Origin of the sequence: Rhizobium sp. CSW-27 (assembly GCF_018760785.1) — a bacterium.
Lineage (GTDB): Bacteria > Pseudomonadota > Alphaproteobacteria > Rhizobiales > Rhizobiaceae > Neorhizobium.
Map to the genome: position 1 here is coordinate 56915 of NZ_JAHHZO010000013.1, position 57671 is coordinate 114585.

A 57671-nucleotide genomic window follows, 5' to 3' on the forward strand; every position below is an offset into this window, starting at 1 on the left:
CGGATGCCGACTGGTCCCCGCCTTCGGCGCGTGAGCGCGCCAGCACCACGGTGCGGCTTTCGCCCGGCGCCCCGTCGCGCATCGAGGAGACGGAATGCACCAGCCGCACCGGCAGGCTCTGGCCGTTGCTGCGGCGCAGGTCGAGATCCAGCGTCTCCGTGCGCTTCTGGCCCGGGCCGGCCTGCACGGACTGGATCAGCGCCATGCCCTCGCCTGCCACCATGTCGGACATGGTCATCGAGCCCGGCACGAACTTGGTGAGGTCAAGCCCCAGCCATTCGGCAAGCGTCGCGTTCAGATAGAACACCTCGCCCTTCTTGCCGGCGGAGAAGAAGCCGACGGGTGCGTGGTCCAGATAGTCGATGGCGTTCTGCAGTTCGCGGAAAAAGCGCTCCTGCTCCTCCCGCTCGGAGGTGATGTCGGCGATCTGCCACACATCGAGCGGCGCCGGCAGAAGCGGCGAGACCAGAATGCGCGCCTTCAGCCGATACCAGTGGGCGCCGGCGCCATTGGCGGAACCGCGGCCGAGCGGCTTCAGCAGGCGGAATTCCTCGTGGCCGCCGCGCCCGTCGCGCAGGGCGGTCGTCAGCCGGTAGAGCGCTTCCGTCGCCTCGCTGTTCTTGGAAAGCAGCGCCTCCAGCGATTGCGCATTGCTGGCCTTGGTGGCACCGGTCAGTCGACCATAGGCGGCATTGGCATAGAGAATGCGGCCGCGCCGGTCAGTCACCAGAATGCCGTCCGGATGGCCGGCGAGATAGCTGGCGGCGAAATCGTCGGAGCGCGATTGCGGCATCACCTCGACGAAACCGATCATCGAGGAAACGATGAAGAAGATGCCGACCATGGCAAGAACGCCGAGAACGCCCAGCACGATCTCGTTGTCCATCACGTCCTTGAACAGCACGAAGGCGATCGACACGCCAACCAGCACCAGCGCCAGCAAAAGCAGGCGCAGCACGGTGCCGCCGCGCGTTCCCCGGTCAACCAGGGGCGCGTCATAGCCGCCGATCGGTTGCGATTTCGTCATCACACCTCGCATTTCGACCGGTTACTGAACATCTCGGCCACGGAATCGGTCCATTGCTCTTCCATAGCAATTTGCGGACCTGCCAAAAAGCGCCGAGGATCAGAAACCCGTTGAAGACATTCACAATCCTATTGCCGAGGGCATGTTTGCATCCATATCTGGGCAGCACGGCACGGCCGTCCTGCCGGGTCGGCACCCGCTTCTATGCGGCCTCTGGCTTGCGGCGGACTTGCGACTTGCCTAACCTTCGTCCGAACCGGGCGGCCCATGCCGCACCCTGGAGCCGGACGGCGGCGGGCAGGGAACCGGCGTCCGGCAGCGACATGATGTGCTGCCGCCAATCAGACAGGGAGATGCATGCATGGTCGATGATCTGATGGGAGCCTATGGCAGCCGCCTTGTCATTGCCGTGGCCGGCGTGGCGCTGGCGCTCCTGGCGCTCGTCCTCGTTCTGTGGCTGGTCAGGCGTCGCAGCGGCCCCTCGCCCTTTCTGCGTGGCGGCAAGAATCGCCAGCCGCGCCTGCAGGTTCTGGATGCCGCCGCCGTCGATGCACGCCGGCGTATCGTGCTGGTGCGACGCGACGACGTGGAACATCTCGTCATGATCGGCGGCCCGACCGACATCGTCATCGAAAGCGGCATCCGCACCTCCGAGAACGGCACCCTGTCGGCCATGCCGCCGGGCCTGCCCTCCCGCCGCGAGGACGCGCGCCTCGCACCGCAGGCCGAGCCCGCCGCGCTGAACGCGCCGCCGCGCCGATTGGAAGCCCCGGACGAACCGGTTGTCGCGCCGACCGGCGCCGCTGTGGCGATGCAGCGCCTGGATGCCGCCCCGGCGCGACCGCGCCCGCGTGCAGAACCGGCCGCCCCCGCTGTCGCCGCTCAGACGGCCCCCACAGCTCCCGTGCAGGCGGCTGGCGAGGCGGAAGCCCCGCGCGTGCGCCGCATAGAGCCGGCCGAGGCTCAACCGGCCCGCCCGGATGCAGGGCGGGAAGCCTCCAGGGATACCTTCCGGGAAGCGCGTACCGCAACCGAACAGACACCCGCACCGCCGCCGGCCGACCCGGCGCAGCCCGCCGTGACGGTGTCCCAGGCGCCGACGGATCTTGGAGCGGCCAGCGATGTGCTGGAAGCCGCCCGCCGCCGCGTGTTCCAGTCCGGCCAGTCACCCCAGCCGGAAGCCGACCGGGAGAGCCGTCGCGACAGCCAGCCCGCCTCGCCTGCCACTGCCACGGCCCCTGCACTGGCTCCGATCTCCGCCACGCCGGTGCCGGCGCGCACGCTGGGCAGCGATTTCGACCGTATTCTCGAGGAGGAAATGGCGAGCAACCTCGCCGCCGACCGACGCGACAGACCGGCAGTGACGGCCACGCCCTCGACGCCACGCCGCGATCCGGCCGCCCCGCGCATCACCGGCGCTGCACCGGAACCCTCGCTGCAGGCGGAAGTGGCACGCATCTTCGGCGAAATGTCCGTGACGCGCGATGACCGCTGAGCGCCATCGGCCCGGACCGGCCGGGCGGGGCTCGGTCGGCGGGGCACTGCTCAAAAAATGCGCAATAAAAAAGGCACGCGAGCGAGCGTGCCTGGAATTTTCTGAGACCGGATTGCGGACAGAGCGCGATTATTCGTCGCGATAGACCTTTTCCCGGCGCTCGTGGCGCTCCTGCGCCTCGATGGAAAGCGTCGCGATCGGCCGTGCATCCAGGCGCTTCAGCCCGATCGGCTCGCCGGTTTCCTCGCAATAACCATAGGTGCCGTCCTCGATCCGCTGCAGGGCAGCGTCGATCTTGGAGATCAGTTTTCTCTGACGGTCACGGGCACGAAGTTCGATGGCCCTGTCGGTTTCGGAGGAGGCCCGGTCGGCGAGATCGGGATGGTTGGCGCTTTCTTCAGCGAGGTGGTCGAGCGTTTCGCGCGCTTCTCTCAGGATATCATTTTTCCAGGCTATGAGCTTGGCTCGGAAGTATGCCCTCTGGTTGGCATTCATGAACTCTTCATCTTCCGAGAGGACGTAGCTGCTAAGGTCGATCTTCTCACTCAACGCGATTCTCCTGAAGAACAGCTCTCACGCGGCGTCCTATACTCCATTCCGACATGCTGATTCAAGCCTTTAGGGCGGCATTAGGGCATTTTTAAAACTGACACAAAAATCAGCTAACTGGCTATTCCTTATGCGTTTTTGCGAACAGGCGGGCAAACCGTGCCGCAGACGTGATGGCGCCGCAAGCCCGGGGCGTGCCTCTCCGGGACAGTTGACGGAAGGACCGCCGGCAGGCTACTCGAAGGCGTCGATCAGCCGCGCGGACCCCTCCATGATCAGCATCGAACCACCGCCTTCCCGCATCTATCTCCTCCGCCATGCCCGTTCCGGATGGCCGCAGCCCGGCGGCCGCGATTTCGACCGCGCCCTCGATGATCACGGTTACGCGGAGGCGGAAGTCGTCGCCACGCTTGCCGCTGACCGCCGCTATCAGCCCGAACTCGTCCTGTGTTCCACCGCGCTGCGCTGCCGGCAGACAGCCGATGCCATTCACCGCGCCTTCGGCGAGGAGATCGAACTGAGCTTCATCGACGAGCTCTACAACGGTACGCTCGAAACCTATCTCGCGGTTCTCGATGCGCAGGATGCCGCCCGCGCCGTCATGCTGATCGGTCACAACCCCACCATGGAGGAACTGCTGGAAGCGATGATCGGGCAGGACCGCATGGCCGCCCTCATTCCGAGCGGTTACCCGACGGCCGGCCTGACCGTGCTCGACCATGGGGGCCCGCTGATGGCGGCCGCCGGCACCTGGCAGGTGAAGGATTTCATCACGGCGTAGGGCGGACCGAACCTGAACTGCCGCATCCGACCTTTCGAGGTTCCTCGCAGGCTGTTGCATCGTCAGCTACCATCCGCCTTGAGGCTGCATCCAGTTTCGATGGCTGTTATGCCACGCGCCGCGCGGCCTGCGTACGACCGCCATAGCCCCAGGCCTCCGCATCGATGTCCTGGATCACTACATAGGTCGCCTCCGACAGTCTGCCATCACAGAAATGCGCGATGAGCGCATGGGCTTCGGCAATGAAGGCAGCCTTTTCCGCCTCGCTGTTGGTACCGCGTGTGACGAAGACATCGAGATGCGCGGCCACCGGCACCGTATCGCCCCCAATCGACCAGAAGGCGGTCTCGCTGACCTCCACGAGGACTGCGGTCAGGTCGGCGCGTTTGTTCAGCACCTTTTCCATCAGACGTGTGATCGCCTGCTGCAACGCGCGGATCTCCTCAGCCCGGGCGTTGATCCCGGCCAGTCTTGCATGAACGAAGGGCATGGCCCGTTTCCTCTTCCGTGATTGACGGCGCCATCCTACGCAGGCACAGTCATTTTGAAAATTTCAAACTTTGGAAGTGTCCATTTGGAAAAACAGAACAATTGGCGACGTCAGACATTCGAACTGGATGTGCTACGGACCTTCGTCACTGGCGTAGAGCTCAACAGTTTCATCCGCGCCGGCGACCGGCTCGGACGCTCGGCGTCGGCCATCAGCCTGCAGATGCGCAAGCTGGAGGAGCAGGTGGGACAGCCCCTCCTGCGCCGCCAGGGACGCGGCCTCGTGCCGACCGAGGCGGGAGAGCTGCTGCTCGGCTATGCGCGACGGTTGCTGCAGTTGAACGACGAGACCTTTGCGGCTCTTTCTCAGTCGGCGACACTGGACGGACATGTGCGGCTCGGCATTCCCGAGGATCTTGCGGAAACATGGCTAGCGCCGCTTCTCGCGCGCTTTGCCGAGATCCATCCGCGTGTCCGCCTGGAGGCACGGGTCGACAGCAGCAGGAGCCTGCAGTCCGATTTCGAGAGTGGTCGGCTGGACCTTGCCCTGACATGGGCAAGCGCGGGCGGCATGCAGGGCCGCGTGGTTGCCGAAATGGACATGGTCTGGATTGGTCATCCGGAATGGCGTCATGATCACGAAACGCCCGTGCCGCTGGTGCTGTTCGATCCGCCCTGTGCCTTTCGCGAGCGTGCCACGGCATCCCTGGACAGAGCCGGAATCGCGTGGTGGCCGGCCTTCACCAGCCGCAGTCTGACCGGGCTGCACGCGGCTGTCCGCGCTGGCCTTGGGCTGACGGCGCGCATCAAGGAGAACGTCCCCGCAGGACTTTCCACGCAAGGAGCAGGTCTGCCGAAGCTAGGTGCCATCACTCTTGCCCTGCATGCCGATGCCGAAGCGACACCCGCCGTGAGGGCGCTGCAGCGCGAGATCCTGGAGCGGTTACCGGCAAAGCCATGACGCTCACCTTTTTCCCGTCCCGATGATCTCTATATAGGGAAGAGCAACATCATCGGGTTCCACACTTGCCGCCATCCCTTACCTCGCTCAAAGACGATACGCTGATTGCGCTCGATACGCTGGCCGACCGCGCCTCCGGCCTCGTCCATCCCACCCTCCGGCTCGGCGTCACCGGCCTGTCGCGGGCCGGCAAGACGGTGTTCATCTCCTCGCTCGTGCACAATCTGCTGCATGGCGGCCGCCTGCCCCTGCTGGAGGCGGTGCGGTCGGGCCGCGTCTCCGCCGCCCGGCTGGAGCCGCAGCCGGACGATGCCATCGCCCGCTTCCAGTACGAGGATCACATCCAGGCGCTGGTGCGCGAACGGGTCTGGCCGGCCTCCACCCGGGCGATTTCCGAACTGCGCCTGACGCTCGACTACCAGAGCGCCAGCGGCTGGGGCCGTTTCTTCTCGCCCGGCCGGCTCTCCATCGATATCGTCGATTATCCGGGCGAATGGCTGCTGGACCTGCCGTTGCTGGCCCAGGACTATCGCGGCTTCAGCCGTGCCACGGTGGAACTGGCCGGCACGGGCATCCGCCGCGACCTCGCGCGCGACTGGCTCGGCCTTGCCGGCACCCTGTCCGCCACGGCGCCGGCCGACGAGATGACGGCGCGCCGGCTGGCGGAAAGCTTTGCCGCCTATCTGAAGGCCTGCAAGGCGGACGAGCGCTCGCTCTCGACGCTGCCACCCGGCCGTTTCCTGATGCCCGGCGATCTCGACGGCTCGCCGGCGCTGACCTTCGCGCCGCTGCCCGCCCTGCCGGAGGGCCGCTTCGAGAAAGGCAGCCTGGCTGCCATGATGGAACGCCGTTTCGAGGCCTACAAGACAGTGGTGGTAAAACCCTTCTTCCGCGAACATTTTGCCCGGCTCGACCGGCAGATCGTGCTGATCGATGCGCTGCAGGCTCTGAACCGGGGGCCCGAGGCCGTGCAGGATCTGGAACGGGCACTGTCGGATGTGCTCGCCTGCTTCCGCCCCGGCACCAATTCGCTGCTGTCTTCCCTGCTCGGCCGCCGCATCGACCGCGTGCTGGTCGCCGCGACCAAGGCGGATCATCTGCACCACGAAAGCCATGACCGGCTGGAGGCACTGACCCGCAGGCTGGTCGATCGCGCCATCGAACGCATCGGCATGGCGGGTGCGGGCATCGAGGTGATGGCAATCGCCTCGGTCCGGGCCACGCGCGAGGCGACGGTCCGGCAGAATGGCGAATTGCTGCCGGTCATCACCGGCACGCCGATGGCCGGCGAAACGATCAATGGCGAAATCTTCGACGGCAATCGCAAAACCGCGATCTTTCCCGGGGACTTGCCGGAAAAACCGGATTCACTTTTTCAGGCGGTTGAATCGCTTTCTGAAGCCGGGCCGCTGCCGCATTTGAACATCGTCCGCTTCCGCCCGCCGGCGGTGGAGGAAAATGCCGGCGGCATCCGGCTTTCGGTGCCGCATATCCGTCTCGACCGCGCCCTGCAGTTCCTGATCGGCGACAGGCTGGCCTGACATGCCGGCGCCGAAGAGAACCGACAGCACACCGCCAGCCGAAGGCCGCCCCCCAAGGGGCCGAACGGCAAGGAGCCGAAGATGAGTGACGAGACCCCGCGCCGCCGCCCCGGCGCCTTCGATCTGCCCGAGAACGAGCGCAAGCCGACCGCGCCGCTGCGCCTGCCGCGCAGTTTCGACGACGGCTTCACCGTGACCCCCGATGCCGAGGATCCCTTCGTGACGCCGCCGGAACTCGCCGCTGCCGAAGCCGCGGTGGCGACACCCCGCAAACATGGCTTCTCCTGGGGCAAACTTGCCCTTGGCGCACTCGGCACCTTCCTGTCGCTCGCCTTCTGGCTGTGGGCAGACCAGGTGGTGCGCGACCTGTTCTCCCGCGCCGACTGGCTGGGCTATACGGCGGTCGGCGTTCTGGCGCTCGGCGTGCTGGCGCTTGCCGTCGTCGTCGGGCGCGAGGTGGCGGGTCTGCTGCGCCTTGATGCCGTGCAGGCCATCAAGGCGGAGGCGCAGAGTGCACGCCGAAACGCAAGCCAGAAGCCGGCCCGCGCGCTGGTCGCACGGCTCGACACGCTGCTTGCCCACCGCGCCGAAACGGCACGCGGCCGCGCCACGCTCAACGCCACCCGGGACGACATCATCGACGGGCCACATCTGATAGAACTGGCGGAACGGGAACTGCTGGCGCCGCTCGACCGGCAGGCGCGCGCCCTCATCCTGGCCAGTTCCCGCCGCACCTCGGTCGTCACGGCGGTCAGCCCGCGGGCCGTCGTCGATCTCGCCTATGTGCTGTTCGAGGTGACGCGACTCGTGCGGGCCATGGCGGAGCTTTACGGCGGCCGGCCCGGCACGCTTGGTCTTCTGCGCCTGCTGCGCGACGTGATCGCCCATCTCGCCGTCACCGGTTCGATTGCTGTCGGCGATGGGCTTGCCCAGCAGGTGCTGGGACACGGGCTGGCGGCAAAGCTGTCGGCCCGGCTGGGCGAAGGCGTGATCAACGGCCTGCTGACGGCGCGAATCGGTATCGCCGCCATGGATCTGTGCCGCCCGCTTCCCTTCACCGCGCTGAAACGGCCGGGCATCGGCGATTTCCTCGGCGACCTGACAACCCTGTCCGGCGCCAGAAACGGCGAACGGACGGAGTGAGAACGGGCCGCAAAAGGCCAATCTAAACCCTCCATTAACCATCCCTCGGCTAGTGTGACGATCGATCAGGACGTCGCTCGCCCAAGGAAAGTTTCATGGTTTCGCGCATCTTTTCCCGAAATGGCGGGCTCTTTGCCGCCGTATCGATGGCACTCGCCGTCACCCTTCAGCCGGCCGTTGCCGCCGAGGCCGACCAGGCCTTCTTCGCATCCGCCGCCGGCACCTGGAAAGGTCCCGGCGAAATCGTCGCCGGCAAGTACAAGGGCACGAAGTTCACCTGCGACCTGACCGGCGAGGCGAGCGCCGACGGCGATGCCGGCATCAAGCTCGACGGAACCTGCCGCGTCGGCGTGTTCAAGCAGCCGATGTCGGCCGTCATCACCCAGGCAGGCGTCAGCTACAAGGGCAAGTTCCTCGATGGCGCGGAGGGCAAGGGCCTCGACATCGTCTCCGGCATGGTGGATGGCGACCGCATGGTCGTCGGCCTCAACCGGGCCAAGCTGGATGGCGCCATGGTGGCGCGCATGCAGGACCGCAATGCGATGAACGTCACGATTTCCGTGAAGGTCGAAGACCAGATGGTGCCGGTGATCGGCCTGTCGCTGACCCGCGAGACGGACCCGATCGCCGTGGGCTCGATCAAGCCCTGATCCGTCAGCCACGCCACCAGTCGGTGGCTTCGTCCGCCACCACGATGCCTACCGTGTCGGCCTGGTCCAGCCAGGCCGAAACCGTCTTGCCAAGCACCATCAGCTCCGGCGCGATGTCGGCAAGCGGCATCAGCACGAAGCCGCGCTCCACCATGCGCGGATGCGGCACGTCCAGCCCTTCCTCATGCACCTGACAGTCGCCATAGGTCAGCAGGTCGATATCGATCGTGCGCGGTCCCCAGCGTTCCAGCCGCACCCGTTTCATGCCGCGCTCGATCGAGAGGCACAGATCCAGCAGATCCTTGGGCGACAGCCGCGTCTCGATCAGCGCGCAGCTGTTGAAGAAATCCGCCTGATCGATCTTGCCCCAGGGCGGCGTGCGGTAAAGCCGCGACACCGCGCGCACGCGACAGTCGTCGCGGCCATCCAGCGCCTGCAGTGCCGCAGCCATGGCCGTGCGCGGATCGCCGATATTGCCACCAAGCCCGAGCGTTGCCCGCTGCCAGTCCGCAAGGGCCGCGCCTGTTTCAGGGACGGTATTCAACACGCACCTCGACATGATCCAGGATTCCGGGGATCGGCACACTCGGCTTGCGCACGGTGATCGCCGCGCGGACGATCTGCGGGAAACGGGCACAGAGCGCAAGCGCCACGTCATGGGCCAGCGCCTCGATCAGCGCACGGCGCGTGGAGGTCACCACCTCCTCGATCACCGCAAAGGCATGGCCATAATGCATGGTGCTGTTCAGATCGTCCTCGGTCAGCGCGGCACCTGCCGGCACGTCGAGTTCCGCATCGATGAAGAATCGCTGCCCGAGAACCGATTCCTCCTTCAGCACGCCGTGGCGCGCATAGAAGGCGCAGTTCTTCAGGGTAATCGTGTAGACACTCACGCCTGTCTCTCCTTGTGCGCGGCCTCGTGCCGGGCGCCGTCCGTGCGCGCGGCAAGCACCGCATCGGCCATCAGCAGCGCATCGCGATTCGTTGCCACATTGTGGACGCGGAAGATCGATGCACCGCAGAGCCGCAACAGTGCAGTGGTGGCCGCCGTTCCCACATCGCGGTCGCCCGCCTGGTCCCGCCCGGTCACCGCCCCGATGAACCGCTTGCGCGAAGTGCCGACCAGCCAGGGAAGGCCGATGTCCTGCAGCTCGTGGAAGCGCGCCATCAGCTGAAAATCCTCGTCGCGGTTCTTGGCAAAGCCGAAGCCCGGATCGAGCACGATCGCCTCGCGGCGGACGCCGGCCTCGTCGGCCAGTGCCAGCTGCCGCTCGAAGAAGATCCGCTGATCGGCCACCACGTCGGCCACCTTGTCCGCCTCGCGGCCGCGGCCCGTATGCATCATCACCAGCCCTGCCCCGGTCTCCGCCACCACCTGAGCCATGTCCGGATCGTGGCGCAGGCCGAAGACATCGTTGACCACATGCGCGCCGGCCGCAATGGCAAGGCGCGCCGTATCGGCACGATAGGTATCCACCGAAATCAGCGCCTCGGTACGGCCGGCAAGTGCCGCGATGACCGGCAGGATGCGGGCCTGCTCCTCGGCGGGAGAAACCGGCTCGGCACCCGGTCGCGTCGATTCGCCACCGATATCGAGAATGGTCGCGCCCTCCTCGACACAGGCCATGGCGTGCTTGACCGCCGCCTCGACGGATAGATGCATACCGCCATCGGAAAAGGAATCCGGCGTCACGTTGATGATCGCCATCAGGTGGCCGGCCGCGCCCAGCGAAAGACTGCGCCCGCCGCCGACCTGCCAGATGCTGTTGCCGGGAAATGTCACGTCGGCTGCGATCCTCATCTCTCACCAGGAAATTTGCAAACGTCTGTTGCGGTGGTAAGCGCTATGCCCCAAGCTTCGGCCAAACTCAATCACACAGGCACCAGAATGTCCGCAGCGCTCGCTCGCAGTCTTGTTCTCCCGGCGTTGCTGTTCCTGCTGATGTCATCCGGCCCGTCGCATGCCGATCCGGCCATCACCAAGACCTATTCCTATTTCAGCATTTCGGGACGTACTGCCGAGGATCTGGATTCCGAACTGGCCCGCCGCGGCCCGCAGACCGGCAGTGCCGGCTTTCGCCATCCGGGCGCGACCGAGATCAAGTTCGGCGGCGACATCACCTATCACGAAAGCGAGGGCAGCTGCGCCGTCGGCGATGTCAACGTCACGCTGAAGACGAAAATCATCCTGCCCCGCTGGAAGAACCGCCGCCGGGCCGAAAACGGCCTTGCCCTGATCTGGGACACGCTGGCGGCCGACATCAAGCGGCACGAGGAACGCCACGCGGAGATCGCCCGCCAGCATGCACGCGATCTGGAAAAGGCGTTGCTGGCCCTGCCGCCGGCGCGCAACTGCGCCATTCTCGAAAGGGAAGTCGGGATGGTCAGCCGGCGCATCATCGACGAGCACGACCGCGACCAGCTGCGCTTCGACATGGTGGAAGCACGCAACTTCGAGGAGCGCATGATGCGCCTGCTGAAGTATCGCAGTCGTGCCTCCCAGTAATATCCGTCCTGCGCGCTTCCGCCCAGGAGACAAGGCAAGGCCCTGCCGCGCATCCGCCCAAAAACTGCGCGTATCGCAAGGTTGCGTGAAACTTGCGCAACCTATGGTGAATGACTGGTTATTTCTTCCAATTGGCTAAATTCGCCGACACTCATATAGTAGCAATCACTGAAGGGGCACGGCAGACAGCAAGGCGCCCCGGATGTTCGGCCCCGTTGTCGCATGTGAGGCGGCGCATGCGACAACGGCCCCCATCACCGGCAGGCGACAATGCCGCCGGCCTGCACCCGAACCGGTGCGGCATCATGCAGAATTCGCGTTCCCCATGTTCTCCTGGCGTATCCCAAGGCTGCGGATGTTCCTCCCTCGTCCGACAGCGATACGCCCGCCTTCGCCTCGTCCGGCGCAAGCCCGGCGAGGCGATTTTTTTTGGGCGTGGCGGGTGCAGCGATTGCGCCGCGTTCAGCCCTGGCGTTCCGGAACGCTGACCACGAGCCCGTCCAGCTCGGCCGTGATCTTGATCTGACAGCTCAGTCTCGAATTGGGACGCACGTCGACGGCAAAATCCAGCATGTCCTCTTCCATCGGCGCCGGGCCGCCGACGGCGGTCATCCAGGCCTCATCGACATAGACATGACAGGTGGCACAGGCGCAGGCCCCGCCACATTCGGCGTCGATGCCCGGAACGGAGTGGCGAACCGCATTCTCCATCACCGTGGAGCCCTGCTCCGCGTCAATGTCAAAGCGTGTCCCGTCGAAGGCGACGATGGTGAGTTGCGTCATGGCGGATCCCTGCGAACTGAAGTCAAAACCGCGTTGTCTTCCGACAAATCGCCGCCCCAGTCAACGTTGCCGCACGGCATCATGACCCCGCACCCGCGAAAGGCGCCGGGCGGTCAGGGGGCCGAGGCTCTGCTCAGCCGGGCCGGCATCCCTGACGGAGCATGCTCAGCGCAGCAGTTTCAGGATGAAATTCTCGGCATCCAGCACCGTTGCCGCCACGGCAGCCCGTGCGGCGGCGCTGTCCGGCTGGCTTTCCAGCGCTTCCGTCGCCTTCACCACGGCAAAGGCGCCGACGGCGTTTGCGGCGCTGCGCAGACGATGCGCTGCGGCCACCACCGCCTCGGCCGGCCGGTCGCCGATCTCGTTCAGCGCCGCCCGCGCCTGGCGGGTAAAGAGCGCCAGCACCTCCGCCTCCAGCGCCTTGTCGCCCATGGTCTGAACCGCCAGATGATCGAGATCGATCGGGCGAGAGGTCGAGGTCGCCGCGCCGCGCCCATTGTCGGGCGCCTCAAATGCAATGTTCACCGAAGCCATGAACAGGTTCATCCCTTTGTTGCCTCCCGGTCAGGTTCGAACCATCGACAACCTGCCGTGGCTCACCGCATCCCGTTCGGACATGCCGGGCGGAGCGGTTCCAGGACAGGACCAATGCGCACCCTTGCCCGAACGTCCCGGGTCAGCCTCGCTATCCCGTTAAATTCCGGCGCAAAAGCGGCAGGTTTTTTGAGAGTATGGTTAATTTCCCGTAACGCGCCCGAAATCAAGGGAAATCCGCTCGGGAAGCGGTTTAAAATCTGTTAACAACGAGTTCGCGCAGAATGTGCAACCAGAGCCAGAATTGTGTCTGGATGCCGAATGTGCCACTACAGTACGATGAAAACTGGTGCGGGCATGACGCCTGTGCCAGCCTGGGTGCCCCGCTCAGCCTTTCTTATGACGTCTTTGACGGGAAAGGCTTCCGGCGGGTTTGAAATGGACCGGACATCCGAGGCCCCGACGGCTGCGGCAGTCCGGCCCGGCAGACGGCCTGTTGCGCCTCTCGCGGCCGGCGCAGCCCCCGTCGGCCGGATGAGTATGGTAACGAGGCGTAACCGCATGGCTAAGAATCCGAACAGCGAGTCGATCGACGAGACGGCCTTCCAGGCGCTGGAAGACGCACTGAAGATCGACTTCAACGACGATCCGCCGGCAACGCCGAAGACGAGGCCCGCTCCCCCTTCGCCGGAGGCATCCGCCGTGCAGGACACCCCAAAGCAGCGCCCCGCCCCGCAAGCCGCCCCCCAAGCCGCCGCCCGCCCGCGCGCGCCGGAAGCGCCGCGGGCCACCGCCCCGGCCGAACCCAAATCTCCCGCGCTCGAACCCGCCAATGACAGCGGCCGGCGCAGCACGTCGAGCATCATGCGCTCGCTGGAAAGCGGCTCCATGCGCTCCTCGCTGCGCAATGCCGGCATCGTGTCGCTGCTGTGGGCCGTGGGCGGCATCGGTCTCGCGCAACTGCTCTATGGCGGCCAGATCTGGCAGACGGGCTCGGTTGCCGATCTCGTGGCCATGCCCGGCCTCGTCGCGGTGATCATTGGCATCATCGTGCCGGTCATGCTGTTCTTTGCCTTTGCCATCATGATGGCGCGCGCGCAGGACCTGCGCAACGCCGCCCGTTCGATGGCCGAGGTGGCGCTGCGCCTTGCCGAACCGGAAACCATCGCCTCCGAGCGCATCATGTCGGTCGGCCAGGCCGTGCGCCGCGAAGTCTCGGCGATGAACGAGGGCATCGAGCGCACCATCGCGCGCGCCACGGAGCTGGAAACGCTCGTGCATTCGGAAGTGAATGCGCTGGAGCGCAGCTATGCCGACAACGAGATGCGCGTGCGCGGCCTCGTGCATGAACTGGGCTCCGAGCGCGATGCGATCGTCAACCACGCGGAGCGCATCCGCACCTCCATCGTCGGCGCGCATGAGCAGATGAAGGAAGAGCTGTCGCTGGCGACCGAAGAGATCGCCGTGCGGCTTGCCACCTCCGGCGAGGCCTTCGCCTCGATGATCGATACCCGCGCCGCCCTCCTGATGGAGAAGTCGAACGCGGCCGGCGAGGCGCTCGGCTCGCTGCTCGCCGCCAAGACGGAGGGCGTCATCGCCGCGCTGAACACCTCCGGCTCGACGCTCGCCGCCGAATTCGATTCCCGCCTGTCGCATCTCGGCTCCACCCTGGCGGAGCGCGGCAACGAGATCCTCAGCCAGTTCGAGACGCGCGCCTCAACGCTGGATGCCAGCACCGACCGGCTGAATGCGGCGCTCAACGAGCGCACCCGCCTGCTCAACGAGACGCTGCTTGCCCGCACCCGCGAGATCAACGAGACGCTGACCGATGGCGAACGCACCATCACCGGCACGCTCGGAACGGTGCTGACCTCGCTGAACCGCTCGCTGGATGAAAAGGGCGCAAGCTTCCGCCAGAACCTGCAGACGGCAGCCGACGATGCCATCATGGATCTCGACCTGCGCACCGGTCTCTTCGAGGAGCGCCTGCAGGGCACGATCGGCCAGCTGAGCGCCACCTTCGATACCGGCCTGGAAGAATTCACCAGTGCCTTCGACCAGCGGTCCGGTTCGCTCGGCACCAAGCTCACCGAAAGCCTTGCCAGCATCCGCGACACGCTGAACGGCGGCACCGATTCGCTTGAGGGCCTGCTGACCAGCAGCGTCGAGCGCATCAGCTCCACCTTCACCGACCATTCACTGGCCATCGCCACCACGCTCGGCACCAGCCAGGAACTGATCGAATCCACGCTGGAAAGCGGCGGCAGTCAGCTGTCGGAGGCGCTCGACAACCGCGCCCGCCGCCTGACCGCCGATCTGGAAGAGCGCAACCGCCTGCTCAACGAAGGCCTGGAAACGCGCAGCCGCAGCCTGATCGAGGATCTCGACAGCCGCAGCCGCTCGCTTGACGACACGCTCGGCCAGCACACGCGTGGCCTCTCCGACAGCCTGGACGAACGCCACCGGCGCTTCTCGGACACGCTGGACGAGCGCACCCGTCAGCTGACCGAAGGCTTCGATGCGCGTGCCCGCGTGTTCGGCGAAAGCCTCGACAATCGCAGCCGCATTCTGGTCGATGATCTCGACCAGCGCACCCAGTCGCTCGACAGCAGCCTGGAGGCCCGCAGCCGCGCCATCACCGAGGGTATCGACAGCCGCAGCCGCAGCCTTGTCGAGGATCTCGACCAGCGCGCCCAGTTGCTGGACAGCAGCCTGGAGGCGCGCAGCCGCCAGATCGCCGACGGACTGGACAACCGCAGCCGCGCGCTGATCGGCGACCTTGACAGCCGCACGCAGGATCTCGACAGCCGCCTCGACGCCCGCGCCAGAGCTTTGACCGACAGCATCGACCAGACCGGCCGGACCCTTGCCGACACTCTCGACGAGCGTTCGCGCGATCTGCTGGAGGGTATCGACAGCCGCGGCAACCGCATCACCGGCGCGCTTGCGGCGCGCACCGCGGAACTGACCGACAGCATCGGCAATGCCCATGAGCGCATCGACGCCGTGCTGGCCGACCGCAGCCAGTCGCTCGCCGGCGCCCTCTCCGATAGTCAGGCCCGTTTCGAGGAGCGCCTGTCCGAACGCTCCGCAAGCCTGATCCAGTCGGTGGAAAGCGGTCACCAGCGCTTTGCTGAGACCTTCGGCACCCGAGCAGACGCCCTTGAAAACACCGTTTCCGGCGCACCGGAGCGCATGGCCGGGCTGCTAGACGCCCGCATTGATGCCATGTCGCGCACGCTGGCCGACGGTCATGGCCGCATCGAATCCGATCTCGGCCGCCGCGTGGATGAATTCGGCCAGATGGTTGCCTCCGGAACGGAGCGCATCGGCGATGCGCTGGACGATCGCACCATGGCACTCAGCGCCACGATCGCCCTCAGCGAGGATCGCCTGACGAGCGTCGTCGAGGAAAAGACCGCCGCGCTGATGGCGACCGTCGAACAGGCCGATTCCCGCATCGGCGACAGCTTCGCACACCGCACGGACGCCCTGCGGTCCGCCTATTCCGACAACCAGCAGCGCCTCGACCAGGCACTCGAAGCCCGCGCCGCCGACCTGTCGCGCACGCTCACCGACGGTCGCGAACGCATCGAGGCCGATCTCGGCCGCCGTGTCGATGAATTCGGCCGGATGCTGACGACGGGCACCGAACGCCTGGGCGATGCGCTGGACGACCGCACCATGGCACTCAGCGCCACGATTGCCCTCAGCGAGGATCGCCTGACGAACGTCGTCGAGGAGAAGACCGCCGCGCTGATGTCGACCGTCGAACAGGCCGATTCCCGCATTGCAGACAGCTTTGCCAGCCGCACCGAGATACTCGGCGCGACCTATGCCGAAAACCAGCAGCGGCTCGACCAGTCGCTTGCCGCCCGCACCGCGGAACTCGGCCGCACGCTCGCGGACGGTCGCGAGCGCATCGAGACCGATCTCGGCCGCCACGTCGACACGTTCGGCCGCATGGTTGCGTCCGGAACCGAGCGTCTCGGCGAAACCCTGGACGACCGCACCATGGCGCTCGGCGCCGCCATCGCCGTCAGCGAAGACCGCCTGGCGGGGATGATGGAGGAAAAGACCGCCGCGCTGATGTCGACGGTCGAACAGGCCGACGGCCGCATCGAGCAGAGCTTCGCCAGCCGTACCGAGATATTGCGGTCCGCCTATGCGGAAAACCAGCAGCGTCTCGACCAGTCCCTGGAAGGCCGCGCGACCGAACTGGCCCGCACCCTGATTGCCGGCCACGACGTGATCGACCGCACGCTCGGCGCTGCGGCGAACCGCATCGAAACCACGCTTACCGACAATGCCGGCCGCTTCGAAACCAGTCTCGACCAGGGCATCGGCCGTGTCGAGACGGCGCTTGGCAGTGGTCACGAGCGCATTTCCGGCGTGGTCGACGGCGCGACCCGCACGCTTACCGAGACCTTCGACAGCGGCCATGAGCGCCTGCGCTCGACGCTCGATGCCGGACACCAGACCTTCTCGACCACGCTCAACGAGGCGCAGGCCAATCTCAGCGATCTGCTGCTGGATCAGGCGACCTCGATCGGCACGACGATCGCCACCAGCACCGGCATGCTCGAAATGTCCCTGGAGAGCCAGCAGGATGCGTTGCGCACGGTCATCGACGGCGCCGGCATGGAACTGGAGGACCGTCTGCGCAATACCGCTGGCGAAATCGCCGGCCGGCTGGGCGATGCCGCCCGCGAGATCACGGCATCGGCCGACCAGTTCTCCAGCCGCGTCGAAGGCACCGTCGGCGGTGTCGCCTCGACGCTGGACGAAACCGGCCGTCGTATCGAAACCACGTTCGGTGGCCTCGAAACCCGTATCCGCAGCCAGATCGGCGACGTTTCCTCGATGGTGGAAGGCGTCGGCCAGCAATTGACGCAGACGCTTGCCGAGCGCACCGAGGCACTGGAACGCGCCAATGCCGCGAGCCTTGAACGCCTGGAAGGCACGCTGAGCCGCGGCACGGAAGAATTCCAGCGCATCAGCAGCGAGGCAACCGACAAGATCAGCGGCTCCTTCGAGGCAGGCACGGCCCGCGTCGACGAGCGCCTGTCGACCATGGACCGGGCAATCTCCATCGGCCTCGACAATGTCAGCCGCACCATCGAGGGCAAGGCCTCGGCGCTGGCCGGTTCGCTGCGCGATGCCGTTTCCACCGCTGCGCGCGAATTCGACAGCGAGGCCATGCGCTCCGCCGAGACGCTGTCGCAGGCCGGTGCGAAGTTTGCCGACGACCTCGGCCAGCGCAATTCCGAATTTGCCCGCGCTCTGGAGGAACGCTCCAACGAGATTACCGGCCGCATCGGCGAGACCCAGAACCGGCTCGCCGGTCAGGCCGCCGCCGTGGCACAGGCCTTCTCGGATGCCGGCAATTCGATCATGAACAAGGTGTCGGAGGCCGAAAGCCTCGTGCAGCGCCAGGTGGGCAGCATCACCGGCGCGCTCGACGAGGCAGGCCGCACGCTCGATGCGCGCGGCTCGGCCATCCGCACCGCGCTTTCCGAAACCGCCGGCGAAATCGGTGCGACGCTTGCGAGCGTCGACAGCACGATTGCCACCCGTGGAGAGAGCATCCGCACTGCGCTCAGCGAGACGACCAGCGAGGTGAATGCCGCGCTTGAGGCCGTTGACCGTGCGCTCGAAGCCCGTGGCGAGGCCATCCGCGCCAGCCTCGACAATCGCTCGCGCGATCTCAACTCGATGCTGTCGGCGAGGTCGGCGGAACTCTCCCGCCTCATCGAGGAAAAGGCACGTCCGCTGGTCGAACAATATGCCGAAACCGGCCGCAGCGCGGCCGAGCGGCTGGCTGCCGCCGCGGACGAGAGCGCCGAGCGCCTCGTTGCCGCCGCCCAGCTCAACGCCCAGCGCCTGCGCAACGAAAACGGATCGCTGGTCGAGGCGATCTCCGCACGCACCAACGAGACCCTGGCCGCCATCAGCGACCGCACCCAGCAGGCCGCCGGCACGATCCGCAGCGTCGAGCACAGCCTCGCCAACAGCGTCAACGATCTCATCACACGGCTGGAAAACAGCAATAGCGGCATCGCCTCCCTGGTGGAGCATGCGGCGCGCGAGATCGGCATGACGGTGGAGCAGGCTGCCGACCGGCTGGCGGATGCCGACCAGAAGCTCGGTCACACGGCCGCCCGCTTCACCGATGTCAGCACCCGCGCCGCCGACATGGTGTCGAGCTCCAGCCGCCTGCTGGAAAACAATGTCGATCGCCTCGGCCAGATTTCCGGCCAGACGCTGTCGCAGGTTGGCGGTATCGTCGGCCGCTTCGAGGAATACAGCACGATGCTCGACCAGGCCTCGTCGCTGCTCGGCGCTGCCCAGTCCAACCTCGCCTCCACGCTCAGCGAACGGCAGGAAGCCCTGCGCACCCTCTCGGTCGGTCTCGTCAAGCGCTCGGAGGAAATCGAGGCCAGCATGCGGGCACTTTCCGGCGTCGTCGACGGCGCCTTCGACCGGGCGGAAGCCCGCTCGGCGGAAGTTGGCGCGTTGCTGCGCCAGAACCTGCAGGGCTCCTTCAGCGACATCAACCGGTCGCTGGGCGAGGCCGAGCAGCGGGCGCAGCAGACGGCGGACGGCATGCGCGCCGCCCTCACCCATGCCAGCGAGGAGGCGCAGCGCGCCATCGAAGGCACGCTGACCGAGGCCGAGAAGCGCTCCCGCCAGCTTGCCGAGCGCATGCGCGGCGGCATTGCCGGCTCGCTTTCCGATGTCGACCGCCTGATGGCGGAGGCCGCCGGCAAGTCCGACGTGGCGGCGGAGCATCTGCGCGAGGCGCTGCGCCAGTCGGTCGAAGAGGCGATGTCCCGCTTTGCCGGTGCAACGGACGAGATTCGCCGCTCCGCCAGCGAAATTCGCCGCGAACTCGACGATACCCGCGCCGAACTGAAGCGCGGCGCCTTCGACCTGCCGGAAGAGGCCAAGGAAAGCGCGGCCGCCATGCGTCGCGCGGTGGCCGAGCAGATCAGGGCCCTGCAGGATATTTCGGCCATTGTCGGCAAGTCCGCCCAGACGCTGGAAGTCTCGCAGCCGGCCGCAGCCGCGCCGCGCCAGCCGGCAGCACCGCAGCCCGGCCATGCGCCGAACCCGGCGCCGGCTGCCCCTGCCCGGCCGCAGCAGAGCGTTTCCTATGGAAACCGTCCGCCGATGGCACCCGCGGCACAGCCGGCACCCCGCCAGGAGCCGACTGCCGGCGGCCTGCGCGGCAGCCTGCCGGTCGACCGAAGCCCGGCCGTTCCGCCACGCCAGCCTGATGCCCCGGCCGCCCGCAGCGAAGGCGGCGGATGGATCAGCGACCTGCTGCGCGGCGCCTCCCGCGAGGAAGCGCCCCAGCCGGCACCCCGCCAGCCGGCCCAGCGTGCCGCCGAACCGCAGGCCCGTGCCGCCGACGGCCGCAACCCGCGCCACATGGTCGAGTCCCTCAACTCGCTGTCGGTCGATATCGCCCGCGCCATCGATCACGACGCGTCGGTGGAGCTGTGGCGGCGCTACCAGCGCGGCGAACGCGACGTGTTCACCCGCCGGCTCTATACGCTGAAGGGCCAGCAGACCTTTGACGAGATCAAGCGCAAGTATGACCGCGAGCCGGAATTCCGCACCGCTGTCGACCGCTACATCGCCGATTTCGAGAAGCTGCTGAACGACGTTGCCCGCACCGACCGCGACCGCAGCGTCACCCAGAGCTACCTGACCTCCGATACCGGCAAGGTGTACACCATGCTCGCTCACGCCGCCGGCCGCTTCAACTGAGCGGCAGGCAATGCGGCTGCCATACGCCACGGGCTTCTGTCTGACGATGGAAGCCCGTGTTTTTTTGGCCATGGTCGCTGTCGATGATCCAACGGATCAGTCACGGGCAGAGGGTGGCAACGTTCTCGACAAGCGCTTGTCTTGCCTCGCATCATGTCAAAGCCGGACGACACGCCCGGCCCAACAGGGACTTATCCATGTTTGCCGATCAGTCGTTCAGCATTCCCGTCGATCAGATCGAATGCGGCTGCCGAGGCCGGTTCGAACTCCGGCAGGATGTAGAACAGCGCCGGCAGCAGGGATGGGCGGCGCACCTTGCCAGACATGCCGCCATCTTCGACGGAAGCCTGCTTCGGTCTGGACGCTTGCCGCATCAACGGTGCGCGATTGGTCATGGAGGGAAGCCGCACCAGCTATTCCGCCTATGTCGCCACGCGGCATCCGGACTTTGCGGTGGAGCATGCGGGCACCCAGAGAGCCGATCCGCTCGGATTGACCGCGCTCGTGTTGACTGCCGACGAGCAGGTGATCGTGACCCGTCGAAGCCTCACGGCGGAGCAGAACCCGGGGGCGCTTTATCTGATTGGCGGCTATGCGCTTCCTCCGCAAGAGGATGGTGAGCTTGATCACTTGCAGGAGATCGCCCGCGAAGTCGAGGAGGAAATTGCGGTCACCGATCTGGTAGCGTCCCGATCCTTCGCCATCGGTCTGGCCTATGACCGGATCTTCTGCCACCCGGAACTGTTCTTCCTGACGGTCAGCCGGTCCGACGCTGAAGCCATCATGACAGGGGCAGAGCATGCGCCAGATCGCAACGAAGCCTCACAGCTGCTTGCCTGCCCGCTCGCCGCGTTTCTTGCCGGCCATACCTCTTTGGGCGACGTGCCGCAAACATGGAGCTTCGTCACCGCGCGCATGCTTCTGGCCCGGCACATGCTGACAACGGAAAATGCGGCGTTCTGACGTCACGCAGGACCGGCCGGGGCTAACCCCGCGGCCACGCTCACCTTCCCGGCCTTGATCACCTGGCGAGATCGCCCAGGCCAGCGCGCTTTACAACGAGCGCAACGTCCAGTCGACGATCTCGCTGCCCACCTTGGCAAAGGCGCGGTTGATGGCGGCGACAAACTGGTCGTTCGCCTCGCCCGATACCGGCACGCTGGCGCGGAACACGTTCTGCGCCTTGATGGTGCCATTGCGGTCGTTGAGCAGCTTCGCCGAGATTTCCACCGTCGCCATCCGTGGTCCGGACGTGCTCACCTCGAAGGCGCGGATGTCGGTCACGACCTGGTAGTCAATCGCCAGCCCCTGCCCCGGAATCCCGACACCGGCCAGCTTGCGGCTGTTTTCGAAGGCCTCCACCAGCTTGGACTGCACCATGCGCGGCAGGCGGTCGCCCCAGCGGGAATTGGCGAGATACTGGATCTCGGAGGGCGACACGCGCACCACCACCTGATCGCTGTCGAGCAGCTTCAGGGCGGTCGGCTCCGGCACCAGGATCTGCCGGCTGCGGGCGGGCGGGCCGTCGGCCACCGGCGTCAGCGCCAGGTCGAAGGTGTCGTTGCTGGTCTGCGTGCCGCAGCCGGCCAGCAGCAGCGCCATCAGCGGCAGCGCGAGGAAGGAGCGGGCTTTCACCGGTCCCTTGATGGTGTGGGTTTCCGTCATGCTCGTCTCACTCTTCCACTCAACGCCGCGTCCTGCCGTCATATTCCTTCACCGTGTCGCCACCGAAAATCAACCGTTGCGGGTTCTGGTCGAAGTTGGTGATGGTCTGATTGAGGTTATCCACAGCCCGGCGCGTATCGCTGACCAGGGACTGCACGTCGCGCAGCCCAGTGCCGGAGAAGCGCGTCAGGTTGTCGGCAATCGGGCCGATGCGCGCATTCAGGTTGTCGGCGGTGGCGCGGATCGATTCCAGCGTCTTCTGCGCCTCGGCAAACAGGCCCTGCGAATCCGATCCGCTCACCATGCCGTCCACCTTGGCGAGAATGCCGTCGACGCGGCTCGATGCCTGATTCAGTTTCTGAGCCAGTTGCGTGAAATCCTCGATCGCCTTGTTGATTTCGTCGCGACGATCCGCAACGCCATCCACCACCTCGCGGGCAGACGCAATGGCGCTGCGGGCATCGGCGCTGGCGTCCGTGATGTTGCTTACGGCATGGTTCACCTTGTCGGCATCGACGGCGGCCAGCAGCGTGTCGGCACGCTTCAGCACCGATTGCGCCTCGACGCCCGCCTGGTTGAAGCCGGTGGCAGCCTCGCGCACCTGCGACATGATCGTGTCGAGCTGCCCGGTCGACTGGGCAATGTCACCGGTCACCTTCTCCGCATTCGAGACGATGTTGTTGATTTTGTTGGCATCGATGGCACGGACCAGCCCGTCGACGGCCTCCAGCGTCGAATCCAGCCGGTCGGAGACGCGGTTGAACGTGCCGGCCAGCGTCGACAGGCTCTTCAGGAAGTCGTCGATCGCGTCGGAATTGGCACTGAGGGCACCGGTAAAGGCCTCCGCATGCTCGATGGTGCGTGTCAGCGGACCGCGCGCATCCGTGACGAAGCCCTGGATCTGACCGATCGCGTCATCGGCGCGCTGCAGGATCTTGTCGGCGGTGGCCAGCAGGTTGGTAACGCTCGACTGGTCGGCGATCAGCACGGCCGGACGTCCCGTCTCCTCCGCCTTCTTCAACAGGTTGTCCTCGCCGGTGCGCCCGCCGGACAGTTCGATATAGGCCGCGCCCGTCAGGCCCTGCACTTCCAGCACCGCCTTGGTGGAGGGATAGATCGGCGAGGATGTCTGCACCTCGGTGAAGGCAATCGAATAGCGCGGATCTTCCGGATCGATCGACAGGCTGCGCACGGAGCCGACCTGAATACCGTTGAAGCGCACCGCGGAGCCGACCGACAGGCCGTTGGCCGAGCCCGGAATGCGGATCGCCAGCTCCGACATGGGACCACCGCGGCCATACTGCGCCATCCAGTAGACGAAGCCGAAGGCGGCCGCGACAACCAGCAGCGTGAAGAAACCGACGATGGCGTAATTGGCTTTCGTTTCCATGTTCCTATGACTTTCCTGGCACTTGGCCGGCATTCTGGCCGTCGGTAACGATGCTGCGGGCGCGCTTGCCACGGAAATAGGACTGCACCCACGCATCGTCGCAGGCGAGCATATCATCCAGCGTGCCCTCCACCAGCACCCGCTTCTTGCCCAGCACCGCAATGCGGTCGCAGACGGAAAAGAGGCTGTCGAGGTCGTGCGTGACCATGTAGACCGTCAGGCCCAGCGTATCGCGCAATCGTGCAATCAGCATGTCGAACTCCGCCGCCCCGATGGGATCGAGACCGGAGGTCGGTTCGTCGAGGAAGACCAGCGCCGGATCGAGCGCCAGTGCGCGCGCCAGCGCCGCCCGCTTGATCATGCCACCCGACAGTTCCGACGGGTACTTGTCGGCGGCATCAAGCGCGAGCCCCACCATGTCGATCTTCAGATAGGCCAGTTCGTCCATCAGCGATTGCGGCAGGTCGAGATATTCGCGCATCGGCAGCTGGATGTTCTCCTTGACCGTCAGCGAGGAAAACAGCGCGCCTTGCTGGAACAGCACGCCGAGCTGCATGTCGAGCGCCATGCGCTGCCGCTGGTCGGCCTTTTCGTAATCGACGCCGAGGATATGGATCGAGCCGGAGCGATGCGGCAGAAGCCGGAGCACGGTGCGCATCAAAACCGACTTGCCGGTGCCGGAGGCCCCGACGAAGCCGAGGATCTCGCCGCGATAGACGTCGAGGTCGAGATGTTCCAGAACGGTCTTCTGGCCGAAGCCGACCGTCAGGTCGCGCACCGAGAGGATCACCCGCTCGTCCTGCGGGCGCTCCGTCGCCTCGATTGCCTGGTCCTGAACTGCCATGCGCATCCCTGGTTCAGATCTCACGTCACTGCGGAAACGGCACTCTGCCCGCTTCCCGCATCCATATCCGTCACATTGTCGTCCCGCCGCATGCCGTCCCCCATCCTAGAAGTCGATGGCGGAATAGAAGATGGCAAACAGCGCATCCATCAGGATCACCACGAAGATCGATTTCACCACCGAGGCCGTAACGTGCTGTCCGAGCGATTCGGCGCTGCCGCCGACCTTCAGTCCCTCGACGGCGGAAACGATGCCGATCGCCAGCGCCATGAAGGGAGCCTTGATCATGCCGGCGGCCACCGAGGAATAGTCCACCGCCTCGTGCAGGCGACCGAGAAAGGTTTCGAAGGTGATGCCCGAATAGAGCCAGGTGACGATCGAGGCACCGTAGAGAGCCGCGAAATTGGCGATGATCGTCAGAAGCGGCAGCGCGATCGTCAGCGCCACCAGACGGGGAAACACCAGCACGCCGACCGGATTGAGGCCGATCACCGTCAGCGCGTCGATCTCCTCGCGCATCTTCATCGAGCCGATCTCGGCCGTGATGGCGCTGCCGGAACGGCCGGCGATCATGATCGCGGTCAACAGCACGCCGATCTCGCGCAGCTGCAGGATGCCGACCAGATCGACCACGAAGAGCTCCGCGCCGAAATAGCGCAGCTGGAAGGCGCCCTGCTGGGCAATGATCGCGCCGATCAGGAAGGACATCAGCACGATGATCGGCACCGCGCGCACACCCATGCGGTCGATATGGGTGACGACCGAGGCCGGCGTCACGCCGGTATTGCGCCCCAGCTTCATCTGGGCGCCGGCCACCGCCGAGCCCAGGATGTTCATGCCCGCCACCGTGTCGCGGTAGAGTTCGACCACCGTCATCCCGACCGGCGAGAACAGCCGGTCGAACAGCCGGGCACGCGGTCCATCGCCTGCAGGCGGAACCGGTGTCTTGTCCGGCAGCACCTCCAGCAGGTCCTTCAGCGCCTGGCTGGCGCCAAGCAGCACCACGTCCGCGCCCGCCTGCTGCCGGCTCGTCACCAGCCGGCGGATCAGCCAGCCGCCGGCGGTATCGACATGCTCGATGCCGGAAACGTCGAGTTCCAGGCGCCCCGCTCCGCCCCGCTTCCCGATGGACAGGATCTGGCCGGCCACGGCGGAAATTCCACGGCTGCGCCAGTCGCCGGACAGCACCAGACGCTGCTCCGCTCCCGCCGAATCGTCCTGTTCGATGATGGCTTGCGGACCGTTGGCCCGCTTGGGCTTCATATGCATATATCGCTGCTCGGGCGCACGGTTGTTCCCACCGATGAGAGGCGCAATATAGCCACCGGTTGGGGAATTGCCATGCAGGCATGGCGCAAAAGGCGGCTGCGTCACCACAAAGCCACAACGAATTGAAGGAAAAGGCGCTTTTCGGCGCGCAACGGCAGCAGCGCCGGCCGGGCATTCACCGCTGGGTGGCAGCGGCGGTCGAGGCCCTGCGCCCGGCCAGCAGCACGAGAAGCAGGCCACAGGCCGCCGTCAGCGCCATGGCATAATAACCCTCCTGGCCGAACTGCCGGTAGATCACGCCAGACAGGAAGGTGGAGGCGGCAAGAAACGCGCCGGTATAGAAGAAATAGGCCCCCTGCACCGTCGATTCCTGACTCTCGTGCACGGTCTCGACAATCTTCTGCTGCATGCCGAAATGCAGGAAGGCGAAGCTGAAGGCATGGCTGCATTGCAAAAGCAGCGCGGCGGCAAAGCCGATCGGCTGAACGAACAGCACCCAGCGCAGGATCGCCACCACAGAGCCGAACAGCATCAGCCGGATCGGCGAGACGCGGCGCGCGATGCGGCTGGAGAGGAAGAAGAAAAGGATCTCGGCCATCACGCCCGCCGACCACAGAAGGCCGATCTGGGAGCCGGAAAAGCCGATGCTTTCCCAGTGAATGGCGGAAAAGGCGTAGTACATTCCATGCGTGGACTGCACCACGGTGCAGCCGATCATCAGCAGGTGCAGCGACGGCGCCGGCACGGCTGCGCCCGTTCGCGCCTGTACCTGTGCCGGCGGCCGGGCGGCTGCACGTCCAAGCCTCGGCACGGCAAGCGCGGCCACCAGCGTCACCGAAAAGGCCAGCGTCACGGCCAGCGGCACCACGGCGGCGGAAAAGTGCGAAAGCGCCTGCCCGGCCAGCAGCGTCATCACCACGAAGCCGATCGAGCCCCACACCCGGATCGTGCCGTAGCGGAAGCCCCAGCGGCGCACGCCCATCACCGTGATCGATTCGAGAACCGGGGTGAAGGGCGCAAAAGCCGCCCCCTGAATGCAGAAGATCACCAGGACCAGCCAGAAACCCTGCGCCACCATCAGCGCCAGCGCGGCGGCAATCGACAGAAGCGAGGAGAAGAGCAGGATTCGCGCCCGTTCCGACAGCCGGTCCGCCAGGAGGCCGGCCAGCGGCGCGCTGATGATGCGCAGCACGATGGGCAGCGACAGGATGAGACCGATCTCCACGTCGTTCAATGCCAGCGAACGCAGCCAGACGGGGAAATAGGGCAGCAGGATGCCGTTCACGCCGAGGGCGGCCGCGTAGCCGAAGGCACAGCGACCGGCAAACAGGGGCGGAACGGCGGTCTTGGACGCGGAGGCTGAAGATACGGGAACTTGGGCCACGGGGGCTCCGGTATGGCATCGGGCGGGATGCCACAGCCTCTAGCATGCGCGATGCGCGCTGCCTATCCGCCAATTGCACGGCAGAGTGCATGCGGCGGAGCTGCGCTTGCTCAGGCGGCCTGCATGTCACCGGCAGGCGACACCATCGCCGGTGGGATCGCAACCGGTTCCATCGCGTCGCTCCGGCCCTGGCCGAGGCCTGCCCGCTGCCAGTTGATCAGCTCGAAGGTGCCGTCCATGTGTTCGGCAATCGCCGTGCAGCTTTCCACCCAGTCGCCGGTGTTGATGTAGCGGATGCCCTCGATATCCTCCATCACCGCATGGTGGATATGGCCACAGATGACGCCATCCACCTGATGGCGGCGGGCCTCCTCGGCTACCACCTTCTGGAATTCGCCGATGAAGTTCACCGCCTGCTTCACCTGCAGCTTGGCCCAGGCCGAAAACGACCAGTAAGGCAGGTTCAGGCGCCGCCGGACCGCAGCCAGCACCACGTTGATGGCAATGGCGGCGTCATAGGCCCAGTCGCCCAGATAGGCGAGAAGCCGGATGTTGCGCACCACCACGTCGAACTCGTCGCCATGCAGCACGAGATATTTCTTGCCGTCGGCCGCCTCGTGCACCGTGCGCTCCACCACCTCGATGCCGCCGAAGTGAATGCCCGGAAAGTCGCGCAGGAATTCGTCGTGATTGCCGGGAATATAGACGATGCGGGCACCCTTGCGGCCCTTGCGCAACAGCTTCTGGATCACGTCGTTGCAACCCTGCGGCCAGTACCAGTTGCGCTTCAGGCGCCAGCCGTCGACGATATCGCCGACCAGGTAAATGGTGTCAGCCTCGTGATGACGCAGGAAATCCAGCAGGAAATCGGTCCGCGCGGCCTTCGATCCCAGGTGAACATCGGAAATGAACAGAGTCCGGAAATGACGTGTCTCGGCTGCCTCGGTCACGAAATTCACCCTTTCTTCACGCACCGCCCTCAACCGTTCAAAACCAGACTCGTTTATCAGGAACATGACAACCGGGGCGGATAAGGGCCGCCGCGCCTTCGCGAGTGCGAAAATCGGCGGTTGCGCCACATTTTTCGCCGGTGATCACCGATATTTCAGTGCTGTTCCTCCACGCTGTTTGATGTAAGAGACCCCTTAGACGAAAGACTGACAAAGGAGATGGCGATGGAGCAGCAGCAGAAGGGGATGTCGGAAACCACCCCGGCCAAGGCGGACCTGGACGAACAGGCGCTTTTCTTCCACCGCTATCCGCGCCCCGGCAAGCTGGAGATCGTCGCCACCAAGCCCCTCGGCAACCAGCGCGACCTGGCACTTGCCTATTCGCCGGGCGTCGCCGCCCCCTGCATCGCCATCCGCGACAACCCGGAAACCGCGGCCGACTATACCGCACGCGCCAACCTGGTCGCGGTGATCTCCAACGGCACGGCCGTGCTCGGCCTCGGCAATATCGGACCGCTCGCCTCCAAGCCGGTGATGGAGGGCAAGGCCGTCCTCTTCAAGAAGTTCGCCGCGATCGACGTGTTTGACATCGAAATCGCCGCCGACACCGTCGACCAGATGGTCTCGACCATTTCGGCACTGGAGCCCACCTTCGGCGGCATCAATCTCGAGGATATCAAGGCTCCGGAATGTTTCGAGGTCGAGCGCCAGCTGCGCGAGAAGATGAACATCCCGGTCTTCCACGACGACCAGCACGGCACGGCGATCATCGTCGCCGCCGCCATCCTCAACGGGCTGGAACTGGCCGGCAAAAAGATCGAGGACGTCAAGATCGTCACCTCGGGCGCCGGCGCTGCGGCGCTCGCCTGCCTCAACCTTCTCGTTTCGCTCGGCGCCCGGCGCGAAAACATCTGGGTGCATGACATCGAAGGCCTCGTCTACGACGGCCGCAACGTGCTGATGGACCCGTGGAAGGAAATCTACGCGCAGAAGAGCGACAAGCGCATGCTTGCCGAATCGATCGGCGGCGCCGACGTCTTCCTCGGTCTCTCGGCCGCCGGCGTTCTGAAGCCGGAACTGCTCGAACAGATGGCGGAAAAGCCGCTGATCATGGCGCTCGCCAACCCGACGCCGGAAATCATGCCGGAACTGGCGCGTGCGGCGCGTCCCGATGCGATGATCTGCACCGGCCGGTCGGACTTCCCGAACCAGGTCAACAACGTCCTCTGCTTCCCCTATATCTTCCGTGGCGCGCTCGATTGCGGCGCGACCACCATCAACGAAGAAATGAAGATGGCGGCGGTCAAGGCGATTGCCGGCCTTGCCCGCGAGGAAATCTCAGACGTTGCCGCCCGCGCCTATGCGGATGAAACACCGGTCTTCGGACCGAACTACCTCATCCCCTCGCCGTTCGATCCGCGCCTCATCCTGCGCATTGCCCCGGCCGTGGCGAAGGCAGCCGCCGAGACCGGCGTTGCAGCCCGTCCGATCACCGATTTCGACCAATATCTCGACCAGCTGAACCGTTTCGTCTGGCGTTCGGGCTTCGTCATGAAGCCGATCTTCACCAGCGCCAAGCAGGCGGAGAAGAAGCGGGTCGTCTTCGCCGAAGGCGAGGACGAGCGCGTGCTGCGCGCCGCCCAGGTGCTGCTCGAGGAAAAGACCGGCATCCCGATCCTCATCGGCCGCCCCTCGGTTATCGAGGCGCGCCTGAAGCGGTTCGGGATCCGCATTCGCCCGAATGTCGATTTCGCCGTGGTAAACCCGGAAGACGATCCGCGCTACCGCGATTACGTGGATGACTATTTCGCGCTCGTCGGCCGCGCCGGCATCAATCCGGAAGCGGCCCGCACCATCGTGCGCACCAACAACACGGTGATCGGCGCGCTGTCCGTCAAGCGCGGCGAGGCGGATGCGCTGATCTGCGGCGTCGAAGGCCGTTTCGACCGGCACCTCAAGGATGTCGGCCAGATCATCGGCAAGCGTCCGGGCGTCAAGGCCTTCTCCAGCTTGAGCCTGCTGATCACCCAGAAGGGTCCGGTCTTCTTCACCGATACCTTCGTCAACTACAATCCGACGCATGAGGAGATCGCCGAGATCACCGTGCTCGCCGCGCAGGAAATCCGCCGCTTCGGCATCACGCCCAAGGCAGCGCTGATCTGCCATTCGAACTTCGGCTCGCGCAATTCCGAAAGCGCCCGAAAGATGCGCGATGCGCTGGAACTGGTGCGCGAACGGGCGCCGGATCTGGAAGTGGATGGCGAAATGCAGGCCGGCTCGGCACTCTCGGAAACGCTGCGCAAGCGCGCCATGCCAAACAGTGCGCTCTCCGGCGAGGCCAATCTTCTCGTCTTCCCGAATCTCGATGCGGCCAACATCTCGCTCGGCATTGCCCGCAGCATGATGGACGCGCTGCATGTCGGGCCGATCCTGTTGGGCGCGGCCCAGCCGGCGCATATCCTGTCGACCTCGGTCACCTCGCGCGGCGTGGTCAACATGGCGGCGCTTGCCGTGGTCGAGGCTTCGCACGCCGATTTCGCCACCACTGGCTAAAAGGCCCTGACGCCCTAGGTTTCCTGCGTGCCTTTATCAGATTGTCAATGTCGGGGCGGCATTCTGCCGTCCCGACAGACACATGATTGCCGGGAGCCTTTGATGCGGGTGACTTCGCTCCTTTCCATCCTGCTGGCCTTGCTGCCGGCCTCTGCCATGGCAGCCGAAAATGCGGCGCGCTGCCTGTCGCTCGGCAAGCAGATTGCAGCAACCCCGAGGGTGATCGGCAACACGCAGGAGGTGCGCGATTTCGCCCAGGCGCTGACCGAACAGAACCGGGAAATCCGCCAGGTACGGCTTGAGATGCAGGAGCTTGGCTGCCGCATTGGCCAGCCGGACAGCAGCATCCTCACCTATCATGACGGCTATCGCGATCCCTGCCACGACCTCTCCACGACGCTGACCGCGATGGAAAGCAACCGGAGGGCCATCATCGCCCGACGCCAGGGTCCGCAGCAGGTCGTCCGCTCGCTCGGCCGCAGCGAAGCCGATATCCGTAAGGAGATGCGGGCATTGCGCTGTGGCGAGATCGATTTTTCCGCTCTGGAGCAGGAACGGCTGCAGCCGCGACCGGCCGAACTGCCGAAGCCGCCCGCGCCGCCGGCGCCATCGGCCGTATCGGCACCGACGCCGCTGCGCAGCAAGATCGAACCACAGCAGCCGGTGCGCCGCGGCGGCCCGCCGGATCGTCCGTGGGATCCGAGCAAGCCTGTGCGCATGGTCGGCCCGGCCTTCTTCCCGGATGACGACAGGATCGATTTGGCCCATCCGGCCGGTCCCGGCGTGCAGCCGACGCAATAGGCCGGCACGAGGCCGCAGCGGACTATCGCCCCGGCTCGCCCCAGCGCTCGCAGAACACCAGTTCATCAAGGTCAAGGCGCTGGCGCCAGCCCTTCAGCGCCAGTTCCGGCGCCTGGTAGAGTTCCTCCACATAGCCGAGGCAGAGCCAGGCAACGATCTCGACGCGCTCCGGTATGCCGAGCAGCGCGCGCACGTCCTCGTCGCGGAAGATGCTGACCCAGCCGACGCCCACCCCTTCGGCACGCGCCGCCAGCCACAGGTTCTGCACGGCGCAGACGGTGGAGTAGACATCCATGCGGGGATTGTGCGTGCGCCCCAGCACCACAGGCCCGGCCCGATCCGGGTCCGAGGTGACGACGATGGAGAGCGGCGCCTTGCGGATGCCTTCCAGCTTCAGGCTGCGGTAAAGCGCCTGTTTCTCGTCGGCAAACAGCGAGGCCGCCTCCTCGTTGGCCCTGGAAAAGGCCTCCCAGGCCCGCTGGCGCATTGCAGCCTCGCGGATCAGGATAAAGCTCCAGGGCTGCATGAAGCCAACGGAGGGAGCCGCATGCGCTGCCTCAAGCAGGCGACGCAGCAGATCCTCCGGCAAGGGATCCGGCAGGAACTGGTCGCGAACGTCGCGCCTGGTGTGGATGGCGTGGTAAATTGCCGTGCGCTCCGCCTCCGGAAAGGGGCCGGCCGGGGCAAGCCCTGCGCCATTGCAGGGCGTCTCATGCTCGCTCATGACCAGTCACTCCACGGGAAAGTAGCGGACATAGGCAAAGGCGGAACTGTCCGGCGCCCAGTTGGGCGAGTTCATGGTGCCCTGGCCGCCAAACAGCTCGAACAGCGTCTCCACGCCGCTGCCATCCGGGTTCATAAGCCGCACCCGCACATCCAGATCGCGCGGATGATCGAAGACGTCGCCATCATAGGACAGAAACACCACCTTGCGGCCATCCGGCGAGGGATGCGGAAACCAGTCGCCGAACGGGCTGTCGGTCATCCGCTCCGCTTCACCGCCGGTGGCCGGCACGCGCCAGATCTGCATGCGGCCGCTGCGGCTGGAATTGAAATAGATCCAGCGGCCATCCGCCGAGTAGTCCGGTCCGTCATTGCGCCCTTCGCCATGGGTCAGACGGCGCTCGTCGCTGCCGTCCATGGCAATGGTATAGATGTCGAACACGTCGTTGCGGATGCCGCAATAGGTGAAGCGGGCGCCATCCGGCGACCAGCCGTGCCAGTAGCTTGGCAGGTTCCGGGTCACCAGCGTCGGCGCGCCCCCCTCGGCCGGCAGCACGTAGATCGCGGTCTTGCCGAACTCGCACTTGTCGGAAATCGCGATATGGCGGCCATCGGGAGCGATGCCGTGATCGTTGTTGCAGCGGATGGCAAAGCCGGTATCGACCGGCTCTGGATGCGTCGCGCCGGACAAGGGCAGCCGGTAGAGGCGCCCCTCGCTGTTCAGCAACAGGAAACGACCATCCGGCGACCAGTTCGGTGCCTCGAACAGCTCATTCGTCTGCCAAACCACCCGGGACGAGCGACTCGCCAGGTCATAGATTTCGACGGAACTGCGCACGTATGTCCTCCCGATCCTCGGACTCGCCTTGCAGGCGGGCGTCCGTCGGCACCTCCTTAGACCCGTTGGCGGTCCGGCATCAAGGCGTCGCCACGCCGCCGCGCCTCGTTTTGGCGCGGCGGGCGGGCCGCCTTACTCGATCGACAGCAGGAAGGTGCAGGGCGTTCCCTTGAGGCGTGCAGCGCGCGTCTGGAACAGGGAAATGCGGAATGTCTCGCCGGCATCCGCCTCCTCGACCCGCGTCGTCGGGAAGTGGCGGAATTCCGGCATGAAACCGAGTTCGGCATCGGTGCGCAGTTCGGCGCCGCAGGTCTCGTTGTCCGCCTCGATGTGGAAGGTCACCTTGCGGCTGCCCGATGTCTTGACGGTATAGGACTTCGACACACCGACGGTGGAGACGCCGCTGAACTGCTGGACCTGTGGCTGATCCGTCAGGGTAACCACCGTCGGCCGCTCCACGGCATGCGCTGCGCCGCCGGCCAGCGCCAGAAAAATGAAGGTGGAGATCGTCAGGCGCATGAGCGGTTCCTTAAAAACCCATCCTGCGCACACGGCGTTCCTGATTACCAGTCAATTCGACCGGCCGCAGCGACAGTACCGCACCGGGTGTTGCCCTGAAGGCGCACCCGCTCCTGTCGGCGCACACGGTCCGCCGCGGCTGTCAGCCGCGGTCGCGGAACCGGTTGGTGATCGGATAGCGCCGGTCGCGACCGAAATTCTTCTTGGTGATCTTCACGCCCGGCGCCGACTGGCGGCGCTTGTATTCGGCGAGATAGAGCAGATGCTCGACGCGGTGCACGGTTGCCACGTCATGGCCGCGTGCCACGATCTCCTCCGTGCCCATCTCGCCCTCGACCAGGCATTCGAGGATATCGTCCAGCACCGGATAGGGCGGCAGCGAATCCTGGTCGGTCTGGTTCGGCCGCAACTCCGCCGAGGGTGCCTTGGCGATGATGTTGTGCGGGATCACCTCGCCACCCGGCCCCAGCGCGCCGGTCGGCACATGCCGGTTGCGCCATTCGGCCAGCGCATAGACCTGCATCTTGTAAAGGTCCTTGATCGGGTTGAAGCCGCCATTCATGTCACCGTAGAGCGTGGCATAGCCCACCGACATTTCCGACTTGTTGCCGGTCGTTACCACCATGGCACCGAACTTGTTGGAGATCGCCATCAGGATGGTGCCGCGCGTGCGGCTCTGCAGGTTTTCCTCGGTGATGCCCTCTTCGGTGCCTTCGAAAGTGTCGGACAGCGCCGAGAGAAAGCCCTCGACCGGCTCGGAAATCGGCACGATGTCATAGCGGCAGCCAAGCGCCTTCGCGCAATCGGCTGCATCCTTGAAGCTGTCTTCGGAGGTATAGCGATAGGGCAGCATCACGGTGCGCACCCGCTCGGCACCCAGCGCATCGACCGCGATCGCCGCGCAGACGGCCGAATCGATGCCACCGGAGAGACCGAGCACCACGCTCTTGAAGCCGTTCTTGTTCACATAGTCACGGAAGCCGAGCAGGCAGGCGCGGTAATCGGCCTCCTCCCGTTCGGGGATCGCCACCACCGGCCCATGCGTGCAGCGCCAGGTCTCGCCATCGCTGTGCCAGTCGGTCACCGCGATCGCCGTCTCGAACTCGCTCATCTGGAAGGCCAGCGTCCTGTCGGCATTGAAGCCAAAGCTTGCGCCATCGAACACCAGTTCGTCCTGGCCGCCCAGCTGGTTGACGAAGATCAGCGGCAGGCCGCTTTCGATCACCTGCCGCAGCGCCACCTGATGGCGCACATCCACCTTGCCGCGATAATAGGGCGAGCCGTTCGGGACGATCAGAAGTTCGGCGCCGCTTTCGGCCAGCGTCTCGCAGACGCCGAGATCGTTCCAGATCTCCTCGCAGATCGGCACGCCGATGCGCACGCCGCGAAAATTCACCGGCCCCGGCATCTCGCCTTCGTCGAAGACGCGCTTCTCGTCGAATTCCCCGTAATTCGGCAGGTCGATCTTGTCGCGCAGCGCAAGGATCGCGCCCTGATCGACGATCGCCACCGAATTGTGCCGCCCCTTCGGGCCCTGCCGCGGCAGGCCGATCACGATGCCGGGGCCGCCATCCCTGGTCTCCTCCACCAGCGCTTCCAGCGCCTTCCAGCAGGCCTTCAGGAAGGAGGGCTTCAGCACCAGGTCTTCCGGCGGATAGCCGGAGAGAAAAAGCTCCGTGAAGACAATGAGGTCCGCCCCCTGCCGTGCCGCGTCGCGGCGCGCCTCGCGCGCCAGCGCCAGATTGCCGGTCACGTCACCGACGGTCGGGTTGAGTTGGGCAAGAGCGATGCGGAGGGTCTTGGCGTGTGCTTGGGTCATGGGCCTGATTTAGCGTGCGCCCTGCGGCGGAGCAACGCTGCCGCCGGTGAATTTTTTGCAACCGCCACGACAAGACCGCCGCCTGCTCTGCCGCACGCACCCGGCGCGCCCGTCAACTGGCGGGCGGATAGGTGTCGTATTGCGGCAGGCCGTCGTTGATCCGGTAGAAATCCGCCTTGTCGAGGCAATAGATGTGGTGGTCCATCGCAAGTCCGCTCGGCTGGTCGAAGGCCCCCGCCATCACCGCGATGCGATCCGCCCCGTCCGCCCGCCAGAACAGTGCCGATCCGCACCGGCCACAGAAACCGCGCGCTGCCTTGTCGCTTGCGCGGTACCATGAGACGGAAGCCTCCCCCTCGATGCGGATCGCATCAAGCGCCACATCGGTGGTGGCATAGTAAAGCCCCGTCTGCCGCCGACACTGCGAGCAGTGGCAGGCGATCACCGGCCCAGGTCGGCCCGTGGTCCTGAACCGCACGCTGCCGCACAGGCATCCGCCTTCGTGCATAGTCTCGTCCATACGCTGCTTCTCCCTTGCGCGAGAGGCCAGTCTCGGCGCCCGGCACCAAAAGGTCAAATCGGTTCGGATGAAGCAAGGCATCAGGAATATTGAACATCCCCTGAAACGGAAAGGCCGGCGCGAGAGGCGCCGGCCCTTGATCATTCACCCTGTTCCCGGTGCGGCTCAGCCGTTGGCAACAGCGAGGCGCTTCTCGTCGCGGCCGCTCTTCATCCGCTCGGCCAGCAGGAAGGCAAGTTCCAGGGCCTGGTCGGCATTGAGGCGCGGGTCGCAATGGGTGTGGTAGCGGTCCTGCAGGTCGCCGGCGGAAACGGCGCGGGCACCGCCCGTGCATTCCGTCACGTCCTTGCCGGTCATTTCCACGTGGATGCCGCCCGGATGCGAGCCTTCGGCGCGGTGGATCTGGAAGAAGCTTTCCACTTCCGACAGGATCCGCTCGAAGGGACGCGTCTTGTAGTTGTTGAGCGTGATCGTGTTGCCATGCATCGGATCGCAGGACCAGACCACCTTGCGGCCTTCGCGCTCCACGGCGCGGATCAGCTTCGGCAGGTGATCGGCCACCTTGTCATGGCCGAAGCGGCAGATCAGCGTCAGACGGCCGGCCTCGTTGCCCGGGTTCAGGATGTCGATCAGGCGCAGGAGATCGTCCGGCTGCAGCGAGGGGCCGCACTTCAGGCCGATCGGGTTCTTGATGCCGCGGCAGAACTCCACATGCGCATGGTCGGCCTGGCGAGTGCGGTCGCCGATCCAGATCATGTGGCCGGAGGTCGCGTACCAGTCGCCCGAGGTGGAATCGACGCGCGTCAGCGCCTCTTCATAGCCCAGAAGCAGCGCCTCGTGGCTGGTGAAGAAATCGGTTTCGCGCAGGCTCGGATTGTTGTCCGAGGTGATGCCGATCGCCTTCATGAAGTCCATGGTCTCGGAGATGCGCGCAGCCAGCTTGCGGTAGCGCTCGCCCTGGGGTGAATCCTTGACGAAGCCCAGCATCCACTGGTGCACGTTTTCGAGGTTGGCATAGCCACCCATGGCGAAGGCACGCAGCAGGTTCAGCGTGGCGGCCGACTGGCGGTAGGCCATCAGCTGGCGCTCCGGGTTCGGCACGCGGGCGTCCGGCGTGAATTCGATGCCGTTGATGATGTCGCCGCGGTAGGACGGCAGTTCCACATCGCCCTGCTTCTCGATGTTGGAGGAGCGCGGCTTGGCGAACTGGCCGGCAATGCGGCCAACCTTGACCACCGGCTGCTGGGCACCGAACGTCAGCACCACGGCCATCTGCAGGAAGGCGCGGAAGAAGTCGCGGATGGTGTCTGCGCCATGCTCCATGAAGCTTTCGGCGCAATCGCCGCCCTGCAACAGGAAGCCGTTACCCTCTGCCACCTGGGCAAGGCTCTTCTTCAGACGACGGGCCTCACCGGCAAAGACGAGCGGCGGAAAGGTGGCGAGCTGGGCTTCGGTCGCCTTCAGCGCCTCCATGTCCGGATAGTCCGGAACCTGCTGGATCGGTTTGTGCCGCCACGAGGTCGGGGTCCAGTTCTGTGCCATCGTCGTCATCCGTTCCTTGCTGCGGCTCCTGCGCAGCGGTGTCACAAGTCGGCGGCTTATAAACCTTTGCAGCTCGCTTGCCTAGGGTGAAAACCGGCCGCTCCATCGGCCCCGGCAAGGGCTCGTTCACCCTGTTTGTTGGCGCTTCTCCAACGAAAACCCTTTAGGCTTGACAGGAGACGGGGGCAATGAAGCCCTCTTGCGCAGCATGATGCCGCATTCACCGTTCATTTTGCGTTTGATGGCGTTTCTACATGCAGCTTATCGATTTCGTCCGCGGATTTCTCCGCGATCGGGCCGGCAATTTCGGCACGATGACCGCCCTCCTCGCCACGCCGCTGATCGGCGTCGCGGGCATGGCGATCGATGTCGGCTACACGCTCGACCAGCGCACGGCGCTGATGGCTGCGGCGGATGCGGCAGCGCTCGGCGCATTGTCGGAGAAATCGGCAAGCGTTGCCGCCGCGCTTGCCATGGGCGGCGACGGCACGGTTGCCGTCGGTACGCAGGATGCGCTGCATCTCTTCAACGCCCAGCTCGGCCCGAATGTCGCGGCAAAGGTCACCCGGGTCGATATCGACGTCAGCCGCAGCGGCGGCGACCTCTATTCCTCCCTCACCTTCAGCGCCGAGGTGCCGACCGCCTTCATGTCGATCTTCGGCTATGACAGCATGCAGGTCAGCGGCACGGCAACCGCCACCTACCAGACCAATGCCTTCGTCGACTTCTACATGCTGCTCGACAACACGCCCTCGATGGGGCTCGGCGCCACCGCCGCCGACATTGCCACCATGCAGCGGAACACGTCGGACAGCTGCGCCTTTGCCTGCCACGAAACGCAGAACCCTGACAATTACTACCTTCTTGCCAAGTCGCTCGGCGTCAAGATGCGCATCGACGTGGTGCGCGAGGCGACACAGGAACTGACGCAGGACGCCGTCAAATATGCCCAGACCGCCAACCAGTACCGCATGGCCGTCTACAGCTTCGGTGCAACCGCCGAAACGGCCGGGCTGACGGAAGTGGCGGCGATGAGCGCCGACATGGCAAAGGTACGCGCCGCCACCGATGCGCTCGACCTGATGACCACGCCGAAGAACAACTACAAGAGCAATCAGCTGACGGATTTCGATGCGGCGCTGACCAGCCTGAAGACCATCATCGGCACCGGCGGCAACGGCACCACCAGCAGCAACCGGCAGAAGGTGCTGTTCTTCGTCTCGGACGGCGTGGCGGATGCCGACAAGCCAGACTGCACGGAAGAGCTGAAGGGCACCCGCTGCCAGGAACCGATCGATACCAGCTTCTGCACGCCCCTGAAGCAGAACGGCGTCAAGATCGCCGTGCTCTATACAACCTATCTGCCGCTGCCGAACGACAGCTGGTGGAAACGCTGGATCAAGCCCTTCGATGCCAGGATCTCGCCGCACATGCAGGCCTGCGCCTCCCCCGGCTATTTCTTCGCCGTCGCTCCGAACGAGGGCATTGTCGAAGCCATGCAGTCGCTGTTCCGCAAGGTGATCAGCGCGCCGCGCCTCAGCGGCTGACGGAACGGAACACAAAACATCTCCGGCGAGCGCAAGAACCCGCCGGAGAGGTAAAGGCAAGCAAAGGTTGCGATGGCACCGGGCAGGGCGATCAGCCGTCGATGCGCTCGCCGCCCTTCACGCGGTAGCTCGGCTTGTACATCGTCACCAGTTCTTCGGCCGCCGTCGGATGCACGGCCATGGTGCGGTCGAAATCGTCCTTCGTCACCCCGGCCTTCAGCGAAATGCCGAGAAGCTGCGCCATCTCGCCGGCATCGTGACCAAGCACATGCGCGCCCACCACCTTGCGGTCTGCGGCATTGACGACAAGCTTCATGATCATCTTTTCGGCGCGGCCGGAAAGCGTCGCCTTCATCGGCCGGAATTCGGCGCGGTAGACCTCGATCTCGTCGAACTTCTTCGCCGCCTCTTCCTCCGACAGGCCGACGGTGCCGATCTCCGGCTGCGAGAAGACGGCGGTCGCAATCAGGTCGTGGTCCGGGGCGGTCGGGTTGTTGCGATAGACGGTCTCGATGAAGCACATCGCCTCGTGGATCGCGACCGGCGTCAGCTGCACGCGGTCGGTCACGTCGCCGAGGGCAAAGATGTGCGGCACATTGGTTCGCGAATAGGCATCGACGATCACGGCGCCGCGCTCGTCGACGGCAACGCCCGCCTTGTCCAGACCGAGCCCGTGGGTATTGGGATCACGGCCGAGCGCCAGCATCACCTGCTCGGCGGCAATCGTCGCGCCCGCCTTGGTTCGGGCGGAGAGCCCGCCGGCCGGCGAGGTCGTCACCTCCTCGATCACGTCGGTCAGCACGATGCGGATGCCCTTGGCCTCCATCGCCTTGTGCAGGCCCTGGCGCATGTCGTGGTCGAAGCGCGACAGAATTTCCTTGCCGCGATAGATGAGGGTCGTGTCGACGCCGAGCCCGTGGAAGATGTTGGCGAATTCCACCGCGATATAGCCGCCGCCGGCAATCAGGATCGATTTCGGCAGCGCCTCCAGGTGGAAGGCCTCGTTGGAGGTGATGCACAGTTCATGGCCGGGCAGCGCCGCATGCGGATTGGCCGTGCCGCCGGTGGCGATGATGATGGTTTCGGCGGTCACGACGCGGTCGGTCGCCAGCAGGCGGATCTCGTGCGGGCCGACCAGTTCAGCGCGCGTGTCGAGAAGCACCGCGCCGGCATTTTCCAGCCCGCGGCGGTACAGACCTTCGAGCCGGGTGATCTCCTTGTCCTTGGCCGCCACCAGCGCCTTCCAGTCGAAACGGCTTTCGCCCACCGTCCAGCCATAGCCTTCGGCATCCTCGAAATGCTCGTGATATTGCGAGGCATAGACGAAGAGCTTCTTCGGCACGCAGCCGCGGATCACGCAGGTGCCGCCGAAACGGTATTCCTCGGCGATCGCCACCTTCTTGCCGAGGCCGGCCGCCAGCCTTGCCGAGCGCACGCCGCCGGACCCGCCGCCAATCACAAAAAGATCGTAATCAAATGTGGCCATCGAAAAAACTCCTGTCGATGTTTCGGAAATGGCGCGGGATGAGGCGGCGCCGGTTGGCCCTGATATAATGTCGCAGCGCGCAAAAGGAAAAGCCCGGATCGCTCCGGGCTCCTGATGGTCGTTTCTGCTGCAGCCGCTCAGGGCTTGGCGGCCGGTGCATCCACCTGGGCGGCCGGGGCCTTGACGGCCGAGGCGTCGATGACGCTGCGCAGCTTGTCCGAGCTGTTGGTCGTCAGGTCGCGGGAAATGCCGTTGGCCCAGATCTGCGCGGCACGCACCGATTCGCGCTGGATGAGCGGCAGCGTCTTCAGATATTTCTGGCCGAGATCGGAGGAATAGAAGGCGGCGATCTTCTTCAGCTCGTCCTCGGTGAAGGAGCGGGCGAAGATGGTGGCGACTTCCTTTTCCAGATCCGCACGGCGCGGCGCCAGAGCAAGGGCTTCCGCATCCACGGTCTTGGCGATCTGCGCCTGGTAGTTCGGCGAGGTCAGCGTGTACTCGTTCTTCAGCCGCTCAGCGAGGCTCGGCAGGATGTCATCGTAGCGTTCGGTGGCGTTCAGCGCCGAGATCACCTCGCGCGCCGCCTTCAGATGCGCATCGGTGAGTTCCTGCGCCTGGGCAGATGCACCGAAGACGGCGCCGGAGAAGAGAAGTGCAAGCGCCGCTGCGCGGCCGAGAACCGCTTGTCTGATCATTGGTTTCAATGCTCCTGTCTTTAATTCGCCTTCAGCGTCCGCGCACCCGACGGGCCGGCAATGATCGCAAAGGACGCCAAGTTGATGAACAGCCCGTGCTCCACGACACCGGGTATGGAATTCAGCTGGGTTGAAAGTGCCTCTGCATCAGGAATACGGCCAAAAGATGCGTCGAGAATGAAGTGGCCGCCATCCGTGGTGAACACCGACTCGCCCGCCCGTCGCAGCCGGATTTCGCCTGCAAGCCCAAGGCGTTCGGCGCATTTCTCGATGGCGATGCGGGTGGCTGCCAGTCCGAACGGATTGACCTCGATCGGCAGCGGGAAACGGCCGAGGGTCTCGACCAGCTTCGTCTCGTCGGCGATCACGATCATGCGGGCGGAGGCCGCCGCCACGATCTTCTCGCGCAGCAGCGCGCCGCCGCCGCCCTTGATCAGGGTCAGGGCCGCGTCCATCTCGTCGGCACCGTCGATGGTTAGGTCGAGTTCCGGCAGCTCGTCCAGCGACTTCAGCGGAACACCGAGTTCGAGGCACAGCCGCGCCGTGCGCTCGGAGGTCGGCACCCCCTCCACCTTCAGGCCCTCGGCCACCTTTTCCGCCAGCAGGCGGACGAATTCCTCCGCGGTGGAACCGGTGCCGATGCCAAGCCGCATACCGTCTTCAACGTGCTGAAGCGCGGCCTCTGCCGCCTTCACCTTCATTTCGCGGGCGTCCATGCGCCACAAGCTCCCGTCAGTTTCGCCGATCGCTGTTTACACGGCCCGCCGGCCAAACAAAAGGCCCCGGTGGTGGCAAACCATCGTGCATCGCGAAGATTAGCAGTCGCGCGAAATTGCCAAAGCGGGCCCGAAGCCTTAAGCGGATGGCCATACATGCCACAAGACTCGCCCGCAGACAGTCCCGCTTGGAAAGGCACGCCCGTGACGAACACCCTCGTCGTCTTCGATCTCGACGGCACGATGATCGATACCGCCCCGGATCTGATCGACAGCCTCAACCACACCATCGCCGCCCGCGACCTCGCCCCCGTCACCTTCGAGGATCTGACGCATCTCGTCGGCCAGGGCGCGCGCGTGATGATCCGCCGGGCCTTCGCGCTGCGCGAGGCACCGCTGGACGAAAGCGAGGTTGAGCCTCTGCTTGCCCGCTTCCTCGATCACTACAGCCAGCACATGCCGGGCAAGAGCCGGCTCTATGACGGACTGACCGACTGCTTCGACCGGCTGGAGGCGGCCGGCATGCGCCTTGCGGTCTGCACCAACAAGCTGGAACAGCTTGCCCTGCCGCTTCTCGACAAGATGCATCTGACGAAGCGCTTCGCCGCGATCACCGGTGGCGATACCTTCCCCGTGCGCAAGCCTGACGCCCGCCATCTGCTCGGCACCATCGAGCGCGCCGGCGGCGAGCCTGCCCGCAGCATCCTGATCGGCGACAGCATCAACGACATCATGGCCGCGAAGAACGCCGGCATCGGCTCGATCGGCGTCACCTTCGGCTATTCCGACGTTCCGGTCGCCGAACTTGCCCCCACCCGCATCATCGGCCATTTCGGGGAACTGACGGCAGAACTCGTCCGGACGGTGATTGCGCAGGCCTCAACCGCCGCCCGCTAGCGCTTCTGCAAGCCGCCGTCCGGCAAGAGGCGCCAGAATGACGCCGGGATGTCCCACCGCCAGATGCAGCCCATCCACGCCAGGGACCGGTCCGAGATGCGGCATTCCGTTCGAGAGCATGGGTCGATAGCCGACGCGGGCCGATTGCAGGCGAAGCGTTCCAAGCTGCGGAAAATGCGCTTCGATGATTGCTCCGACACGCTGGCCATAACGGGCCGGCGCATTTTCAGGCCGATCATCGATGTAACCCTCTGCGGCAATCACCATCCCCGAGGCGTTCTGCCTGACCTCGATGTCCGGCCCGCACACGATATGCGCAACAGCTTGGCGCTGCGCCGCGAACTCGAAAAGAATGGTCGGGGAGACGAAAAGCCCGAGCTCCGGCAGAAATTCGTGAACGAGGGCACCCGTCCCTTCCCCGCCCGCAATCACCACGGCATCGGCACCGTGCATGCCATCGGCGGTTCTCACGCCGACGATCCTGCCCGCATGGGTCTGCAGCAGAACGACCGCCTGACCATAATGGACGGATGCGCCGCGACCCGCGGCATCGGCCAGCATGTTTGCGGCGAGCACGGCCGGGCTCAGGGCGATATCGTCCGGCACATAGGCCGCCACCTCCGGCACCAGCGCAAGATGCGGTTCGAGCCGAGCGACGCTGCGCGCATTGACAAGGTCAACCAGCGTGCCCGCGCCCTTCTGCCGGCTTGCCATCGCCTCTGTCGCGTCGGACGTCTTCTTCCAGATCAACGAACCGCGCCGTACAGGACCGTAAAGAGCGGGCTCGTCCCGCAACAGGCGGAGGTGGTCCTCGAAGGCTGCCTGCCTCAGTTGGTAGGACGCGTGATCATCCGGGTCGGAATAGATCAGATTGACCCAGCCAAATGCCAGACCGGTGACACCAGCCGCCGGCGCTGCGCCCCTTTCCATCACCGTCACCGCAAGACCGGGAATCCGTGACAGGTGAAAGGCGACAGCCGCGCCCAGGATGCCGGCCCCCACCACGATGACCTTCATGACCAGCCTCCGCCTGTTACAAGGCTGAGGCCTTTACACAGCCTCCATGTCAGGTAGATGTCTCGCCCCACAAAGTCCGCCCGCAACGCAAAACGCCCGCGGCTCGTCACCGCGGGCGTTTTGTCGCAAACTTCCCGGAAAATCAGGCGCCGCGCGCCTTGGTGGTGGCGGCAAAGGCCTTTTCGACGGCGCTGTCGCGGCCATAGACATCGTCGAAATATTCCACCTTGCCGTCCTTGTTCGGCCAGGCGGTGAAATAGGAGACGTAGACCGGGATCTTTGCCGTTACCGGCACGGCGACATTCTTGCCCTGGGCGATGCGCGCGCCGACGTCCTGCTCGCTGATGCCGAGCACGGCAGCCGCCATCTTGCGCGGCTCGGCAAGGCGCACGCAGCCGTGGCTGAGCGCGCGCATGTCGCGCTGGAAGAAGCTCTTCTGCGGCGTGTCGTGCATGTAGATCGCATGTGCGTTCGGGAACAGGATCTTCAGTTCCCCGAGTGCATTGTCGCTGGAGGGCGGCTGGCGCACGGAGACCGACTGGGTCGAGGCGAACCAGTTGACCGCCGTCGAGGACACCGCCTTGCCGCCGACCTCCACCTGGTAGCCCATGCGATCGAGATAGGTCGGGTCCTGGCGCAGCTTCGGCAGCATTTCGTTGATGATGATCGACTGCGGCACGCCCCAGTAGGGGTTCAGCTCGACGGTCTTGATTTCGTCATGGAAGAAGAAGGTCTGGTGGCTCGGCGAGCCGACCACCACGCGCATGGAGAACTGCTCGCGGCCCTGGTCATGGTAATAGACGCGGAAGGCCGGCTGGTTGATGAAGACGTAGCGATCGCCCAGGTCCTCCGGCAGCCAGCGGGACTGCTCCATGGCGACGATCACCTTCTCGATCTTGTCGTCAGTCGTGTGACCGGCAATGGCGCGCACGGTGGCGGGACCCACCACGCCGTCGGGCTTGAGACCGGCTTCCTTCTGGAAGCCCTTCACCAGTTCCACGAGGTCCGGACCGTATTCCGGCGTATCCTGATAGGCGGCCAGCGTCGCGGCATGGGTCGCCTTCAGCGTATCGGAAGCGCGGTGCTCGATAGCCGCCACCAGATTGGCGAGATCGGCGCTGCTGTTGCCGGGCTTCAGCAGCAGGTTCTCCGGCAGGCGCACGCTCTGCCGGGCCGCACCGCTTTCGGCGCGAAGCCGCGTCAGCTCCGCCTTCAGCGCCTGATATTCGGGACTGGTCGGCTCAAGGCTCTGCAGGTAGGCGACGGCATCCGGCGCATTCCTGACGAAGGGCAGCACCAGATCGAGCTTCACGTCGCGGCGCTTCAGGTCGTGATATTCGGAAATGCGGTTCGGATCGATGCGGCCGCGCACCATGTCCTCGGCAAACATCACCACCTTGGCCGACATCGCCAGTTCGAACTGCATCAGGTCGCGGTCATGCTGGTCGGCCGCCGGGGCGACGGGCGCTGTCTCCGAAAGCCCGGCTGCATCGGCAGAGACCGGCACCACGCTTGCGGAGGCGTCCGCAACGCTCGCCGTCGTCATCGCCGGCACCGGCAGGCGGTAGTCGGCGGGGTCGAAGCCGTAATCGGCCGCCTTGTCGAACAGCGCCAGAACCGTACGGGCGCGCTCGGTCAGATCTCCCTTTTCGACCCAGAGCGGCGCACCGCCCTTGGCGTAATAGGCTTCCACGGCTGCCGCGACGTCGGCGGGCGCAAGCACCCGCGCCTCGGCCAGGAAACGCGTCGCATCGCTCGCCTGCGCCGCGGGGAAGCTCTGCGCCTTGATCTGGCGCATGGCATCGGCTCGATAGGTGAAGTATTTCGGCGCGGAAACCTTCGGCAGCGGCTCGGGATCGCTCATGTCGATCTCGCGCTGGGTCGGGGCGGTCGCGCGCGTCTGGCTCTCCACCTGTTCCTGCACGCTCTGGCGGGTCTTGCCGCGCAGCATGTCCATGAGCGTCAGCGCATGAGCGTCGATCGCTCCCATGCATGCGAAGGAAATGCCCGAAAGGAGGGCAAGTACGAGCCTAGTCTTTTTCTGGGAGTGCGACAATGTTGTCCCCGTCACCTTGTAAGCCGTGAATCAGTGAGCGTTTAAGCCTGTTGCGCAAGTCTCTAATGCATGCGCCGCGCCGTGAAAAGCAAACGAATGGCAAGGCATCGCCTGCCGGAGAAGCCGAGGCTTCGCCATATCGTTTCCAGAAGATTAAGAAACCATTCGTTAAATTTTTACTGACGCGGCAAAATCGGCTGTTCACGCTGGCGTGACAGGCCGCCACGCTGCCTGCACTTTCCGCAGGGGCGTTGCAGCAAGGGCACGCGAATCGACCCTGCCCTTTCCATAGGACCGCCGCACAGTGCCGGCCGCCATGCGTCGGCACCGTCACATCCGCCCTTCGCAGTGCTTGCAGTCGCCCCCCATTCGTATAGTAATTCGCCGCGAGCTTGCACGGGGGCGGCCGCCCTGCGACCGGATCCGTGCCACCTTTCAGTCACACAGAGGCTTGACGATGACCACGCGCACCGAAACCGATACCTTTGGCCCGATCGAGGTCGCCAGCGACCGCTACTGGGGCGCCCAGGCGCAACGCTCCCTTGGCAATTTCAAGATCGGCTGGGAAAAGCAGCCGCTCTCCGTCGTGCGCGCGCTCGGCATCGTCAAGCAGGCGGCGGCCCGCGCCAACATGGCGCTCGGCGGCCTCGACGCCAAGATCGGCGAAACGATCATCGCAGCCGCCCAGGAAGTCATCGACGGCAAGCTGAACGACCATTTCCCGCTCGTCGTCTGGCAGACCGGCTCCGGCACCCAGTCGAACATGAATGCCAACGAAGTGATCTCCAACCGCGCCATCGAGATGCTGGGCGGCGTGATGGGCTCGAAGAAGCCGGTTCACCCGAACGACCACGTCAACATGAGCCAGTCGTCGAACGACACCTATCCGACGGCCATGCACATCGCCTGCGCCGAGCAGATCGTCCGTCACCTGATCCCGAGCCTGAAGCACCTGCATGCCGCGCTCGATGCCAAGTCGAAGGCCTTCGCGCACATCATCAAGATCGGCCGCACGCATACGCAGGACGCCACGCCCCTAACGCTCGGCCAGGAATTCGGCGGCTATACCGCCCAGGTCGCCTCCGCCATCAAGCGTCTCGAAATCTCGCTTTCCGGCCTTTATGAACTGGCCCAGGGCGGCACCGCCGTCGGTACCGGTCTCAACGCGCCGGTCGGCTTTGCCGAAAAGGTCGCCGAAGAGATCGCCAGGATCACCGGCCTGCCGTTCGTCACCGCGCCGAACAAGTTCGAGGCGCTCGCCGCCCACGATGCGATGGTCTTTGCGCATGGTGCGATCAATGCCGCTGCCGCAGCCCTGTTCAAGATCGCCAACGACATCCGTTTCCTCGGCTCCGGCCCGCGCGCCGGTCTCGGCGAACTGGCCCTGCCGGAAAACGAGCCGGGTTCCTCGATCATGCCGGGCAAGGTCAACCCGACGCAGTCGGAAGCCATGACCCAGGTCTGCGCCCACATCTTCGGCAACCATGCCGCCATCACCTTTGCCGGCAGCCAGGGCCATTTCGAGCTCAACGTCTACAATCCGATGATGGCCTACAACTTCCTGCAGTCGGTGCAGCTGCTCGGCGATGCCGCCGTCTCCTTCACCGACAATTGCGTGGTCGGCATCGAGGCGCGCGAGGACAACATCAAGCGCGGCGTCGAGAATTCGCTGATGCTGGTCACCGCGCTGAACTCCAAGCTCGGCTATGATGCCTGCGCCAAGATCGCCAAGACCGCCCACAAGAACGGCACGACGCTGCGCGAGGAGGCTGTCGGCGGCGGCTACCTGACGAACGAGGAGTTCGACCAGTATGTCCGCCCGGAAAACATGATCGGCCCGAAGTAAGCCGTTTGCTGCCGGGCGGGCCTGTTCTCGCCCGGCAGCCCCACGCGGCATCGTCCGGATGCCACGCGGTTGAGGCGAGACCTCAACCCCAGCTGGCAAACCTCTGAAACCAAACGAATTCCAAAAGGCGATGGCCGCGCATCGCCGCGTCGTTATATTCGGGTTTAATGGTTTTCCAATCAATTGACCCTAATCATCGTGCCTGAACAAGCCAGACAGTTCCGGAGTGGCAGGATGACGACGGCCGTTGCGCACAAGGCGCAAGCCTCTGATATCGCGACGCAGATCATGCAGGCCATGCGCGGCATGGGCGTGTCTCCCATTCCGCGCAACTACCAGCTCTTCTACGAGGCCTATATCGGCACCAATCCGGCGCTCGCCCGCGAGCTTTCGCAGTACTCGCTGCGCGCGCCGCGCCAGGAGGAACTGGATGCGCTGGCAGCCGCCCATCTCGGCCATAACGGCGTCTCGGCGGTGGAGCGCGCCCACAGCCGCCTGCAGGGCGAGCTGGATGGCCTGCTGAAGCTGCTGCGCGACGAACAGGCCTCGCTGGAAACCTATAACCGCCTGCTCGGCGAGACCGCCAGCCGCATCAGCACCAAGAGCACGCTGTCGGTCGATCTCATCCGCAATGTCATCGAGATCCTCGCGGAGGCGACCGACGAGACGCTGGCCAATGGCGAAAGAACGGCCGAGGGCATGGCCCACCACTCCCAGGAGATGGAGGAGGTGCGCCGCGAGCTCGACGAATACAAGCGCATCGCCAACACGGATTCGCTGACGCGGCTCGCCAATCGCCGCGCCTTCGACGAGCGGCTGGCGGCCATCTACGACGATCCCATGCAGTTGCCGGTCACCGCTCTGGTGCTGGCCGACATCGACAACTTCAAGCGCATCAACGATACCCATGGCCACCCGGTGGGCGACAAGATCCTCGCCTCCGTCGGCGCCATCATCCGCTCCAGCCTGCGCAAGGATGTGTTCGTCGCCCGCACCGGCGGCGAGGAATTCGCCATCATCCTGGAACACAAGACCCTGGACGAGGTGATGGAGATCTGCGAGCGCATTCGCCGCGCGCTGGAAGCCCGGCCCTTCCGCAATTCCCGCACGGGGGTCGATTACGGGCCGGTCACCATCTCGATCGGCTTTGCCATGGGCTCGCAGGCCGCGGATCCTGGCGAACTCTATGTCCGCTCGGACACGGCGCTTTATTGCGCCAAGCACGGCGGGCGAAACCGCACCGTGCTGTTCGAGGAGGGCATGCGCAAGGAATATTCCGGCAAGGGCTGGCTGATCTACCGGCAGTGACGGCTTACCACATGGTCGCCGCAGCGCGCGCGGCCCATTCGCGGTCGTAGGTTTCCTTGTCGAAATCGGCCTTGGCCGCCTTCAGCATGGCTCCGGGTGTCGGCAGCGCCTGCGGATCAAGGAAATGCGCAGGGTTCCACAGTTCGGCGCGCATGACCGCCCGTGCGCATTGGAAGTAGACCTCGTCGATCGTGGTGACGATCACCGTGCGCGGATGCTTGCCCTCCATCTCGAAGCTGTCGAGCAGCGCCGGTTCGATCGAGATGACCGCGCGGCCGTTGATGCGCATCACGCTGCTGGACCCCGGAATGAGGAACATCAGTGCCACGCGCGGATCGCGCACGATGTTCATCAGCGAATCGACGCGGTTGTTGCCGCGCCAGTCGGGCAGAAGCACCGTGCGGTCGTCAGCGATGCGCACCACGCCGCCCAGATCGCCGCGCGGCGAGCAGTCCAGCCCCTCCGGTCCCACGGTGGCCAGCGCCACGAAGGGCGAAGCCTCGATCATCAGGCGGTATTCGGCCGTCAGGCGCGGCGTCACCTTGGCAAGCGATGCCTCCGAACAGCCGCTGTAGATCTCGCGCAATTGTTCCGGGCTCGTGATGATCGACATGGCTGTCCTCCTGTGCTGGCCGGCGCACGCTAGCCATGTTCCCGGCAAGCCTCAAGCCCTCTCATTCTCCTTCCAGTTCGCCCACCTCGCCGGAGGCATGCGGCGTGCGCTGCAGGCCGCGATACTCCCAGCTGGCGACCAGCAGCAGCGCGGCAAGGCCCGCCAGTCCCGTCCAGTGCGTCGAAACGAAGAAGGCGGGCGGAAAGGCAACCAGCGCCAGCGCGAGGCCGGCCAGATGCGATCGCGGCAGCCGGCCGGTGCTCATCCGCTTCAGCAGCAGGTTGCCGCCGAGAAAAAGGATCGGCCCGCCCAGGATGACGGCGGCGCGCGCCGCATCCCCCGCCTCGGCCGGATGCGCCAGCAGATGCTCTGCCGACACGGCGACCAGGATGATGCCGGCCACCACCGGCATATGGGCATAGGTGAAGACATGCAGGGCCACCTCCCCCGGCGCGTCGGTCTCCTCGATTTCATGGCGGACCTTCGCCTGGCCGAAATGGAAATAGATCCACCACATGGTCACGCTGGCCAGGAAGGCGCCGACGAAGGTCGCCACCACCAGCAGCGTCAGATCCTCCTCCGCAAAGCTGCGGCCGATCGCCAGAATGCTCTCGCCCAGGCAGATCATCACGAACAGAGCACAGCGTTCGGACATGTGTTCGCCGGAAATGTCCCAGTCGCTGGCATGCGAGCGGCCAAGCCCCGGAACGAAGAAGCGCAGTTCCGGTGCGGCATATTCGATGCCGAGTGCCACGAGCCAGGCAATCACGCGGGTTTCCTCGCCGCTGAAGGCACCCCACAGCCAGAACAGCGACGAAAGGCAGAACCACAGGGACACCCGGACGAAATTGCGCCGTACCGCGGGAAGCACGTTCCGGAAGGCATAGATCGCAAACAGCGATCGCCCCAGCTGCATGGCGATATAGGCGCCGGCAAACATCGGCGCCGTATCGCCGAAGGCCTCCGGAATGGCAGAGGACATCAGCAGGCCGAAGAACATCAGGCCGAACAGCATGGCGCGGATCGGCATCCGGGCGGGATCCAGCCAGTTGGTGACCCAGGCGGTGTGGTTCCACACCCACCACAGCGCAAGCGCCACGATGCCGCCCTCCAGCAGCCGGTTGAAGGAAAAATCCTCGACGATGAAGTGCGACAGCTGGATCAGAGCAAAGACGAAGATCAGATCGAAGAACAGCTCCGGAAAACCGACCTGCTTGTCCTGCTGTCCTTCCTCGCGCAGCCAGTGCAGGCTGCTGTCCCGCCCCTGCGCCATGGGCCGCTAGCGCGCCATGGCCGGCGTGTCGCGGTTCAGGCCCTTGGCGGCCAGTTCCGCCTCATAATCGCCGAACAGGCGCGCGCCGTCCTCGCCGAGTTCGCGCAGATAGCGCCAGGTGAAGATGCCGCTGTCGTGCCCGTCATCGAAGGCGATTCGCACTGCATAATTGCCGGCCGCCACCATGTTGCGGATCGCCACCTGCCGCTTGCCGGGCACCGTCACCTTCTGGCCGGGGCCATGGCCCTGCACCTCGGCGGACGGCGACAGAACCCTGAGCATTTCCGCCGGCAGCGCAAAGCGCGCGCCGTCGTCGAAGGCAACCGTCAACGTGCGCCGATCCTGCGATACGCGCAGTTCCGTGGGCCAGGCCGTGTCGAAGCTCTCGGTCATCTCATCCATCCGTTGTCGAAAGAGAAACATGGAGCACGCCGCGCCGGCTGCAAGAGCGGGGTGCGAACCTCCGTCATCCCTATCCGCCTTGACGCGACCGACTGCAAGACCCATTTTGTCTGCACGGAGGACATGCCTTGAACAGCCTGGTCAACACGCCCATCGCCCCCGCCCCGCTGCTTGCCGACAGCCGCCCGATGATCGATCCCTTCGGTCGCGCGGTCACCTATCTGCGCGTCTCGGTGACGGATCGCTGCGATTTCCGCTGCACCTATTGCATGGCGGAAAACATGACCTTCCTGCCGAAGAAGGATCTTCTGACGCTTGAAGAACTCGACCGGCTCTGTTCCGCCTTCATCGCCAAGGGCGTGCGCAAGCTCCGGCTGACCGGCGGCGAACCGCTGGTGCGCAAGAACATCATGTTTCTCGTACGCGCGCTCGGCCGCCATATCGAGGCCGGCCATCTCGATGAGCTGACGCTGACCACCAATGGCTCGCAGCTCGCCCGCCATGCCGCAGAGCTTTACGATTGCGGCGTGCGCCGCATCAACGTCTCGCTCGACACGCTCGATGCGGACAAGTTCCGCGCCATCACCCGCTGGGGCGATCTCTCCAGGGTGATGGAGGGCATTGAGGCCGCACAGAAAGCCGGGCTGAAGATCAAGCTCAACGCCGTGGCACTGAAGGGCTTCAACGATCATGAGATTGCGAACATGCTGCGCTTTGCCCACGGGCGCGGCATGGATCTGACGGTGATCGAGACCATGCCGATGGGCGAGATCGACGAGGACCGCACCGACCAGTACATGCCGCTGTCCGAACTGCGCGCGCGGCTGGAACAGGAGTTCTCGCTGGAGGACATCGCCTACAAGACCGGCGGTCCGGCCCGTTACGTCACCGTGAAGGAAACTGGCGGCCGCCTCGGCTTCATTACCCCGATGACGCACAATTTCTGCGAAAGCTGCAACCGGGTGCGCCTCACCTGCACCGGCACGCTCTACATGTGCCTCGGCCAGAACGATGCCGCCGACCTGCGAACCGCGCTGCGCGCCTCCGACGACGACGCCTATCTGTCGGCCGCCATTGATGAGGCGATCACCCGCAAGCCGAAGGGCCACGATTTCATCATCGACCGCAACAACCGCCCGGCCGTTGCCCGCCACATGAGCGTCACCGGCGGCTGACATCTTTCGGTCGCCGGCCCCCTTCGCCACACTTTCCCAATAATCACACTTTTGGACCGATTTTCGCCGCCTTTCGGTCGCAGACCGGTCATGGCTGGCGATGCCATTGCAGCCGTTACGCGGTTCCCGCTCCTTTGCGGCGCCCTGTGCCGCTGTTTCGGCATCGTCAGCAGCCAAGAACCAGAAGCCCCCTTCCGCCCCATGCGGCTCTCCAGCCGGTTTCCCCAACCGGACGCCTCATCGGCATTCCTCATTGCAAGGAGAACGGTCGTGAGTGAAACACGCACCGAAACGATCAAGACCGTGCTGCGCGTCACGAGCGGCAACTTTCTCGAAATGTTCGATTTCTTCCTGTTCGGTATCTATGCCGCGCATATCGCCGCCACCTTCTTCCCGAACGAAAACCCGTTCGTCTCGCTGATGGCAACCTTCCTCAGCTTTGCCGCGGGCTTCATCATGCGCCCGATCGGCGCGCTGACGCTCGGCCCCTATATCGACCGCATCGGCCGCCGCAAGGGCCTCATCGTCACGCTCGTCATCATGGCCATGGGCACCATCCTGATCGCCTTCGTGCCGGGTTACGCGACGATCGGCATCGCCGCGCCGCTGCTCGTGCTGATCGGCCGGCTGCTGCAGGGTTTTTCAGCCGGCGTGGAGCTTGGCGGCGTCTCGGTCTACCTGTCGGAAATGGCGACGCCGGGCAACAAGGGCTTCTATGTCAGCTGGCAGTCGGCCAGCCAGCAGGTGGCGATCATCGTCGCGGCCCTGCTCGGCTATCTCATCAACCACCTGCTGATGTCACAGCAGATCTCCGACTGGGGATGGCGCATTCCCTTCTTCATCGGCAGCATGATCATCCCCTTCATCTTCGTCATCCGCCGCTCGCTGCAGGAAACCAGGGAATTCTCCGAGCGCCGGCACCAGCCGACCACGCGGGAAATCTTTCGCACCCTGTTCGGAAACTGGCCCGTGGTGCTGGGCGGCGTCGGCATGGTGATGATGACCACCGTCTCCTTCTACCTCATCACCGTCTATACGCCCTCCTTCGGGCGGACGGTACTGCACCTGACGGAATCGCAGGCGCTGCTCGTCACCATGGCGGTCGGCCTGTCGAATTTCATCTGGCTGCCGATTGCCGGCGCCGTCTCCGACCGTATTGGCCGCAGGGCGATCCTGCTTACCTTCACGCTGCTGGCGATCCTCACCGTCTATCCGGCGCTCTCCTGGCTGGTGGCCAACATCACCTTCGGCCACATGTTGCTGGTCGAGCTCTGGCTGTCCTTCATCTACGCCTGGTATAACGGTGCGATGGTCGTGGCGCTGACCGAGGTCGTGCCCGTCACGGTGCGCACCGCCGGCTTCTCGCTGGCCTACAGCCTTGCCACCACGCTCGGCGGTTCGTCGCTCGCCATCTCCACCTTCGCCATCGAGGTGACCGGCGACAAGGCCGCCCCCGGCTACTGGATGAGCTTTGCGGCGATCTGTGGTCTTGCGGCGACGCTCTTCCTCTATCGCCGCAAGGGCGCCGCCGCACCGGAAACCACGTCTGCCGCTGCTCCGCGCAGCTGACCGACCGGGCGCATCACTGCATGCGCCCCGGACCGCTGTTGCCCATGACAGCGTCAAGGGGGAAGCGGCCTGCAACCGCTCCCCCTTGCGCCTGTCAGATCGGCCGGACAGTGCACGCAGCACTGGCGCGCCCGGTCCCGGCATGGCGCTGACTGGCTGCAAGGGCTACGATCCTGTATGGGCTGGGACATGACCGACGCGCCTCCTACCGACCACACCCGGCTTTCCGCCCCTGCGCCGCTGGCGGACCGCAGCTGCGGCACCTGCACGCTCTGCTGCGACCTGCCGGAGATCGAGGCACTGCAGAAGCCGGCAAACCGGCTCTGTCGCCACGCCATCCCCCACAAGGGCTGCAGCATCTATGAAAGCCGCCCTCCGCTTTGCCGCGACTTCCTCTGTCTCTGGCGCACCAGCGAGACGCTCGGCCCCGAATGGCAGCCGGACAGGGCCGGGCTGATGATCTACCGACAGGGGCCGCAGACGACCGTCCTCGTCCATCCCGACCATCCGGGTGCCGCCAGCCGCGAGCCCTATGCCAGCGGGCTCCAGACGCTTGCCCGGCAGGCGGAGGCCGCTGGCGGCTATCTCATCGTCTTTGTCGGAGAGAAAGTGACGCGGCTATACCCGAGCGCATGAATCGGCAGGCGCCTCACGCACAGCCGCTATGCCGCATACTCGTCGCCCGGCGAAAGCTGGTAGAGCCTCACCAGCGCCGCCCAGAACGCATAGTCCACGGCGGGAGCACCATCAGGCTCGGCGAAGCCCGGAAAATGATCCCCCAGCCCCAGCGCATGGCCGAACTCGTGAACCACCTGGTCGAAGGTCGCCTGGTGACCGGCAGACGAATCGATGCGAACGCATAGCGGCCTCTGGAAATGCCCCTGCTCGTCGACCGTGTCCTCATCCCAACCGGTTTCATCCGTAAGACCGCTGACATTGCCGATACAGATCTCATGCGGTCGTTTGGAACTTCCCGCCGCGGTTCCGAGGCTGACAACGAGGCCAGCCCGTGGCGCGACAGCACGCCCCAGACCTGGGACTGCGTAAAAGACAGAACGTTCAAGAACCTTATTGATGAGCGCCACAGCCGCCCCGGCTCGCGCATCATTGGCGAGAAAGACGGGGATCGGTCCCTCGTCAAGCGCCCAGCGTTTCACCCTGCCCGGCAGGAAATCTCTCAGATTCGATTGATTCGGAGAGCCATTGCTTCGCGACAGGATGGCGTCGATATCGTCAGGAAAGCGCTTTTCGTTCAGCCATCGTTCGGCCGACCGGAACGCGACGGAGGTCCTGAAATCGCTCACGCCGCCCATCCCTTGCGCATCGGACCCGCACCCGGCTCACCGGTGCGAAAATGCTCGATCTTCTCCGACAGCGCCTCGACGCGGCCGCGCAGGCCGTGGATCTCGGCGGTGTTTTCCTCGACCATTGCGGCGTTGCGCTGGGTGATCATCTCCACCTCGCCAAGCGCCTGCGACACCTCGCCGATACCGACCGACTGTTCGCCGGTCGCGGCCGAAATGTCGGAGACCAGCGTCTGCACCGTGGCAATGTGCGAGATGATCTCGGTCAGCGCGCTGCCGGTCTGCTCCACCAGATGCACGCCGTTTTCCACCTGCTCGGCACTCGCCGAAATGAGCCCCTTGATCTCTCTTGCGGCATTGGCGCAGCGCTGCGCCAGCTCGCGCACCTCCTGTGCCACCACGGCAAAGCCTCGCCCCGCCTCGCCGGCGCGTGCCGCCTCTACGCCGGCATTGAGCGCCAGCAGATTGGTCTGGAAAGCGATCTCGTCGATGACGCCGATGATGGTGGAGATCTTTTCCGAGGAGCGGCTGATCTCGCCCATCGCCGCGATCGCATTCGTCACCACCTGGCCGGATTGCGTGGCGAAGGCCTCGGTCTGGTTGACCGACCGGGCGGTGCGCTGCGCGCTGCCGGCGGTGGACTTGACGAGCTCGCTCAGCTGCCGCAGCGCCCGCGTCGATTGCTCCAGCGCCGCCGCCTGCTGCTCGGTGCGCCGAGCCAGATCGTCGGCGGAGGCGGCGAGATTGCCGGTGCCGCTGTTGATGTCGTCGGCGACGGCCCGCACATCGGCAAGCGTCGCCCGCAGCGTGCGCACGGCCTGGTTATAGGTGCGCGCCATGTCGACGAAATCCTCCGGCAGGCTCTCGCTCATCTCCTGCTCCAGGTCGCCGCCGGCCAGTCGTTGCAGAACCTCGGAGAGGGCCGACAGCGCCTGACGCTGCTCGTTGCTGATACGGGCGCGTTCGGCCGCCCGCCGCTCGGCCTCCTGGCTGGAGGCTTCGCGCGCGGCCGATGCCTCCTGCTCCAGCCGGATGTTTTCGAGCGCCGCATCGCGGAACACGCTGACGGACCGCACCATGTCGCCGATCTCGTCGCCGCGTTCCCGCCCGTCGATCTTCACCTCCAGATCGCCATTGGCCAGCCGCGTCATGATCTCCGTCACCCGGCGCAGCGGCCCGCGCAGCGTTTCCACCAGCATCAGGGCGCCGATGATCGCCAGAACGGTGCCGATCACGGTTGCCGCCAGAGACAGGTTGGCAGACATCGCGCTGTCCTGCTTGCCGGCCTCCTGCGCCTCCGCCACGAAGGTCTTGAGGCCCTGCATGCCGGCCGTCAGCGTCTCTTCTGTCGCGGCGCGCGCGCTCTTCCACTGGCTGGCGAGATCGAGCAGCTGCTGCGCGCTGCCGGTCAGCCGGTCGAGGATCGGCAGCATCTGCGGCGCGAAATCCTTCATCGCCTGTTTTTTCTGGCCGAGTTCGGAGACACGGGCGCTCGCCGCCTTCAGGGCCTCGATATCGTCCAGCACGTCCTTGCGCGCCTCCTCGCTCGGCTGCACCCGCAGGCGCTCCACATGCAGCTGCAGCAGGTCGTTGAGGCGCAGAGCCTCGCTCAGTTCCGTCACCAGCGCGCGGTTGATCTGCAGGTCGCCTTCCAGGTTGGCGAAGCGGTCGGCGGCATTGGAGGTGCTCTTTTCCATCTCGCTGCGATAGACATCGCGCACCGGCAGCAGCGCGGCCACCGCCTGGCGGATTGCGGCGGCCTTTTCCGCCGGCGGCTGGTCGGCCCTGATCAGCCGGTCCAGATCCAGCGCCTGCGCCTTCAGTGGCTCCAGCATGCGCTCCACCTTGGAGGTTCCCCTGCCGGCCACCTTGTCGAATTCCTTGATCAGCACGCCGAGATAGGTGCCGGCAGCGCGCGGCAGGGTGGCATCGTCATCGACGCTGCGGATCGAATCGGCGAGGTTGTCGATGCGCGCCGCCATGCTCTTCAGCACGAAGGCATCGAACAGGGCACCCTTGGCGAATTTCTCCTTGGCCTCGCCCTCCTTGCGCACGCCCTCGAACTGGGCGCTGACGCCCGCCGCCAGCCCGCGGATCTCGTTGACGCTGTCTGCCATGGCCTGCTCGGTCTGCGTCATGCGGCGCTCGATCGCCCAGAGGCCCGCCGTCTTGTCGCGAAGCGCCGGCGCCGTCTGCTGCACCGCCGCAAGGCGCGCGCGGTCGGCTTCGTTCGCCACCAGGCCTTCCAGCGCCGTGATACCGCTATCTTGCCGCTCGATCGCATCCTGCAGCCCCTTCAGCGTCGCGGCATCGGGCGTGGCGAGAAAGCCGAGCAGCGCGCCCTGCAGCCGTTCGAAATCACCGATGTTCTCGATGGTGGCGCGGGTCACGGTCATGTGGCCGTTCAGCATGCGCGCGGTGTAGAAGCCGGCCAGGCCGACGCCGGCAATGAGAAGCACAAGCGGCACGACGAAGAGCAGGACCTTGGTGACGATCCGGCGGCTCTGGAGAAGACGATCCAGGAATGACATTGCACCTCCCCGTGCGTGGCGAACCGGCGACCGATCATCGGCGCCGAACGCGAGTCATCCCTCATCATGCGGGCATGGGCGAAAAAATGGCCCCCAAAGCTTGCACATCGGTTAACGCCTGACGCATCTGTCCCGGATCCGGCAAAAAGACGAGTTGCGATCGCAATTGCGCGCACCGCAAGGG

Annotated in this window: 49 protein-coding genes (1 of these 49 cut by a window edge); 18 read left to right on the plus strand and 31 right to left on the minus strand. The window is 65.3% G+C overall.

Features of this window, described 5'->3' with window-relative positions; translation table 11 throughout:
* Window positions 1-1027, minus strand: the 5' portion of a protein-coding gene (gene cckA / locus KLP42_RS21025) for a cell cycle histidine kinase CckA (protein WP_215569086.1). Its footprint begins 1592 nt before the window's first position; only the first 1027 of its 2619 coding nucleotides appear in the window; its start codon is at window positions 1025-1027; its stop codon lies off the left edge, out of view.
* Between the two features lie 361 nt (window positions 1028-1388).
* Here cckA and KLP42_RS21030 point away from each other — a divergent pair, with 361 nt between their 5' ends.
* Complete coding sequence (locus KLP42_RS21030) at window positions 1389-2522, plus strand: flagellar biosynthetic protein FliO (protein WP_215569088.1); 1134 nt, start codon at window positions 1389-1391, stop codon at window positions 2520-2522.
* A 129-nt stretch (window positions 2523-2651) separates the two neighbouring features.
* Here KLP42_RS21030 and dksA read toward each other — a convergent pair whose 3' ends face one another.
* The gene (dksA, locus tag KLP42_RS21035) at window positions 2652-3071 is read right to left on the minus strand and encodes an RNA polymerase-binding protein DksA (protein ID WP_062554305.1); all 420 of its coding nucleotides are present in this window, start codon (window positions 3069-3071) and stop codon (window positions 2652-2654) included.
* Window positions 3072-3342: 271 nt separating this feature from the next.
* Here dksA and KLP42_RS21040 point away from each other — a divergent pair, with 271 nt between their 5' ends.
* Window positions 3343-3852: a SixA phosphatase family protein gene (locus KLP42_RS21040; protein WP_215569090.1), complete on the plus strand. Its 510-nt coding sequence runs from the start codon at window positions 3343-3345 to the stop codon at window positions 3850-3852.
* A gap of 106 nt (window positions 3853-3958) precedes the next feature.
* On the opposite strand, the gene KLP42_RS21045 is transcribed toward KLP42_RS21040, so the two are convergent.
* A complete protein-coding gene (locus tag KLP42_RS21045; RefSeq protein WP_215569092.1) occupies window positions 3959-4342 on the minus strand; it encodes a tautomerase family protein in 384 nt (127 codons plus the stop codon).
* 84 nt (window positions 4343-4426) lie between these two features.
* Here KLP42_RS21045 and KLP42_RS21050 point away from each other — a divergent pair, with 84 nt between their 5' ends.
* The 4 genes from KLP42_RS21050 (at window position 4427) to KLP42_RS21065 (ending at window position 8636) form a co-directional block, all read left to right on the plus strand.
* Complete coding sequence (locus tag KLP42_RS21050) at window positions 4427-5302, plus strand: LysR substrate-binding domain-containing protein (RefSeq protein ID WP_252193140.1); 876 nt, start codon at window positions 4427-4429, stop codon at window positions 5300-5302.
* A 65-nt stretch (window positions 5303-5367) separates the two neighbouring features.
* Entirely contained in the window at window positions 5368-6843 is a 1476-nt protein-coding gene (locus KLP42_RS21055; protein ID WP_215569094.1) for a YcjX family GTP-binding protein, read from the plus strand.
* Window positions 6844-6924: 81 nt separating this feature from the next.
* Window positions 6925-7986 carry a YcjF family protein gene (locus KLP42_RS21060; RefSeq protein ID WP_215569096.1) on the plus strand — a complete coding sequence of 354 codons (1062 nt, stop codon included), beginning with the start codon at window positions 6925-6927 and terminating at the stop codon, window positions 7984-7986.
* Window positions 7987-8081: 95 nt separating this feature from the next.
* Complete coding sequence (locus KLP42_RS21065) at window positions 8082-8636, plus strand: hypothetical protein (RefSeq protein ID WP_215569099.1); 555 nt, start codon at window positions 8082-8084, stop codon at window positions 8634-8636.
* A gap of 4 nt (window positions 8637-8640) precedes the next feature.
* Here KLP42_RS21065 and folK read toward each other — a convergent pair whose 3' ends face one another.
* Genes folK through folP form a run of 3 tightly spaced genes read right to left on the minus strand, consistent with a single transcriptional unit; the run spans window position 8641 to window position 10437 of the window.
* The gene (folK, locus tag KLP42_RS21070; RefSeq protein ID WP_215569101.1) at window positions 8641-9195 is read right to left on the minus strand and encodes a 2-amino-4-hydroxy-6-hydroxymethyldihydropteridine diphosphokinase; all 555 of its coding nucleotides are present in this window, start codon (window positions 9193-9195) and stop codon (window positions 8641-8643) included.
* Window positions 9164-9529, minus strand: a complete 366-nt coding sequence (folB, locus tag KLP42_RS21075) for a dihydroneopterin aldolase (RefSeq protein WP_215569103.1) — start codon at window positions 9527-9529, stop codon at window positions 9164-9166. The genes folK and folB overlap by 32 nt, the downstream gene beginning before the upstream one ends.
* Window positions 9526-10437, minus strand: coding sequence for a dihydropteroate synthase (gene folP, locus KLP42_RS21080; RefSeq protein ID WP_252193142.1), 912 nt, complete (start codon window positions 10435-10437; stop codon window positions 9526-9528). Before folP ends, folB begins: the two co-directional genes overlap by 4 nt.
* Window positions 10438-10524: 87 nt before the next feature.
* On the opposite strand from folP, the gene KLP42_RS21085 reads away from it, so the two are divergent.
* The gene (locus KLP42_RS21085) at window positions 10525-11142 is read left to right on the plus strand and encodes a DUF922 domain-containing Zn-dependent protease (protein WP_502941332.1); all 618 of its coding nucleotides are present in this window, start codon (window positions 10525-10527) and stop codon (window positions 11140-11142) included.
* A 462-nt stretch (window positions 11143-11604) separates the two neighbouring features.
* Here the strand turns inward: KLP42_RS21085 and KLP42_RS21090 are convergent, their stop codons facing one another.
* The gene (locus KLP42_RS21090) at window positions 11605-11925 is read right to left on the minus strand and encodes a 2Fe-2S iron-sulfur cluster-binding protein (RefSeq protein ID WP_215569107.1); all 321 of its coding nucleotides are present in this window, start codon (window positions 11923-11925) and stop codon (window positions 11605-11607) included.
* Between the two features lie 165 nt (window positions 11926-12090).
* The gene (locus tag KLP42_RS21095) at window positions 12091-12459 is read right to left on the minus strand and encodes an Hpt domain-containing protein (protein ID WP_215569189.1); all 369 of its coding nucleotides are present in this window, start codon (window positions 12457-12459) and stop codon (window positions 12091-12093) included.
* A 561-nt stretch (window positions 12460-13020) separates the two neighbouring features.
* Here KLP42_RS21095 and KLP42_RS21100 point away from each other — a divergent pair.
* Window positions 13021-20235, plus strand: a complete 7215-nt coding sequence (locus tag KLP42_RS21100; RefSeq protein ID WP_215569109.1) for an apolipoprotein A-IV repeat region-like domain-containing protein — start codon at window positions 13021-13023, stop codon at window positions 20233-20235.
* 191 nt (window positions 20236-20426) lie between these two features.
* On the opposite strand, the gene KLP42_RS26985 is transcribed toward KLP42_RS21100, so the two are convergent.
* On the minus strand, window positions 20427-20630 hold the full coding sequence (locus KLP42_RS26985) for a hypothetical protein (protein WP_252193144.1): 204 nt from the start codon (window positions 20628-20630) through the stop codon (window positions 20427-20429).
* 58 nt (window positions 20631-20688) lie between these two features.
* Between KLP42_RS26985 and KLP42_RS21105 the strand changes: the two genes are divergently transcribed.
* On the plus strand, window positions 20689-21198 hold the full coding sequence (locus KLP42_RS21105) for a hypothetical protein (RefSeq protein ID WP_252193145.1): 510 nt from the start codon (window positions 20689-20691) through the stop codon (window positions 21196-21198).
* Window positions 21199-21288: 90 nt separating this feature from the next.
* On the opposite strand, the gene KLP42_RS21110 is transcribed toward KLP42_RS21105, so the two are convergent.
* From KLP42_RS21110 to KLP42_RS21135, 6 genes are all read right to left on the minus strand, one after another.
* The gene (locus tag KLP42_RS21110; RefSeq protein ID WP_215569112.1) at window positions 21289-21900 is read right to left on the minus strand and encodes an ABC-type transport auxiliary lipoprotein family protein; all 612 of its coding nucleotides are present in this window, start codon (window positions 21898-21900) and stop codon (window positions 21289-21291) included.
* 19 nt (window positions 21901-21919) lie between these two features.
* A complete protein-coding gene (locus KLP42_RS21115) occupies window positions 21920-23290 on the minus strand; it encodes an MCE family protein (RefSeq protein WP_215569114.1) in 1371 nt (456 codons plus the stop codon).
* A gap of 4 nt (window positions 23291-23294) precedes the next feature.
* Window positions 23295-24134 carry an ABC transporter ATP-binding protein gene (locus tag KLP42_RS21120; protein WP_502941333.1) on the minus strand — a complete coding sequence of 280 codons (840 nt, stop codon included), beginning with the start codon at window positions 24132-24134 and terminating at the stop codon, window positions 23295-23297.
* A 105-nt stretch (window positions 24135-24239) separates the two neighbouring features.
* The gene (locus KLP42_RS21125; protein WP_215569191.1) at window positions 24240-25397 is read right to left on the minus strand and encodes an ABC transporter permease; all 1158 of its coding nucleotides are present in this window, start codon (window positions 25395-25397) and stop codon (window positions 24240-24242) included.
* A gap of 181 nt (window positions 25398-25578) precedes the next feature.
* The gene (locus tag KLP42_RS21130; protein ID WP_215569119.1) at window positions 25579-26787 is read right to left on the minus strand and encodes an MFS transporter; all 1209 of its coding nucleotides are present in this window, start codon (window positions 26785-26787) and stop codon (window positions 25579-25581) included.
* Between the two features lie 110 nt (window positions 26788-26897).
* A complete protein-coding gene (locus tag KLP42_RS21135) occupies window positions 26898-27737 on the minus strand; it encodes a UDP-2,3-diacylglucosamine diphosphatase (protein ID WP_353844904.1) in 840 nt (279 codons plus the stop codon).
* A gap of 225 nt (window positions 27738-27962) precedes the next feature.
* On the opposite strand from KLP42_RS21135, the gene KLP42_RS21140 reads away from it, so the two are divergent.
* Complete coding sequence (locus KLP42_RS21140) at window positions 27963-30290, plus strand: NADP-dependent malic enzyme (protein ID WP_215569122.1); 2328 nt, start codon at window positions 27963-27965, stop codon at window positions 30288-30290.
* A 102-nt stretch (window positions 30291-30392) separates the two neighbouring features.
* Window positions 30393-31091: a hypothetical protein gene (locus tag KLP42_RS21145; RefSeq protein ID WP_215569124.1), complete on the plus strand. Its 699-nt coding sequence runs from the start codon at window positions 30393-30395 to the stop codon at window positions 31089-31091.
* Window positions 31092-31113: 22 nt separating this feature from the next.
* Here the strand turns inward: KLP42_RS21145 and bluB are convergent, their stop codons facing one another.
* The 6 genes from bluB to KLP42_RS21175 all read right to left on the minus strand — a co-directional run bounded on the left by bluB (window position 31114) and on the right by KLP42_RS21175 (window position 37052).
* Window positions 31114-31815 carry a 5,6-dimethylbenzimidazole synthase gene (gene bluB / locus KLP42_RS21150; RefSeq protein WP_215569126.1) on the minus strand — a complete coding sequence of 234 codons (702 nt, stop codon included), beginning with the start codon at window positions 31813-31815 and terminating at the stop codon, window positions 31114-31116.
* A 6-nt stretch (window positions 31816-31821) separates the two neighbouring features.
* The gene (locus tag KLP42_RS21155; RefSeq protein WP_215569129.1) at window positions 31822-32652 is read right to left on the minus strand and encodes a TolB family protein; all 831 of its coding nucleotides are present in this window, start codon (window positions 32650-32652) and stop codon (window positions 31822-31824) included.
* Window positions 32653-32784: 132 nt separating this feature from the next.
* The gene (locus KLP42_RS21160) at window positions 32785-33171 is read right to left on the minus strand and encodes a hypothetical protein (RefSeq protein WP_215569132.1); all 387 of its coding nucleotides are present in this window, start codon (window positions 33169-33171) and stop codon (window positions 32785-32787) included.
* A gap of 142 nt (window positions 33172-33313) precedes the next feature.
* Window positions 33314-34990 (minus strand): NAD+ synthase, encoded by a 1677-nt coding sequence (locus KLP42_RS21165; RefSeq protein ID WP_215569134.1) that lies wholly within the window; start codon window positions 34988-34990, stop codon window positions 33314-33316.
* Window positions 34991-35102: 112 nt separating this feature from the next.
* Window positions 35103-35510, minus strand: coding sequence for a GFA family protein (locus KLP42_RS21170; RefSeq protein WP_215569136.1), 408 nt, complete (start codon window positions 35508-35510; stop codon window positions 35103-35105).
* 165 nt (window positions 35511-35675) lie between these two features.
* Complete coding sequence (locus tag KLP42_RS21175; RefSeq protein ID WP_215569193.1) at window positions 35676-37052, minus strand: class II 3-deoxy-7-phosphoheptulonate synthase; 1377 nt, start codon at window positions 37050-37052, stop codon at window positions 35676-35678.
* A gap of 254 nt (window positions 37053-37306) precedes the next feature.
* Here KLP42_RS21175 and KLP42_RS21180 point away from each other — a divergent pair, with 254 nt between their 5' ends.
* Window positions 37307-38599 carry a pilus assembly protein TadG-related protein gene (locus KLP42_RS21180; protein WP_215569138.1) on the plus strand — a complete coding sequence of 431 codons (1293 nt, stop codon included), beginning with the start codon at window positions 37307-37309 and terminating at the stop codon, window positions 38597-38599.
* Window positions 38600-38690: 91 nt separating this feature from the next.
* On the opposite strand, the gene gor is transcribed toward KLP42_RS21180, so the two are convergent.
* The 3 genes from gor to rpiA all read right to left on the minus strand — a co-directional run bounded on the left by gor (window position 38691) and on the right by rpiA (window position 41496).
* A complete protein-coding gene (gene gor, locus KLP42_RS21185) occupies window positions 38691-40085 on the minus strand; it encodes a glutathione-disulfide reductase (RefSeq protein WP_215569140.1) in 1395 nt (464 codons plus the stop codon).
* Window positions 40086-40222: 137 nt separating this feature from the next.
* Entirely contained in the window at window positions 40223-40780 is a 558-nt protein-coding gene (locus tag KLP42_RS21190) for a DUF2059 domain-containing protein (protein WP_215569141.1), read from the minus strand.
* A 20-nt stretch (window positions 40781-40800) separates the two neighbouring features.
* Window positions 40801-41496, minus strand: a complete 696-nt coding sequence (gene rpiA, locus KLP42_RS21195) for a ribose-5-phosphate isomerase RpiA (protein WP_215569143.1) — start codon at window positions 41494-41496, stop codon at window positions 40801-40803.
* A 156-nt stretch (window positions 41497-41652) separates the two neighbouring features.
* Between rpiA and gph the strand changes: the two genes are divergently transcribed.
* Complete coding sequence (gene gph, locus KLP42_RS21200; protein ID WP_215569144.1) at window positions 41653-42393, plus strand: phosphoglycolate phosphatase; 741 nt, start codon at window positions 41653-41655, stop codon at window positions 42391-42393.
* Here the strand turns inward: gph and KLP42_RS21205 are convergent.
* The gene (locus KLP42_RS21205) at window positions 42376-43410 is read right to left on the minus strand and encodes an NAD(P)/FAD-dependent oxidoreductase (protein ID WP_215569146.1); all 1035 of its coding nucleotides are present in this window, start codon (window positions 43408-43410) and stop codon (window positions 42376-42378) included. The two genes, gph and KLP42_RS21205, sit on opposite strands and share 18 nt — an antisense overlap.
* Window positions 43411-43552: 142 nt before the next feature.
* Window positions 43553-45466, minus strand: coding sequence for a L,D-transpeptidase family protein (locus KLP42_RS21210; protein ID WP_502941334.1), 1914 nt, complete (start codon window positions 45464-45466; stop codon window positions 43553-43555).
* A 457-nt stretch (window positions 45467-45923) separates the two neighbouring features.
* Here KLP42_RS21210 and fumC point away from each other — a divergent pair, with 457 nt between their 5' ends.
* Both fumC and KLP42_RS21220 read left to right on the plus strand, forming a co-directional pair.
* The gene (fumC, locus tag KLP42_RS21215; protein WP_215569150.1) at window positions 45924-47312 is read left to right on the plus strand and encodes a class II fumarate hydratase; all 1389 of its coding nucleotides are present in this window, start codon (window positions 45924-45926) and stop codon (window positions 47310-47312) included.
* Window positions 47313-47546: 234 nt separating this feature from the next.
* Window positions 47547-48620, plus strand: coding sequence for a GGDEF domain-containing protein (locus KLP42_RS21220; protein ID WP_215569152.1), 1074 nt, complete (start codon window positions 47547-47549; stop codon window positions 48618-48620).
* Window positions 48621-48624: 4 nt separating this feature from the next.
* Here the strand turns inward: KLP42_RS21220 and KLP42_RS21225 are convergent, their stop codons facing one another.
* From KLP42_RS21225 to KLP42_RS21235, 3 genes are all read right to left on the minus strand, one after another.
* Complete coding sequence (locus KLP42_RS21225) at window positions 48625-49233, minus strand: pyridoxamine 5'-phosphate oxidase family protein (protein ID WP_215569154.1); 609 nt, start codon at window positions 49231-49233, stop codon at window positions 48625-48627.
* 61 nt (window positions 49234-49294) lie between these two features.
* On the minus strand, window positions 49295-50506 hold the full coding sequence (locus tag KLP42_RS21230) for a low temperature requirement protein A (RefSeq protein ID WP_215569158.1): 1212 nt from the start codon (window positions 50504-50506) through the stop codon (window positions 49295-49297).
* 6 nt (window positions 50507-50512) lie between these two features.
* Window positions 50513-50899: a gamma-butyrobetaine hydroxylase family protein gene (locus KLP42_RS21235; protein WP_215569160.1), complete on the minus strand. Its 387-nt coding sequence runs from the start codon at window positions 50897-50899 to the stop codon at window positions 50513-50515.
* 197 nt (window positions 50900-51096) lie between these two features.
* Here KLP42_RS21235 and moaA point away from each other — a divergent pair, with 197 nt between their 5' ends.
* The 3 genes from moaA to KLP42_RS21250 all read left to right on the plus strand — a co-directional run bounded on the left by moaA (window position 51097) and on the right by KLP42_RS21250 (window position 54288).
* Entirely contained in the window at window positions 51097-52083 is a 987-nt protein-coding gene (gene moaA / locus KLP42_RS21240) for a GTP 3',8-cyclase MoaA (protein ID WP_215569195.1), read from the plus strand.
* A gap of 270 nt (window positions 52084-52353) precedes the next feature.
* Entirely contained in the window at window positions 52354-53652 is a 1299-nt protein-coding gene (locus KLP42_RS21245; protein WP_353844905.1) for an MFS transporter, read from the plus strand.
* A gap of 189 nt (window positions 53653-53841) precedes the next feature.
* On the plus strand, window positions 53842-54288 hold the full coding sequence (locus KLP42_RS21250) for a hypothetical protein (protein ID WP_215569162.1): 447 nt from the start codon (window positions 53842-53844) through the stop codon (window positions 54286-54288).
* A gap of 26 nt (window positions 54289-54314) precedes the next feature.
* Here the strand turns inward: KLP42_RS21250 and KLP42_RS21255 are convergent, their stop codons facing one another.
* Complete coding sequence (locus KLP42_RS21255; RefSeq protein ID WP_215569164.1) at window positions 54315-54956, minus strand: zinc metalloprotease; 642 nt, start codon at window positions 54954-54956, stop codon at window positions 54315-54317.
* Complete coding sequence (locus KLP42_RS21260; protein ID WP_215569166.1) at window positions 54953-57487, minus strand: methyl-accepting chemotaxis protein; 2535 nt, start codon at window positions 57485-57487, stop codon at window positions 54953-54955. The genes KLP42_RS21255 and KLP42_RS21260 overlap by 4 nt, the downstream gene beginning before the upstream one ends.
* Window positions 57488-57671 lie beyond the last annotated feature (184 nt).

Excerpts from the sequence above, each read along its gene's own strand:
- KLP42_RS21030 (WP_215569088.1), top strand. The coding sequence starts at position 1,389 with ATGGTCGATGATCTGATGGGAGCCTATGGCAGCCGCCTTGTCATTGCC.
- KLP42_RS21040 (WP_215569090.1), top strand. The coding sequence starts at position 3,343 with ATGATCAGCATCGAACCACCGCCTTCCCGCATCTATCTCCTCCGCCAT.
- KLP42_RS21045 (WP_215569092.1), bottom strand. The coding sequence starts at position 4,342 with ATGCCCTTCGTTCATGCAAGACTGGCCGGGATCAACGCCCGGGCTGAG.
- KLP42_RS21060 (WP_215569096.1), top strand. The coding sequence starts at position 6,925 with ATGAGTGACGAGACCCCGCGCCGCCGCCCCGGCGCCTTCGATCTGCCC.
- KLP42_RS21065 (WP_215569099.1), top strand. The coding sequence starts at position 8,082 with ATGGTTTCGCGCATCTTTTCCCGAAATGGCGGGCTCTTTGCCGCCGTA.
- folK (WP_215569101.1), bottom strand. The coding sequence starts at position 9,195 with ATGTCGAGGTGCGTGTTGAATACCGTCCCTGAAACAGGCGCGGCCCTT.
- folP (WP_252193142.1), bottom strand. The coding sequence starts at position 10,437 with ATGAGGATCGCAGCCGACGTGACATTTCCCGGCAACAGCATCTGGCAG.
- KLP42_RS21085 (WP_502941332.1), top strand. The coding sequence starts at position 10,525 with ATGTCCGCAGCGCTCGCTCGCAGTCTTGTTCTCCCGGCGTTGCTGTTC.
- KLP42_RS21090 (WP_215569107.1), bottom strand. The coding sequence starts at position 11,925 with ATGACGCAACTCACCATCGTCGCCTTCGACGGGACACGCTTTGACATT.
- KLP42_RS21095 (WP_215569189.1), bottom strand. The coding sequence starts at position 12,459 with ATGGCTTCGGTGAACATTGCATTTGAGGCGCCCGACAATGGGCGCGGC.
- KLP42_RS21100 (WP_215569109.1), top strand. The coding sequence starts at position 13,021 with ATGGCTAAGAATCCGAACAGCGAGTCGATCGACGAGACGGCCTTCCAG.
- KLP42_RS26985 (WP_252193144.1), bottom strand. The coding sequence starts at position 20,630 with ATGACCAATCGCGCACCGTTGATGCGGCAAGCGTCCAGACCGAAGCAG.
- KLP42_RS21110 (WP_215569112.1), bottom strand. The coding sequence starts at position 21,900 with ATGACGGAAACCCACACCATCAAGGGACCGGTGAAAGCCCGCTCCTTC.
- KLP42_RS21115 (WP_215569114.1), bottom strand. The coding sequence starts at position 23,290 with ATGGAAACGAAAGCCAATTACGCCATCGTCGGTTTCTTCACGCTGCTG.
- KLP42_RS21120 (WP_502941333.1), bottom strand. The coding sequence starts at position 24,134 with ATGGCAGTTCAGGACCAGGCAATCGAGGCGACGGAGCGCCCGCAGGAC.
- KLP42_RS21125 (WP_215569191.1), bottom strand. The coding sequence starts at position 25,397 with ATGAAGCCCAAGCGGGCCAACGGTCCGCAAGCCATCATCGAACAGGAC.
- KLP42_RS21140 (WP_215569122.1), top strand. The coding sequence starts at position 27,963 with ATGGAGCAGCAGCAGAAGGGGATGTCGGAAACCACCCCGGCCAAGGCG.
- KLP42_RS21145 (WP_215569124.1), top strand. The coding sequence starts at position 30,393 with ATGCGGGTGACTTCGCTCCTTTCCATCCTGCTGGCCTTGCTGCCGGCC.
- bluB (WP_215569126.1), bottom strand. The coding sequence starts at position 31,815 with ATGAGCGAGCATGAGACGCCCTGCAATGGCGCAGGGCTTGCCCCGGCC.
- KLP42_RS21160 (WP_215569132.1), bottom strand. The coding sequence starts at position 33,171 with ATGCGCCTGACGATCTCCACCTTCATTTTTCTGGCGCTGGCCGGCGGC.
- KLP42_RS21165 (WP_215569134.1), bottom strand. The coding sequence starts at position 34,990 with ATGACCCAAGCACACGCCAAGACCCTCCGCATCGCTCTTGCCCAACTC.
- KLP42_RS21170 (WP_215569136.1), bottom strand. The coding sequence starts at position 35,510 with ATGGACGAGACTATGCACGAAGGCGGATGCCTGTGCGGCAGCGTGCGG.
- KLP42_RS21175 (WP_215569193.1), bottom strand. The coding sequence starts at position 37,052 with ATGGCACAGAACTGGACCCCGACCTCGTGGCGGCACAAACCGATCCAG.
- KLP42_RS21180 (WP_215569138.1), top strand. The coding sequence starts at position 37,307 with ATGCAGCTTATCGATTTCGTCCGCGGATTTCTCCGCGATCGGGCCGGC.
- gor (WP_215569140.1), bottom strand. The coding sequence starts at position 40,085 with ATGGCCACATTTGATTACGATCTTTTTGTGATTGGCGGCGGGTCCGGC.
- KLP42_RS21190 (WP_215569141.1), bottom strand. The coding sequence starts at position 40,780 with ATGATCAGACAAGCGGTTCTCGGCCGCGCAGCGGCGCTTGCACTTCTC.
- rpiA (WP_215569143.1), bottom strand. The coding sequence starts at position 41,496 with ATGGACGCCCGCGAAATGAAGGTGAAGGCGGCAGAGGCCGCGCTTCAG.
- gph (WP_215569144.1), top strand. The coding sequence starts at position 41,653 with ATGCCACAAGACTCGCCCGCAGACAGTCCCGCTTGGAAAGGCACGCCC.
- KLP42_RS21205 (WP_215569146.1), bottom strand. The coding sequence starts at position 43,410 with ATGAAGGTCATCGTGGTGGGGGCCGGCATCCTGGGCGCGGCTGTCGCC.
- fumC (WP_215569150.1), top strand. The coding sequence starts at position 45,924 with ATGACCACGCGCACCGAAACCGATACCTTTGGCCCGATCGAGGTCGCC.
- KLP42_RS21220 (WP_215569152.1), top strand. The coding sequence starts at position 47,547 with ATGACGACGGCCGTTGCGCACAAGGCGCAAGCCTCTGATATCGCGACG.
- KLP42_RS21225 (WP_215569154.1), bottom strand. The coding sequence starts at position 49,233 with ATGTCGATCATCACGAGCCCGGAACAATTGCGCGAGATCTACAGCGGC.
- KLP42_RS21230 (WP_215569158.1), bottom strand. The coding sequence starts at position 50,506 with ATGGCGCAGGGGCGGGACAGCAGCCTGCACTGGCTGCGCGAGGAAGGA.
- KLP42_RS21235 (WP_215569160.1), bottom strand. The coding sequence starts at position 50,899 with ATGACCGAGAGCTTCGACACGGCCTGGCCCACGGAACTGCGCGTATCG.
- moaA (WP_215569195.1), top strand. The coding sequence starts at position 51,097 with ATGATCGATCCCTTCGGTCGCGCGGTCACCTATCTGCGCGTCTCGGTG.
- KLP42_RS21250 (WP_215569162.1), top strand. The coding sequence starts at position 53,842 with ATGACCGACGCGCCTCCTACCGACCACACCCGGCTTTCCGCCCCTGCG.
- KLP42_RS21260 (WP_215569166.1), bottom strand. The coding sequence starts at position 57,487 with ATGTCATTCCTGGATCGTCTTCTCCAGAGCCGCCGGATCGTCACCAAG.